Source organism: Streptomyces sp. NPDC126499 (assembly GCF_040302485.1).
Taxonomy (GTDB): Bacteria; Actinomycetota; Actinomycetes; order Streptomycetales; family Streptomycetaceae; genus Streptomyces.
The window spans coordinates 279,819-334,762 of the sequence record NZ_JBEOUO010000001.1; the positions used below are offsets into that span (position 1 = coordinate 279,819).

At 73.8% G+C, this 54,944-nt stretch carries 54 protein-coding genes and 1 pseudogene (2 of these 55 cut by a window edge); 32 read left to right on the forward strand and 23 right to left on the reverse strand.

Annotated features, from left to right (window positions below):
* Both ABTZ91_RS01385 and ABTZ91_RS01390 read left to right on the forward strand, forming a co-directional pair.
* A protein-coding gene (locus ABTZ91_RS01385) for an iron chelate uptake ABC transporter family permease subunit (protein ID WP_352075028.1) crosses the window boundary here: on the forward strand, nt 1–388 show its final stretch. It extends 692 nt beyond the left edge of the window; only the last 388 of its 1,080 coding nucleotides appear in the window; the start codon falls outside the window, past its left edge; its stop codon occupies nt 386–388.
* A gap of 65 nt (nt 389–453) precedes the next feature.
* Complete coding sequence (locus ABTZ91_RS01390; protein ID WP_352075280.1) at nt 454–1,242, forward strand: ABC transporter ATP-binding protein; 789 nt, start codon at nt 454–456, stop codon at nt 1,240–1,242.
* Nucleotides 1,243–1,808: 566 nt separating this feature from the next.
* On the opposite strand, the gene ABTZ91_RS01395 is transcribed toward ABTZ91_RS01390, so the two are convergent.
* Nucleotides 1,809–2,684 (reverse strand): hypothetical protein, encoded by an 876-nt coding sequence (locus tag ABTZ91_RS01395; protein ID WP_352075029.1) that lies wholly within the window; start codon nt 2,682–2,684, stop codon nt 1,809–1,811.
* Nucleotides 2,685–2,725: 41 nt separating this feature from the next.
* Between ABTZ91_RS01395 and ABTZ91_RS01400 the strand changes: the two genes are divergently transcribed.
* Entirely contained in the window at nt 2,726–5,284 is a 2,559-nt protein-coding gene (locus tag ABTZ91_RS01400) for a helicase-associated domain-containing protein (RefSeq protein ID WP_352075030.1), read from the forward strand.
* A 34-nt stretch (nt 5,285–5,318) separates the two neighbouring features.
* Here ABTZ91_RS01400 and ABTZ91_RS01405 read toward each other — a convergent pair whose 3' ends face one another.
* On the reverse strand, nt 5,319–5,897 hold the full coding sequence (locus ABTZ91_RS01405) for a Uma2 family endonuclease (protein WP_352075031.1): 579 nt from the start codon (nt 5,895–5,897) through the stop codon (nt 5,319–5,321).
* Between the two features lie 112 nt (nt 5,898–6,009).
* On the opposite strand from ABTZ91_RS01405, the gene ABTZ91_RS01410 reads away from it, so the two are divergent.
* Entirely contained in the window at nt 6,010–7,656 is a 1,647-nt protein-coding gene (locus tag ABTZ91_RS01410) for a DNA repair helicase XPB (protein WP_345486523.1), read from the forward strand.
* A 133-nt stretch (nt 7,657–7,789) separates the two neighbouring features.
* Here ABTZ91_RS01410 and ABTZ91_RS01415 read toward each other — a convergent pair whose 3' ends face one another.
* A complete protein-coding gene (locus ABTZ91_RS01415; RefSeq protein WP_352075032.1) occupies nt 7,790–9,139 on the reverse strand; it encodes a hypothetical protein in 1,350 nt (449 codons plus the stop codon).
* 66 nt (nt 9,140–9,205) lie between these two features.
* Complete coding sequence (locus ABTZ91_RS01420; RefSeq protein ID WP_352075033.1) at nt 9,206–9,412, reverse strand: hypothetical protein; 207 nt, start codon at nt 9,410–9,412, stop codon at nt 9,206–9,208.
* A 329-nt stretch (nt 9,413–9,741) separates the two neighbouring features.
* On the opposite strand from ABTZ91_RS01420, the gene ABTZ91_RS01425 reads away from it, so the two are divergent.
* Nucleotides 9,742–11,793, forward strand: a complete 2,052-nt coding sequence (locus ABTZ91_RS01425) for a UvrD-helicase domain-containing protein (protein ID WP_352075034.1) — start codon at nt 9,742–9,744, stop codon at nt 11,791–11,793.
* Here ABTZ91_RS01425 and ABTZ91_RS01430 read toward each other — a convergent pair.
* From ABTZ91_RS01430 to ABTZ91_RS01440, 3 genes are all read right to left on the reverse strand, one after another.
* Nucleotides 11,790–12,707, reverse strand: coding sequence for an aminoglycoside phosphotransferase family protein (locus ABTZ91_RS01430; RefSeq protein WP_352075035.1), 918 nt, complete (start codon nt 12,705–12,707; stop codon nt 11,790–11,792). The two genes, ABTZ91_RS01425 and ABTZ91_RS01430, sit on opposite strands and share 4 nt — an antisense overlap.
* A 172-nt stretch (nt 12,708–12,879) precedes the next feature.
* Nucleotides 12,880–13,578: a copper homeostasis protein CutC gene (locus tag ABTZ91_RS01435; RefSeq protein ID WP_352075036.1), complete on the reverse strand. Its 699-nt coding sequence runs from the start codon at nt 13,576–13,578 to the stop codon at nt 12,880–12,882.
* A 53-nt stretch (nt 13,579–13,631) separates the two neighbouring features.
* On the reverse strand, nt 13,632–14,603 hold the full coding sequence (locus tag ABTZ91_RS01440) for a hypothetical protein (RefSeq protein WP_352075037.1): 972 nt from the start codon (nt 14,601–14,603) through the stop codon (nt 13,632–13,634).
* Between the two features lie 181 nt (nt 14,604–14,784).
* Here ABTZ91_RS01440 and ABTZ91_RS01445 point away from each other — a divergent pair, with 181 nt between their 5' ends.
* The 3 genes from ABTZ91_RS01445 to ABTZ91_RS01455 all read left to right on the forward strand — a co-directional run bounded on the left by ABTZ91_RS01445 (nt 14,785) and on the right by ABTZ91_RS01455 (nt 17,750).
* The gene (locus ABTZ91_RS01445) at nt 14,785–15,075 is read left to right on the forward strand and encodes a cation transporter (protein ID WP_352075038.1); all 291 of its coding nucleotides are present in this window, start codon (nt 14,785–14,787) and stop codon (nt 15,073–15,075) included.
* Between the two features lie 90 nt (nt 15,076–15,165).
* Nucleotides 15,166–17,439: a heavy metal translocating P-type ATPase gene (locus tag ABTZ91_RS01450; RefSeq protein ID WP_352075039.1), complete on the forward strand. Its 2,274-nt coding sequence runs from the start codon at nt 15,166–15,168 to the stop codon at nt 17,437–17,439.
* Nucleotides 17,440–17,468: 29 nt separating this feature from the next.
* Nucleotides 17,469–17,750 carry a metal-sensitive transcriptional regulator gene (locus ABTZ91_RS01455; protein WP_128981368.1) on the forward strand — a complete coding sequence of 94 codons (282 nt, stop codon included), beginning with the start codon at nt 17,469–17,471 and terminating at the stop codon, nt 17,748–17,750.
* A gap of 90 nt (nt 17,751–17,840) precedes the next feature.
* Here ABTZ91_RS01455 and ABTZ91_RS01460 read toward each other — a convergent pair whose 3' ends face one another.
* Nucleotides 17,841–17,996 carry a hypothetical protein gene (locus tag ABTZ91_RS01460; protein ID WP_352075040.1) on the reverse strand — a complete coding sequence of 52 codons (156 nt, stop codon included), beginning with the start codon at nt 17,994–17,996 and terminating at the stop codon, nt 17,841–17,843.
* Nucleotides 17,997–18,081: 85 nt separating this feature from the next.
* On the opposite strand from ABTZ91_RS01460, the gene ABTZ91_RS01465 reads away from it, so the two are divergent.
* The 8 genes from ABTZ91_RS01465 (at nt 18,082) to ABTZ91_RS01500 (ending at nt 25,068) form a co-directional block, all read left to right on the forward strand.
* Nucleotides 18,082–18,516, forward strand: coding sequence for a BlaI/MecI/CopY family transcriptional regulator (locus ABTZ91_RS01465; RefSeq protein ID WP_352075281.1), 435 nt, complete (start codon nt 18,082–18,084; stop codon nt 18,514–18,516).
* Nucleotides 18,513–19,424, forward strand: coding sequence for a M56 family metallopeptidase (locus ABTZ91_RS01470; protein ID WP_352075041.1), 912 nt, complete (start codon nt 18,513–18,515; stop codon nt 19,422–19,424). Before ABTZ91_RS01465 ends, ABTZ91_RS01470 begins: the two co-directional genes overlap by 4 nt.
* A gap of 105 nt (nt 19,425–19,529) precedes the next feature.
* The gene (locus ABTZ91_RS01475) at nt 19,530–20,009 is read left to right on the forward strand and encodes a GNAT family N-acetyltransferase (RefSeq protein ID WP_352075042.1); all 480 of its coding nucleotides are present in this window, start codon (nt 19,530–19,532) and stop codon (nt 20,007–20,009) included.
* 282 nt (nt 20,010–20,291) lie between these two features.
* On the forward strand, nt 20,292–21,176 hold the full coding sequence (locus ABTZ91_RS01480; RefSeq protein ID WP_352075043.1) for a class I SAM-dependent methyltransferase: 885 nt from the start codon (nt 20,292–20,294) through the stop codon (nt 21,174–21,176).
* Nucleotides 21,177–21,243: 67 nt separating this feature from the next.
* Complete coding sequence (locus ABTZ91_RS01485) at nt 21,244–21,684, forward strand: transcriptional repressor (RefSeq protein WP_352075044.1); 441 nt, start codon at nt 21,244–21,246, stop codon at nt 21,682–21,684.
* 98 nt (nt 21,685–21,782) lie between these two features.
* Entirely contained in the window at nt 21,783–22,826 is a 1,044-nt protein-coding gene (locus ABTZ91_RS01490) for a helix-turn-helix domain-containing protein (protein WP_352075045.1), read from the forward strand.
* Nucleotides 22,827–22,874: 48 nt separating this feature from the next.
* A complete protein-coding gene (locus ABTZ91_RS01495; RefSeq protein WP_352075046.1) occupies nt 22,875–23,954 on the forward strand; it encodes a helix-turn-helix domain-containing protein in 1,080 nt (359 codons plus the stop codon).
* 70 nt (nt 23,955–24,024) lie between these two features.
* Nucleotides 24,025–25,068 carry a helix-turn-helix transcriptional regulator gene (locus tag ABTZ91_RS01500; RefSeq protein ID WP_352075047.1) on the forward strand — a complete coding sequence of 348 codons (1,044 nt, stop codon included), beginning with the start codon at nt 24,025–24,027 and terminating at the stop codon, nt 25,066–25,068.
* Between the two features lie 69 nt (nt 25,069–25,137).
* Here the strand turns inward: ABTZ91_RS01500 and ABTZ91_RS01505 are convergent, their stop codons facing one another.
* The 6 genes from ABTZ91_RS01505 to asnB all read right to left on the reverse strand — a co-directional run bounded on the left by ABTZ91_RS01505 (nt 25,138) and on the right by asnB (nt 32,498).
* A complete protein-coding gene (locus ABTZ91_RS01505) occupies nt 25,138–25,332 on the reverse strand; it encodes a hypothetical protein (protein WP_352075048.1) in 195 nt (64 codons plus the stop codon).
* Between the two features lie 217 nt (nt 25,333–25,549).
* Nucleotides 25,550–26,860, reverse strand: coding sequence for a D-inositol-3-phosphate glycosyltransferase (gene mshA, locus ABTZ91_RS01510; RefSeq protein ID WP_352075282.1), 1,311 nt, complete (start codon nt 26,858–26,860; stop codon nt 25,550–25,552).
* A 299-nt stretch (nt 26,861–27,159) separates the two neighbouring features.
* On the reverse strand, nt 27,160–28,725 hold the full coding sequence (locus ABTZ91_RS01515; RefSeq protein WP_352075049.1) for a class I tRNA ligase family protein: 1,566 nt from the start codon (nt 28,723–28,725) through the stop codon (nt 27,160–27,162).
* A 31-nt stretch (nt 28,726–28,756) separates the two neighbouring features.
* Nucleotides 28,757–29,503 carry an SDR family oxidoreductase gene (locus ABTZ91_RS01520; protein WP_345486538.1) on the reverse strand — a complete coding sequence of 249 codons (747 nt, stop codon included), beginning with the start codon at nt 29,501–29,503 and terminating at the stop codon, nt 28,757–28,759.
* Nucleotides 29,504–29,590: 87 nt separating this feature from the next.
* Complete coding sequence (locus ABTZ91_RS01525; RefSeq protein ID WP_352075050.1) at nt 29,591–30,631, reverse strand: hypothetical protein; 1,041 nt, start codon at nt 30,629–30,631, stop codon at nt 29,591–29,593.
* A 58-nt stretch (nt 30,632–30,689) separates the two neighbouring features.
* Entirely contained in the window at nt 30,690–32,498 is a 1,809-nt protein-coding gene (asnB, locus tag ABTZ91_RS01530) for an asparagine synthase (glutamine-hydrolyzing) (protein WP_352075051.1), read from the reverse strand.
* Between the two features lie 167 nt (nt 32,499–32,665).
* On the opposite strand from asnB, the gene ABTZ91_RS01535 reads away from it, so the two are divergent.
* Nucleotides 32,666–33,406 (forward strand): PIG-L deacetylase family protein, encoded by a 741-nt coding sequence (locus ABTZ91_RS01535; RefSeq protein WP_352075052.1) that lies wholly within the window; start codon nt 32,666–32,668, stop codon nt 33,404–33,406.
* A gap of 141 nt (nt 33,407–33,547) precedes the next feature.
* Nucleotides 33,548–34,468 (forward strand): NAD(P)-binding domain-containing protein, encoded by a 921-nt coding sequence (locus ABTZ91_RS01540; protein ID WP_352075053.1) that lies wholly within the window; start codon nt 33,548–33,550, stop codon nt 34,466–34,468.
* A 393-nt stretch (nt 34,469–34,861) separates the two neighbouring features.
* Here ABTZ91_RS01540 and ABTZ91_RS01545 read toward each other — a convergent pair whose 3' ends face one another.
* Together ABTZ91_RS01545 and ABTZ91_RS01550 are read right to left on the reverse strand one after the other, a co-directional pair.
* Nucleotides 34,862–35,530: a DUF5701 family protein gene (locus ABTZ91_RS01545; protein ID WP_352075283.1), complete on the reverse strand. Its 669-nt coding sequence runs from the start codon at nt 35,528–35,530 to the stop codon at nt 34,862–34,864.
* Nucleotides 35,531–35,795: 265 nt separating this feature from the next.
* On the reverse strand, nt 35,796–36,686 hold the full coding sequence (locus tag ABTZ91_RS01550; RefSeq protein ID WP_352075054.1) for a LysR family transcriptional regulator: 891 nt from the start codon (nt 36,684–36,686) through the stop codon (nt 35,796–35,798).
* 79 nt (nt 36,687–36,765) lie between these two features.
* On the opposite strand from ABTZ91_RS01550, the gene ABTZ91_RS01555 reads away from it, so the two are divergent.
* Complete coding sequence (locus ABTZ91_RS01555; protein ID WP_352075055.1) at nt 36,766–37,731, forward strand: EamA family transporter; 966 nt, start codon at nt 36,766–36,768, stop codon at nt 37,729–37,731.
* Between the two features lie 168 nt (nt 37,732–37,899).
* On the forward strand, nt 37,900–38,766 hold the full coding sequence (locus ABTZ91_RS01560) for an NmrA/HSCARG family protein (RefSeq protein WP_352075056.1): 867 nt from the start codon (nt 37,900–37,902) through the stop codon (nt 38,764–38,766).
* On the opposite strand, the pseudogene ABTZ91_RS01565 reads toward ABTZ91_RS01560, so the two are convergent.
* Together ABTZ91_RS01565 and ABTZ91_RS01570 are read right to left on the reverse strand one after the other, a co-directional pair.
* Nucleotides 38,750–38,974 (reverse strand): annotated as a pseudogene (locus ABTZ91_RS01565) (ATP-binding protein); the annotation flags it as partial. The gene ABTZ91_RS01560 and the pseudogene ABTZ91_RS01565 sit on opposite strands and share 17 nt — an antisense overlap.
* Nucleotides 38,975–39,033: 59 nt before the next feature.
* A complete protein-coding gene (locus ABTZ91_RS01570; protein WP_352075057.1) occupies nt 39,034–39,234 on the reverse strand; it encodes a hypothetical protein in 201 nt (66 codons plus the stop codon).
* A 116-nt stretch (nt 39,235–39,350) separates the two neighbouring features.
* On the opposite strand from ABTZ91_RS01570, the gene ABTZ91_RS01575 reads away from it, so the two are divergent.
* Both ABTZ91_RS01575 and ABTZ91_RS01580 read left to right on the forward strand, forming a co-directional pair.
* Nucleotides 39,351–40,226 carry a helix-turn-helix transcriptional regulator gene (locus ABTZ91_RS01575; protein ID WP_352075058.1) on the forward strand — a complete coding sequence of 292 codons (876 nt, stop codon included), beginning with the start codon at nt 39,351–39,353 and terminating at the stop codon, nt 40,224–40,226.
* On the forward strand, nt 40,183–40,530 hold the full coding sequence (locus ABTZ91_RS01580) for a DUF397 domain-containing protein (protein ID WP_352075059.1): 348 nt from the start codon (nt 40,183–40,185) through the stop codon (nt 40,528–40,530). Before ABTZ91_RS01575 ends, ABTZ91_RS01580 begins: the two co-directional genes overlap by 44 nt.
* On the opposite strand, the gene ABTZ91_RS01585 is transcribed toward ABTZ91_RS01580, so the two are convergent.
* Nucleotides 40,511–41,389: an NAD(P)-binding domain-containing protein gene (locus ABTZ91_RS01585; RefSeq protein WP_352075060.1), complete on the reverse strand. Its 879-nt coding sequence runs from the start codon at nt 41,387–41,389 to the stop codon at nt 40,511–40,513. The two genes, ABTZ91_RS01580 and ABTZ91_RS01585, sit on opposite strands and share 20 nt — an antisense overlap.
* 109 nt (nt 41,390–41,498) lie before the next feature.
* Here ABTZ91_RS01585 and ABTZ91_RS01590 point away from each other — a divergent pair, with 109 nt between their 5' ends.
* Nucleotides 41,499–42,080: a TetR/AcrR family transcriptional regulator gene (locus ABTZ91_RS01590; protein ID WP_352075061.1), complete on the forward strand. Its 582-nt coding sequence runs from the start codon at nt 41,499–41,501 to the stop codon at nt 42,078–42,080.
* A 41-nt stretch (nt 42,081–42,121) separates the two neighbouring features.
* Here the strand turns inward: ABTZ91_RS01590 and ABTZ91_RS01595 are convergent, their stop codons facing one another.
* Both ABTZ91_RS01595 and ABTZ91_RS01600 read right to left on the reverse strand, forming a co-directional pair.
* Entirely contained in the window at nt 42,122–42,541 is a 420-nt protein-coding gene (locus ABTZ91_RS01595) for a DUF4267 domain-containing protein (protein WP_352075062.1), read from the reverse strand.
* Nucleotides 42,542–42,566: 25 nt separating this feature from the next.
* On the reverse strand, nt 42,567–43,013 hold the full coding sequence (locus ABTZ91_RS01600) for a DUF1772 domain-containing protein (protein WP_352075063.1): 447 nt from the start codon (nt 43,011–43,013) through the stop codon (nt 42,567–42,569).
* A gap of 92 nt (nt 43,014–43,105) precedes the next feature.
* Between ABTZ91_RS01600 and ABTZ91_RS01605 the strand changes: the two genes are divergently transcribed.
* The gene (locus ABTZ91_RS01605) at nt 43,106–43,684 is read left to right on the forward strand and encodes a TetR/AcrR family transcriptional regulator (protein ID WP_352075064.1); all 579 of its coding nucleotides are present in this window, start codon (nt 43,106–43,108) and stop codon (nt 43,682–43,684) included.
* Between the two features lie 39 nt (nt 43,685–43,723).
* Here ABTZ91_RS01605 and ABTZ91_RS01610 read toward each other — a convergent pair whose 3' ends face one another.
* Together ABTZ91_RS01610 and ABTZ91_RS01615 are read right to left on the reverse strand one after the other, a co-directional pair.
* Nucleotides 43,724–44,332 (reverse strand): SMI1/KNR4 family protein, encoded by a 609-nt coding sequence (locus ABTZ91_RS01610; RefSeq protein ID WP_352075065.1) that lies wholly within the window; start codon nt 44,330–44,332, stop codon nt 43,724–43,726.
* A gap of 42 nt (nt 44,333–44,374) precedes the next feature.
* Nucleotides 44,375–47,869: a BTAD domain-containing putative transcriptional regulator gene (locus ABTZ91_RS01615; protein WP_352075066.1), complete on the reverse strand. Its 3,495-nt coding sequence runs from the start codon at nt 47,867–47,869 to the stop codon at nt 44,375–44,377.
* A 291-nt stretch (nt 47,870–48,160) separates the two neighbouring features.
* On the opposite strand from ABTZ91_RS01615, the gene ABTZ91_RS01620 reads away from it, so the two are divergent.
* The 8 genes from ABTZ91_RS01620 to ABTZ91_RS01655 form a co-directional block, all read left to right on the forward strand.
* Nucleotides 48,161–48,922, forward strand: coding sequence for an SDR family oxidoreductase (locus tag ABTZ91_RS01620; RefSeq protein WP_352075067.1), 762 nt, complete (start codon nt 48,161–48,163; stop codon nt 48,920–48,922).
* A gap of 50 nt (nt 48,923–48,972) precedes the next feature.
* Entirely contained in the window at nt 48,973–49,578 is a 606-nt protein-coding gene (locus ABTZ91_RS01625) for an NAD(P)H oxidoreductase (protein WP_352075068.1), read from the forward strand.
* A 167-nt stretch (nt 49,579–49,745) separates the two neighbouring features.
* Nucleotides 49,746–51,143 carry an MFS transporter gene (locus tag ABTZ91_RS01630; protein ID WP_352075284.1) on the forward strand — a complete coding sequence of 466 codons (1,398 nt, stop codon included), beginning with the start codon at nt 49,746–49,748 and terminating at the stop codon, nt 51,141–51,143.
* Between the two features lie 557 nt (nt 51,144–51,700).
* Nucleotides 51,701–52,201 (forward strand): thiol peroxidase, encoded by a 501-nt coding sequence (gene tpx, locus ABTZ91_RS01635; protein ID WP_352075069.1) that lies wholly within the window; start codon nt 51,701–51,703, stop codon nt 52,199–52,201.
* Nucleotides 52,202–52,366: 165 nt separating this feature from the next.
* Nucleotides 52,367–53,755 (forward strand): FAD-binding oxidoreductase, encoded by a 1,389-nt coding sequence (locus ABTZ91_RS01640; protein ID WP_352075070.1) that lies wholly within the window; start codon nt 52,367–52,369, stop codon nt 53,753–53,755.
* A gap of 93 nt (nt 53,756–53,848) precedes the next feature.
* Nucleotides 53,849–54,421: a dihydrofolate reductase family protein gene (locus ABTZ91_RS01645; RefSeq protein WP_352075071.1), complete on the forward strand. Its 573-nt coding sequence runs from the start codon at nt 53,849–53,851 to the stop codon at nt 54,419–54,421.
* A gap of 92 nt (nt 54,422–54,513) precedes the next feature.
* A complete protein-coding gene (locus ABTZ91_RS01650; RefSeq protein WP_352075072.1) occupies nt 54,514–54,732 on the forward strand; it encodes a type II toxin-antitoxin system VapB family antitoxin in 219 nt (72 codons plus the stop codon).
* Nucleotides 54,729–54,944 carry the 5' portion of a PIN domain nuclease gene (locus ABTZ91_RS01655; RefSeq protein ID WP_352075073.1) on the forward strand. The gene runs 186 nt beyond the window's last position, so the window shows 216 of its 402 coding nt (coding positions 1–216); it begins with the start codon at nt 54,729–54,731; its stop codon lies off the right edge, out of view. Before ABTZ91_RS01650 ends, ABTZ91_RS01655 begins: the two co-directional genes overlap by 4 nt.

A 54,944-nucleotide genomic window follows, 5' to 3' on the forward strand; every position in this document is an offset into this window, starting at 1 on the left:
GGCCGTGCTGTGGGCGGCGCGGGCGCAGCGGACGGTGTCGCTCGACGACGACACGGCCACCGCGCTCGGCGTCCGGCTCGGGCGGGTGCGGCTCGGGCTCGTCGCGGTGGGTGTCGTCCTGGCGTCGGTCGCGACGGGCGTCGCCGGGCCGGTGGACTTCGTGGCGCTGCTCGCGCCGCAGATCGCCCGCAGGACCACCCGGACCGCGCAGATCCCGCTGCTGTGCTCGGCGCTCATGGGCGCCCTCGTCGTGATCGTCGCCGACCTGCTGGGCCGGCGGCTCTTCGCGCCCACCGAACTGCCGGTGGGCGTCCTGACGGCGGCGGTCGGCGCCCCGTATCTGATCTGGCTGATCATGCGCAGCCGAGGAGTGGGAGGCAAGGCGTGACCGTCGTCTCGAAGGCGGACAGCAGGAACAGCGGGGACAGCGGGGACAGCTCGGACAGCAGCAGGCTGACGACGCGGAAGCTGACCCTGGCGTACGAGGAGCGGACCGTCGTCCAGGACCTGGACCTGGCGATCCCGGACGGCAAGGTCACCGTCATCGTCGGCCCCAACGCGTGCGGCAAGTCGACCACCCTGCGGGCGCTCGGCCGGCTGCTCAGGCCCCGGGGCGGGGCCGTCCTCCTCGACGGGGAGGAGCTGGCGAAGCTGCCCACGAAGCGCATCGCGCAGCAGATCGGCCTGCTGCCGCAGACCCCGGTCGCCCCGGAGGCGATCACGGTGGCCGACCTGGTGGCGCGGGGCCGCCAACCGCACCAGGCGTGGTGGAAGCAGTGGTCGGAGGAGGACGAGCGGGCCGTCGTCGACGCCATGGAGCGCACGGACGTCGCCGGCCTCGCCCACCGGGCGGTCGACGAGCTGTCGGGCGGTCAGCGCCAGCGCGTGTGGATCGCGATGGCCCTGGCCCAGGAGACCGACCTGCTCCTCCTCGACGAGCCCACCACCTACCTGGACATCGCCCACCAGGTCGAGGTCCTCGACCTGGTCCGCCGCCTCAACCGCGTCCGCGGCCGGACCGTCGTGATCGTCCTCCACGACCTGAACCAGGCGGCGCGGTACGCCGACCACCTGATCGCCATGAAGTCCGGCCACGTGCTCGCGGAGGGCGCCCCGGAGGAGGTCGTCACGGCCGACCTGGTACGCGAGGTCTTCGGCCTGGAATCGGTGGTCGTCCCCGACCCGGTGACGGGCTCACCGCTGGTGGTGCCGGGGGCGCCGTGGCGGGCGGAGACGGACTGAGGGGGCGGGGGCGTGGGCGGGGTGCGGTCCCGACGCCCCGGGCGGTCCCTACGGCCCCGCCGTCAGCGGAGGCCGGGGGCGCTCCCGACGGCCCCGCCGTAGTCCCGCGCCCGGCCCCGCAAGGCGGCAGCGGCCGGGGCGGGGCCGGGTCCCAGCCCCGTCGTTCAGCTTCAGCCGGGGGCGCGCCTGGCCGTGCACCCGACACGCGCACCGGCGGCGGGCGTGGCGGGGTGCGCTTCGAACGGCCCCGCCGTCAGCGTGGGCCGGGAGCGGTCCCTACGGCCCCGCGTAGGCGGGAGCGGCCCTACGGGCCCCGCCGCCGCCCGCGCCCGGCCCAGCAGGCCGGCAGCAGCCGGGGCGTGGCCGGCGCCCGGCCCCCTCGTTCGGCTTCCGCCGGGGCCCCGGCGGTGGGCCGGCTCCGCGCCCGGTGGGCGTCGGGGACCCGGGCCGGGGTGGCGCCTCGGGTCGTCTCAGGCCCCCGTGCCGGGGGCCCGCGGCGCCGGTGGGTGGTGCCGCATCCGATGCGGCGCCCGCTGCCCGGACTGGTCGGCCTGATCCACGGGCCCCTAGCGGGCCGCCCGCCGCGCCCGCCACAGCAGGAACAGGGCCGAGGCGACGGCCGCGGCGCGCAGGGTCCAGGGCCAGGTGTCGGCGAGGGCCGCGCCCATGGCCGTCTCGCCCGGGGGGACGGGGGTGCCCCAGCGGCCCTCGACGCGGCCCCACAGCCAGACGATGCCGGCGGTCACGGCGAGCCCGGGGACCACCAGGACGGCGCCGCGGCGCTCGCGGGAGGCGTAGGCGAGGAGCCAGCCCGCGGCGAGCGGGAAGAGCCAGCCGAACGCGGCGCCGGCCAGCAGGAGCAGCGCCGACGCGAGGAGCAGGGGGCTGCCGAGGCGCAGGCCGCGGACCCGGGCGAACCGGCCGGACCGTTCCCCGGCCCCGTCCCCCTCTACGGCCTCCGGCGCTTCCCCGCGCTCGTCCCCGTCCCCGTCCTCGTCCTCCTCGACCGGCGGGGGCTTCAGCAGCTCCGGGATCTCCACGCCCCCGACGAAGCCCGGCACCCCGACGGCCTCCACCGCGCCCGGCGCACCCGTCGCGTCCGTCGCGTCCGTACGCCACCAGTCCGAGGCCCCGCTTCCCGACGCCCCGCCCGGACCCCGCTCCCCCGCCCGCGGCCCCGGCACCGGCGCGCCCGAAGCCGTCGGATCGGGCCCGGCCCCGGGCGCCACGCGGGCGACGACCTCGTCCGGCGTACCGAGCTCGCCCAGGATCCCGGACACGCCCTCGCCGCGCACCGCGCGGCGGCGCTCGATCTCGTCGCGCAGGCCCGCGACCAGCTCACGGCGCTCGGCCGCCGGCACCTGCCGCTGCTGCGCCAGATCACCGACCCGGCTCAGATAGTCGAAGACCAACCGGTCGTTCTCGATCCCCTCGATCCCCACGGCATGACGTTAGCGCCTGCGCAGGGGCTAACGTGGTGCGGATGGGGATCGGTGAGCTCGACCGGGAGGCGCACGTGCCCGAAGGAACGGACGACGGCGCGGCCAAGGGCGCCGGCGCGCCGCCGCGCACGCTCGCGGAGGCGCTGCGCGCCGGCGGGGACGAGGCGCTCGCCGCGCTGCTGCGCGCCCGCCCGGACCTGCTCACGCCGGTGCCCAACGACCTGACGCAGCTGGCGACCCGGGCCGGCACCCGCGGTTCCGTGGTCCGGGCCCTCGAACGGCTCGACCGGTTCACCCTCCAGACGGCCGAGGCCCTCGCCGTGGCCCCGGACCCCGCCCCGTACACCGTGCTCCTCGGCCTGCTCACGGGCGACGGCGGGCACCCGGACGCACCCGCGATCGAGGCGGCGCTGCCGCGCGCGGTCGCCGTGCTGCGCGAGCAGGCGCTCGTGTGGGGCGACGACGAGCGGCTGCGGCTCGTACGGACCGCGCGCGAGCTGCTGGCGCCGTCGCCGCAGCACCCCTCCCCCACCGGCCTCGGCCCGACGGTCGCGGAGGCCACGGCCGGGATGTCGCCGGGCCGGCTGCAGGAGATCGTCGCGGCGGCCGGGCTGCCCCCGACGCACGACCCGGTGTCGGCGGTGGCGGCCCTGACCGCCCTGTTCACGGACCGTACGAGGATGGCGGCGCTGCTCGACACCGCGCCGCCGGAGGCGCTCGCCGTGCTCGACCGGCTGGTGTGGGGCCCGCCGTACGGGGAGGTGACGGCCGACCCGACGCCGCCGGTGCGCTGGCTGCGCGACCGCGGGCTGCTGCTGCCCGCCTCGACCCGGACCGTGGTGCTGCCCCGTGAGGCGGCGCTCCACCTGCGCGGCGGGCGGGCGCACCGCACCCCGGAGCCGACGGCTCCGGCGGTGGTGGCAGCCCGCGAGTACCGTCCACAGGTGGTGGACAACGCGGCGGCCGGACAGGCGTACACGGCCCTGTCGACCATCGAGGAGCTCCTGAAGTCCTGGAACCAGGGCGGCCCGCCGGTGCTGCGCGCCGGCGGCCTCGCCGTACGGGACCTCAAGCGCACCGCCACGGCCCTCGACCTGCCGGAGCCCACGGCGGCGTTCTGGCTGGAGCTCGCGTACGGGGCCGGGCTGCTCGCCTCGGACGGGGAGGCGGACGAGCGGTACGCGCCGACGCCCGCCTACGACGACTGGCTCGACCTGCCGCCCGCCGAACGCTGGGTGGGCCTCGCCGCCGCCTGGCTGGCGGCGACCCGCGTGCCGGGCGTGGTCGGCAGCCAGGACGGCAAGGGCCGCACCCTCGCCGCGCTCGGCCCCGGCCTCGACCGCGGACCGGCGGTCGAGGTCCGCCGCCGGGTCCTCGGCCTGCTGGCCACCCTGCCGCCGGGCGCCGCCGCCGACCGGGAGTCGGTCCTCGCCCGGCTGCGCTGGGACCGGCCGCTGCGCGGCGGCGGCGACCAGGCGGCGGACCTGCGGGCCCGGATCGCGACCTGGACCCTGGAGGAGGCCGAACTCCTCGGCGTCACCGGCCGCGGCGCGCTCGCCTCGCCCGCCCGGGCGCTGCTCAACCTGCCGCTGGCCGAGGCCGCCGACGACGACGCCCTCGAAGGCCACGCCCACGACTGCGAACCGGCCGTCGCCGCCTCCCGGGCCGCGACCCTGCTCGCCCCGCTGCTGCCCGAGGCCGTCGACCACGTGCTGCTCCAGGCCGACCTGACCGCCGTCGCGCCGGGGCCGCTGCGCCGGCCGCTCGCCGAGACGCTGTCCGTGCTCGCCGACGTGGAGTCGAAGGGCGGCGCGACCGTCTACCGCTTCACGCCCGCCTCCGTACGCCGTGCCCTCGACGCCGGACGCAGCGCCTCCGACCTGCACGACTTCCTGACCTCCCACTCCCGCACCCCGGTGCCGCAGCCGCTCGCCTACCTCATCGACGACGTGGCCCGGAGGCACGGCCACCTGCGGATCGGCGCCGCGTCCGGCTACGTCCGCTGCGACGACGACGCCCTGCTCGGCGAGATCCTCGCCGACCGCCGCTCGGCCCCCCTGCGGCTGCGCCGCCTCGCGCCGACGGTGCTGGCCGCGCAGGCGGACCCGGCGGCGCTGCTCGACGTGCTGCGGGCCATGGGCTACGCGCCGGCGGCGGAGTCCGCCGAGGGCGACGTCCTGATCACCCGCGCCGACGCCTACCGCACCCCGCCCCGTACCGCCCCGGCCCCCGTCCAGGACGGCCCGCCCGCCCCCGACGCCACGCTGCTCACCGCCGCCGTCCGGGCGATCCGGGCCGGTGACCGGGCCGCGACGGTGCACCGCAAGGAGCCCGCGTCGGCCACCCCCGTCACCTCCGGCGGCCTGCCCCGCACCTCCGCCGCCGAGACCCTGGCCACCGTCCAGGCCGCCGCGATGACCGGCTCGGCCGTCTGGATCGGCTACGTCAACGCGGAGGGCGCCGCCAGCCAGCGCGTGATCGCCCCGGTCCGCGTGGAGGGCGGCTTCGTGACGGGCTACGACCACACGGCCGACGAGGTCCGCACGTATCCGCTGCACCGGATCACGGGCGTGGCGGAACTGGCGGAGGACGAGGTCTAGACACTTCCTCCAAAGCCTTCCTCCGCCCTCCGGATCAGGCGCGGGGGCTGACCAGGGTGCCGGGGTCGATCGTGAGCGGGAACGGCGTCTCGATCTTTGTCTCCCGTCCCGCCTCGGCCACAGTCCTCTCGACGTAGCGGCCGTCCACCAGCTCGGTGACGATCAGCGCCGTCTCGGGCTCCAGCTCCAGTCGCCACAGGTGCTCGATGCCCGCCTCCGCGTAATAGGGCGGCTTGAGGAGACGGTCCGTGCGCCGTCCGGACGACGAAGGCGAGACGATCTCGACGACGAGGAGCACGGCCTCGGCATCCACGGTGATCGGATCCTCGGCGGCGGCGGCCGCTTCGACGACGACGATGTCGGGGATGAAGAGTCCGTCGGGCAGGACCACATTGACGGCTTCCATCACCTCGGCCGACACGCCGGCCTGCTGCACGGCGGCATCCAGGAGGTGCCACAGCCTCGACGACGCACGCTGGTGCTTGAATCCGGGAGCCGGAGACAGCAAGAGCGCTTCCCCCACCAATTCACGACGTTCACCGCGGTCCTCCCCCAGAGCCAGCACCTCTTCTATCGTCCAGGGACCGTAGTGCGGATCGTGCGCGACGCTCATCTCGCCACCTCCCTCTCGGCAGTCCGTCGCAACCAGTGTCGCGGTCCTCTCGGACATCGGCCGGGCTTCAGGCAGACTGGATGTTTGGCCACGTGGAAGGGATACGCAGCACGTGAACGGTCCACTCATCGTCCAGAGCGACAAGACACTCCTCCTGGAGGTCGACCACGAGCAGGCCGAGGCGTGCCGCCGCGCCATCGCCCCCTTCGCCGAGCTGGAGCGGGCGCCCGAGCACATCCACACCTACCGGGTCACGCCGCTCGGCCTGTGGAACGCGCGGGCGGCCGGGCACGACGCCGAGCAGGTCGTCGACGCGCTCGTGGAGTTCTCGCGGTATCCGGTGCCGCACGCGCTGCTCGTGGACGTCGCCGAGACGATGGCGCGCTACGGGCGGCTGACGCTGTCCAAGCACCCGGTGCACGGGCTCGTGCTCACCACCACCGACCGGCCCGTCCTGGAGGAGGTGCTGCGGTCGAAGAAGGTGCAGCCGCTCGTCGGGCAGCGCATCGACCAGGACACCGTGGCCGTGCACCCCTCGGAGCGCGGGCAGATCAAGCAGACGCTGCTCAAGCTGGGCTGGCCCGCCGAGGACCTGGCCGGTTACGTGGACGGCGAGGCGCACCCCATCGACCTCGCCGAGGACGGCTGGGCGCTGCGCCCGTACCAGCAGCAGGCCGTCGAGGGCTTCTGGCACGGCGGCTCCGGCGTCGTCGTGCTGCCCTGCGGCGCCGGCAAGACGCTGGTCGGCGCCGGGGCGATGGCCAAGGCCCGGGCGACCACGCTGATCCTGGTGACGAACACCGTCTCCGCCCGCCAGTGGAAGCACGAGCTGGTGAAGCGGACCTCGCTGACCGAGGACGAGATCGGCGAGTACAGCGGGACCAAGAAGGAGATCCGCCCGGTCACCATCGCCACCTACCAGGTCCTGACCACCCGCCGGAAGGGCGTCTACCCGCACCTGGAGCTGTTCGACTCCCGCGACTGGGGCCTGATCGTCTACGACGAGGTCCACCTGCTGCCGGCGCCGGTCTTCAAGTTCACCGCCGACCTCCAGGCGCGCCGGCGGCTCGGCCTCACGGCGACGCTCGTCCGCGAGGACGGGCGCGAGTCCGACGTCTTCTCCCTCATCGGCCCCAAGCGCTTCGACGCGCCGTGGAAGGAGATCGAGGCGCAGGGCTACATCGCGCCCGCCGACTGCGTCGAGGTGCGGGTCGACCTCACCGACGCGGAGCGGCTCGCGTACGCGACGGCCGAGGCGGAGGAGAAGTACCGCTTCTGCGCCACGACGGCGACCAAGCGGCGGGTCACCGAGGCCCTGGTGCGGAAGTTCGCCGGGCAGCAGATCCTCGTCATCGGCCAGTACATCGACCAGCTCGACGAGCTCGGCGAGCACCTGGACGCGCCGGTGATCAAGGGCGAGACGTCGAACGCGCAGCGCGAGAAGCTGTTCGACGCGTTCCGCAACGGCGAGATCAGCGTCCTGGTGGTGTCGAAGGTCGCGAACTTCTCGATCGACCTGCCGGAGGCCACCGTCGCCATCCAGGTGTCCGGCACCTTCGGCTCCCGCCAGGAGGAGGCCCAGCGCCTCGGCCGGGTGCTGCGTCCGAAGGCCGACGGCCACCAGGCGCACTTCTACTCCGTGGTCGCCCGCGACACCATCGACCAGGACTTCGCCGCCCACCGGCAGCGGTTCCTGGCCGAGCAGGGGTACGCGTACCGGATCGTGGACGCGAGCGAGCTGCTGGCCGCCGGGGAGTGACGTCGGCGTCGGCGTCGGCGTCGGCGTCGGTACGGTGAAGGGGCCCCGTCCGGGTGCGGACGGGGCCCCTCCGTGTCGTACGGGCGGGTCAGGACCCGCTGATCACCACGGCCGCTTCATCGCGCCCGGTCCATCACGCCGGGTTCAGGACCAGCTTCGCCCGGTCGTTGCTCCGGTTCGGGTCGAACGGCAGCGGCGTGTCCCCGTACGGCGGCTTCAGCAGCACCGCGCCCTTGGCGCCGGTGACGACGGTGTCGATCCGCAGCTCGAACGGGAACGTCACCGTCTGCCGCTCCGCCACCCACATCGGCAGCTGGCACAGATAGCGCGGCGCGCCCGTGCGCACCCCGCTCTCCCACCAGCCGCCGTCGGCCGTGCGCGGCTCGCAGGCGTCCGGGACGGCGGTGGCGGTGGCGCCGCGCGGGACGGTGACGTCGACGGCGGCGACCGGGTCGCCGGAGCCGAGGTTGGCGACCCAGGCCGGGCCGCGGTTGCGGAAGGTCACCGGGACGGTGACGGTCTGGCCGGCCTGCGCCGTGGCCTTCGCGCCGTGGACGGCGAAGTCCGCGGTGTTGGTGGCGGTGATGCCGACGACCGCGCCGTTGCCCTCCGGCTGGATGTCCTCGACACCGCCGCCCGGCTGCACCCCGAGGTCGATGCGCTCGGCCAGCGCGTACGGGGCGGTCTTCGCGGACAGCGGCGCGGGCAGGGTGAAGGTGCCGCCCGGCGCGACGACGTCGTCGAAGGCGCACTCGTACCGGGTGACGGGCTTGATCGTGCCCTCGCCGATCGGGGTGGCGGTGCACTGCGGGGCGAGGCCGTGCAGTTCGAGACCCCGGGTGACGTAGAGGTCGACCCGGATGCCGTCGGCCGGCTGGTTGCCGTGGTTGGCGACGGAGAAGCGGACGGGCACGGTGCTGCCCGGCACGACGTCGGAGACGGGCGCGGGCGGGTCGAGGACGAGATCGGGACCGGAGGCGATCTTGACGTCGGTCCAGTTCTCGGCGGCGACGAGCTCGCCGCCCTCGGCCGTCGTCGTGGCCTTCGCCTGGTACGAGACCCGGCCGGTGGCGCCGTCGGCGGCGCCGGCCGCCGCGCGGACCTGGAGCTTCACCGGGCCGGCGTTCGTCGTCGGGACCTCGGGGACGGAGCAGACGGCGGTGGTGGTGCCCGCCGGCGCGCAGTTCTCCGGCCAGGTCACCTCGGCGATGCCCGCGAGGCCGGAGATGTCGACGGTGAGCCGGCCGTCCGTGACGCGGTAGGCCGGGTTGTCGTGGGAGAGCCCGAGGGTGAGGGTGGTCGCCGGGGCCTGCCCGCCGCCCTCGACGACCCTGGGGAGCACGAGCTCGTACGGGTTCGCTGCTATCCAGAGCTGGTCACTGTCCGCGAGGGCCGGCGTGGCGGTCATCCCGACCGTGACCAGGCCCGCTGCCGCGACACACGCACCGAACCGCACGATGTGGCCGGTGGAGGACTTCTTCATGATCTCCTCGTTCGTCGGATGAGGCGGTGCGAAGAGGAGACCGGCGAGGGGCGGGGATGGTTGCGCTCAGGCGGCGGACCGGCCGGTGTCCCGGTGCGCGGGGCGGGGGTCGCGTACGCCCGCCTCCTTCGCGAAGGTCTCGTCGTACGAGCCGAGGAGGACGACGCCGACGGCGGCGGAGCCGAAGGCGCGGATCGCGCGGAGCCCGAAGGCGAGACGGTGAGGTATCCGGGTCGAGGACGTGGTCGCTGGGGTGAGGGTCGTGGCGGTCATGTCTCTATGATCCGAATCGGACATAACGAACACATCGGTCCCGGGGGTGAACCGGTGTCCCCCTGAGGTCGGACCCCGCCCCCTACGGGGCATCGGGCCCCGCCCCGGGCAGGGAAAGCGTTCGCCTCGGGCAGGGAAAGCGTTCGCCTCGGGCAGGGAAGGCGTTCGCCCCGGGCAGGAAAAGCGTTCGCCCCGGGGCCAGGGTGCCCGCTACACTCGCCTGCTTCCCCGCCTCCCGCTCGGCTCTCGCGCGTGGAGCGCCGCCGTCCGGTCGGAAACCGGCGGCCACCTTGACGTGTCCGCGCATCACCCCGTCCGGAGGCTTCACCGTGTCCGCACCGTCCGCGCCGTCCGCCGACGACCCGCTCGCCCCCCTCGCCCGCGAGCGCGCCCACCTCGCCGCGTCCCGCGCCGCCCTGCGCGCCATGCGCGAGGACGTGGAGTCGCTCGACATCAAGGACGTCACCGCGAACTGGGTCAACGCCGTCGTCCTCACCCGCCAGATCGAGGACCGCATCAAGGCGCTCGCCGACCTCGCCGACACCCCGCTGTTCTTCGGCCGCCTCGACTACCTGCACAGCACGCAGGAGGGGCAGCGTTTCTACATCGGCCGACGGCACGTCCACGACGCCGACGGCGACCCGATGGTGATCGACTGGCGCGCCCCCGTCTCGCAGTCGTTCTACCGGGCGTCGAAGAAGGACCCGCAGGACGTGGGGCTGCGGCGCCGCTTCGGCTACACGGGCGGCGAGCTCACCGCGTACGAGGACGAGCACCTGTCGGACCCGGACGAGCTGGAGCGGACCAGCCGGCTGCTCCAGGCGGAGATCGAACGGCCGCGCGTGGGCCCCATGCGGGACATCGTGGCCACCATCCAGCCCGAGCAGGACGAGATCGTCCGCTCCGACCTGTCCGGCACGGTCTGCGTGCAGGGCGGGCCGGGCACCGGAAAGACGGCCGTCGGCCTGCACCGTGTCGCCTACCTCCTCTACGCCCACCGGGAACGCCTCGCCCGCACGGGAACGCTGGTCATCGGACCGAACCGTTCCTTCCTCCACTACATCGAGCAGGTGCTGCCGGCGCTCGGCGAGCTGGAGGTGCGGCAGGCGACCGTCGACGACCTCGTCGCCCACGTCGAGGTACGCGGCACGGACGAGGCGGCGACCGCCGTCGTCAAGGGCGACGCCCGGATGGCCGAGGTGCTGCGGCGGGCCGTGTGGTCGCACGTGACGCTGCCGACCGAGCCGCTGATGGTGGTGCGCGGCTCCCGGCGCTGGCGGATCCCCGCGTACGAACTGGAAGAGATCGTCCGCGAGTTGACCGACCGCGACATCCGCTACGGGGCGGCCCGCGAGGCCCTGCCGCAGCGCGTCGCACACGCCGTCCTGGTACGGATGGAGCAGGCAGGCGAGGCCCCCGACGACCGGGTGCAGAACGCGGTGGCGCGGAACGCGGCGGTCAAGGCCCTGGTGAAGGAGTGCTGGCCGGTGGTCGACCCGGCGAAGCTGGTGCTGCGCCTGCTGAGCGACGCCGACTTCCTCGCCGAGCACGCGGCGGGGATCCTCGACGACGAGGAACAGAAGCTGCTGCTGTGGGCAAAGCCGTACCGGAGCGTGAAGTCGGCGAAGTGGTCGGCGGCGGACGCGGTCCTGATCGACGAGGCGAAGGACCTGGTGGAGCGCACCCACTCGCTGGGCCACGTCGTCCTCGACGAGGCACAGGACCTCTCCCCCATGCAGTACCGGGCGGTGGGCCGGCGCTGCACCACCGGCTCGGCGACCGTCCTCGGCGACCTGGCGCAGGGCACGACGCCCTGGGCCACGGAGAGCTGGGCGCAGGCGCTCGCGCACCTGGGCAAGCCGGAGGCGGTCGTGGAGGAGCTGACGGCCGGTTTCCGCGTGCCGCGCGAGGTCATCGCGTACGCCTCGCGGTTGCTGCCGCACATCTCCCCGGGGCTCGCGCCGGTGGAGTCGGTCCGCGAGAACCCGGGCTCGCTGACCGTCCGCTCCTCGACCGCGCACGCGCTGGACGAGGACGTGGTCGCGGCGTGCGTGGAGGCCCTGGCCCACGAGGGCTCCATCGGCCTGATCGCCGCCGACGCCCGGATCGCCCCGCTCGCCGAGGCCCTGGCGGCGGCGGGCCTGAGCCACCTGTCCCCCGGCGAGGAGACGACCGCCGAGTCCCGCCTGACCCTGGTCCCGGCCTCGCTCGCGAAGGGCCTGGAGTACGACTACGTGGTCCTGGACGAGCCGGCCGCCGTGGTCGACGGCGAACCGGACGAGCGGACGGGGCTGCGGCGGCTGTACGTGGCGCTGACGCGTGCGGTGTCGGGACTGACGGTGGTTCACGCGACGGAGCTGCCGGGGCAGTTGGGGTCCTAGTTCGACAGGTCCGCGTACTCGGGCAGGGCCTGGGTCCAGGCCCGGTGGGCGACATCGGCGAGGACCGGGTTCTTGCCACGGTAGTAGTGCTCGGTCATGACCCCCCAGCACAGGGCCCAGCCGCGCCCGCGTGCCCAGGTCGCGTCGTCGACCTGGGCCGCCTCACGGAAGAGGGGGCGGGTCTCGGGGGTGAGGAGGGTCCAGGCCGCCATCATGTCGCAGGCCGGATCGCCGGTGCCGAGACCGCCCCAGTCGATGACGGCGCTCAGCCGGCCGTCGCGGGTCAGCAGATTGCCCGGCAGCAGGTCACCGTGCACCCAGACGGGCTCGCGGTCCCACTGCGGGAGCCGGAGCACCGCCTCCCAGGCGGCGGTCACGGCGTCCGCGTCGAGCGTGCCGTCGTCGCCGAGCTCGCGGATGGCGGGCGCCATGCCGCCTTCCTCCCACTCGGTGACGTGCCCGCCCCGGAAGGACGCGGGTCCGCCGGTGGCGTCCACACTGCGCAGGGCGGCCCCGAAACGCCCCAACTCGACGGCTGCCGAGGCGAGATCGGCGATCGGCGCCTCGTACGCGTCGGCCCCGTCCAGCCACCTGAACACCGACCACGCCTGCCCGAACCCCTCGCCGGGCACCCCATGCCCCACCGGCACGGGTACGGGCAGCGGCAGCGCGGGCGCCAGCAGCGGCAACCACCGCTGCTCCTTCTCGACCTGCCCCTGCGCCCAGTCGGCCTTCGGCAGCCGCACGACGAGCTCGTCCCCGAGCCGGAACATCGCGTTGTCGGTCCCGGCCGTCTCCAACTGCCGTACGGGCAGCTCGGCCCACTCGGGGAACTGTGCGGCGACGAGACGGCGGACGAGGTGGGCGTCGAGGGGAGGGGGCGGGGTGAGCTGCGGGGGCTGCGTGGGCTGCATGCGGCGGAGGGTACGGGGGCGGCCGGAGGCCCGCCAGGGAATTTGCGCCAGGCGCGGGCCGGGTGGCTGGGGGTGGGGGTTTTGGGTTTTCGGGGTGGCCGTTTCGGGTGTGCTTCTGGTCCGGCCGAAACGGCCACCCCGACAGCGCCCAGACCCCCGCCCCGAGTCCCCCCTACCCGTCCACCGCCTCCCGCCACTCCCTGACCGCCTCCACCGACACCGGGGCCGTCCAGCCGTTCGGGCGGGCCGCGCCGCCGATGTGGAAGGCCGTCAGGCCGGCCGCGCGCAGGGTCGGCAGGTGGTCCAGGCGCAGGCCGCCCCCGACCAGGATCTGCGGTTCGTAGCCCGGCTCACCCGCCCTCGCCGCCTCCGCCCCCAGCGTCGCCAGGCCGTCGTCCACGCCGGTCGGCGCCCCCGCCGTCAGATACGTGTCCAGGCCCGGCAGGTCCGCCAGCTGCTTGCGCAGGGCGTCGCGGTCCGCGGCCCGGTCGATCGCCCGGTGGAAGGTCCAGCGGCAGCCGTCCAGGACCGCGATCAGCCGCTCGATCGCCACCAGGTCCGGCTCGCCCTTCGCCGTCAGGAAGCCCAGGACGAACTCCGTCGCCCCCGCCGCCCGCAGCTCCGACGCCCTCGCCACCAGCGCGTCGACCCGCTCCGCGTCCCCCGCCTCGAAACCGTCCGTCAGCCGGAGCATCACCCGCAGCGGGATGTCCACCGCGGCGCGGATCGCCGCGAAGCCGGACGTGGACGGGGTCAGCCCGTCCGCCGCGATGTCGGTGACCAGCTCCAGACGGTCCGCCCCACCGGCCTGGGCGGCGACCGCGTCCCGCTCGTCGAGGGCGATCACCTCCAGCACTGCACGGTCGCTCATCGAGCCCCAACCTCCACCGATCGCACGCCTACAGGTCTAGTCCAATGAACACCCTAGCCGTGCGAGTGGCCGCCCGCATCGTGCGACGGCGCTTCCGCCGGCGCGGCCGTCGGCGCGCCGCCGCCCGCGCGGACCGTGAAGGCCGCCGTCCGGACCTTGCCCTCGTGCTGGAAGTCCAGGAACAGGCGGTACGTCCCCGAGCTCGGCGCGGTCGCCGTGAAGGAGACGTCCGGCCCCGGGCCGCCCTCGTTGGGGTGGACGTGGAGGTAGGCCAGGTCGCCCTCACGCAGGGCGACGAGGTGCCCGTACGCCCCGAGGTAGGGCTCCAGGTCGGTGACGGGCCTGCCGGCCTTCGTGACGGTGAGCCGCAGCTCGCCCGCCTTGCCGGGGTCGAGCGTCCCGCCGAGCCGCACCTGGTAGCCGTCCACTTCGGCGGTCGGCGAGACGGGCGGCATCGGCTTCGGGGCGTACGCGCCGGGGACGGCCAGGTCGACGCCGAGCGTGATGCCCTTCGCGCCCTTGACCGCCGGCTTGAAGTCGGCGAAGGCCTTGTAGGCGCCGGCCGCCGGCAGGTCCGCGTCGACCGTCCAGGTCCCGTCGGGGGCCTTCTCGGGGTGGAGGTGACGGAAGACGGTGAGGTCGCGCGAGGCGACGATGAAGTGGAGCTCCTTGCCGTGCTCCGTCGTGAACGCGGTGACCTTCCGGCCGGCCGTGTCCTTGATGGAGAACTTCAGCGTGCTCCTGCCGAGGGCGGGCGTCGGGGTCTCCAGGGCGAGGGTGTACCCGCCGTCCGAGACCTGGAGGCCGCCGGCCGCCGGGGCGTTCGCCTCCGCGTGGCCCCCGTGGCCCGCCTGGTCAGCGTGACCGTCCCCGCCCTTGCCCTTCGGCGCGGCCTCGGCGTGGCCGCTGTGCTCGGCCTTCTTCGGCTCCTCGAAGGGGCCGACGCCCTTGCCGACCCCGTACGCGGTCCCGAAGGTCGCGGCGAGCGCGGCGGCAAAGGCAGTGATCTTCACTCCGGTGTTCATGACTGCTCTCCCGTACGTGGGTGGCATGCGACGGGACCCTTCTGGACCCTCACTGCACCTCACCATACCCCTGGGGGGTATCAAGTCAAGTCACGGCAGCGCTTGCGCCCTCATACCACCGGGGGGTATACATGGATCCACAGCGATACCCCCCGAGGGTATCTGATCGAGGAGGAAGAACATGGGTTCCTGCTGCACCCCCGACAACAGCTGCTCGACCAACACCGTCGAGGTCTCGACGGCCACCGCGGTCGCCGAGAGCACCAGCACCGTCTACGCGGTCTCCGGCATGACCTGCGGCCACTGCAAGACCGCCATCACCAATTCGGTCAGCGCGCTCGACGGCGTCATCTCCGTCGACGTCGACGTCGCCGGCGGCCTGGTGACCGTCACCACCGGCGGCGAGCCCGACGACGCCGCGATCGCCGCGGCGGTCGACGACGCCGGCTACGAGCTGACCGGCCGCGCCTGACCGGCGCCTTAGCGCCAGCCGGCCGCCGGGGCTCGCCCACCACGCCCGAGCCCCGGCCCCCGAGCCCCGTAACGAACGAGGAGCAGTTTCATGACCACGACCACTCCGGGCACCGCCCAGGTCGAGCTCGCCATCGGCGGCATGACCTGCGCCTCGTGCGCGGCCCGTATCGAGAAGAAGCTCAACCGCATGGACGGGGTCGAGGCCACCGTCAACTACGCGACCGAGAAGGCGAAGGTCACCTTCTCCGCCGACATCCCGGTCGCCGACCTGATCGCCACCGTCGAGGCCACCGGCTACACCGCCGCCGAGCCCGAGCCCGAGCGCCCGGCCGCGAGCGGCGGCGGCTCCGACGCCGGCCCCTCCGACGAGGAGAAGGCCGACGAGGAGCTGCGCCCGCTGAAGCAGCGGCTGGTCACCGCCGTCGCGCTGGCCGTGCCCGTCATCGCCATGGCGATGGTCCCGGCGCTGCAGATCGAGTACTGGCAGTGGCTGAGCCTCACGCTCGCCGCGCCGGTCGTCACCTACGCCGCCTGGCCCTTCCACCGGGCCGCCTGGACCAACGCCAAGCACGGCGCGGCGACGATGGACACGCTGATCTCGGTCGGCACCATCGCCGCGTTCCTGTGGTCGCTGTGGGCGCTGTTCTTCGGCACCGCCGGCACGCCCGGCATGACGCACCCCTTCGAGTTCACCATCGCCCGCACCGACGGCGCCGGGAACATCTACCTGGAGGCCGCGGCCGGCGTCACCGCCTTCATCCTGGCCGGCCGCTACTTCGAGGCCCGCTCCAAGCGCAAGGCGGGCGCGGCGCTGAAGGCGCTGATGCAGCTCGGCGCGAAGGAGGTGACCGTCCTCAAGAACGGCCGGGAGGTCACCGTACCGACCGCCGAACTCCAGGTCGGGGACCGCTTCCTGGTCCGGCCGGGCGAGAAGATCGCCACCGACGGCACCGTGGTCGAGGGCTCCTCGGCCGTGGACGCCTCGATGCTGACCGGCGAGTCCGTGCCGGTCGAGGTCGGGGTCGGCGACTCCGTCACCGGTGCCACGCTGAACGCCGGCGGCCGCCTGGTCGTCGAGGCCACCCGCGTGGGAGCCGACACCCAGCTGGCCCGGATGGCCAAGCTGGTCGAGGACGCCCAGAACGGCAAGGCCGCCGCCCAGCGCCTCGCCGACAAGATCTCGGCCGTGTTCGTGCCGATCGTCATCGCCCTCTCGCTGGGCACCCTCGGCTTCTGGCTGGGCACGGGACAGGGCCTGACCTCCGCGTTCACCGCGGCCGTCGCCGTGCTGATCATCGCCTGCCCCTGCGCCCTGGGCCTCGCCACGCCGACCGCGCTCATGGTCGGCACCGGCCGCGGCGCCCAGCTCGGCATCCTCATCAAGGGCCCCGAGGTCCTGGAGACCACCCGCAAGGTCGACACCATCGTCCTGGACAAGACCGGCACCGTCACCACCGGCCGGATGACCCTGATCAAGGTCCACACCGCCGCCGGCACGGACGAGACCGACGTGCTGCGCCTGGCCGGCGCCCTGGAGCACTCCTCCGAGCACCCGATCGCCCAGGCCGTCGCCACCGGCGCCGCCGCGAAGGTCGGCACGCTGCCCACGCCCGAGGACTTCGTCAACATCCCCGGCCTCGGCGTCCAGGGCGTCGTCGACGGCCACGCCGTCCTCGTCGGCCGCGAGAAGCTGCTCGACGAGTGGGCGATGTCCCTCCCCGCGAGCCTGAAGTCCGCCAAGGACGCCGCCGAGAAGGCCGGCAAGACCGCCATCGCGGTCGCCTGGGACGGCGAGGCCCGCGCGGTCCTGGAGGTCGCCGACGCCATCAAGGAGACCAGCCCCGAGGCCATCCGGCGGCTGCGCGCCCTCGGTCTGACCCCGATCCTGCTCACCGGCGACAACAAGGCCGTCGCCGAGGCCGTCGCCGCCGAGGTCGGCATCGACGAGGTGATCGCCGAGGTCATGCCGCAGGACAAGGTCGACGTGGTCAAGAAGCTCCAGGCCGAGGGCCGTTCGGTCGCCATGGTCGGTGACGGCGTCAACGACGCCGCGGCCCTCGCGCAGGCCGACCTGGGCCTGGCGATGGGCACGGGCACGGACGCCGCCATCGAGGCCGGCGACCTGACCCTCGTACGAGGCGACCTGCGGGCCGCGGCGGACGCCATCCGGCTCTCCCGCAAGACCCTCGGCACCATCCGGTCCAACCTCTTCTGGGCCTTCGCCTACAACGTGGCCGCCCTCCCGCTCGCCGCGGCCGGCCTGCTCAACCCCATGATCGCGGGAGCCGCCATGGCCTTCTCCTCGGTCTTCGTCGTCGGCAACAGCCTGCGCCTGCGCGGCTTCCAGGCCGCCGACCGCTGACATCCCTGCGGACATCCGAGGAGGCCGCCGTGGCCGGTTACGTACAGCACAAGGAAGACATCATCAGACGCCTGAGGCGCATCGAGGGGCAGGTCCGGGGGGTGCAGCGGATGGTCGACGAGGACGTCTACTGCATCGACGTCCTGACCCAGGTGTCCGCCATCAACGCGGCGCTCCAGTCCTGCGCGGTCGCCCTCCTCGACGAGCACCTCAGCTGCTGCGTCACGGAGGCCATCGAGGCCGGCGGGGACCAGGCCAAGGTCAAGGTCGGCGAGGCGTCGAAGGCGATCGCCCGCCTCATCCGGACCTGATCCGGACCTGATCCGGGCGGGGGCCGGGACCCGAGCCCCGCACCCCCGCCCGACCTGACACACCAGGACCTGACACAAGTAAAGAGAGAGTCAACCGCCCTTGTGCGAAGGGCAGTCCGCGGACAGCTTCACGCTCAGCCGAAGGCACAGGCCGAGCACCCGCCGAAGGAGCACCAGTTCCGTCGAACCGGGCAGACCGGGGACGCAGACCTTCGCGCAGGGGCGGTTCCTCATGAGGGTCGTCATCCCGCCATCGTACCCCTGGGGGGTATACCTGAGCGGGTGAGGCGGCCCGTACGATGAGCCGCCCGTGAGCGGGGAGGGGATGCACGTGCGCCGGCTGGGAGAGCTGGAGGCCGAGATCATGGACCGACTGTGGGCCTGGCAGCGGCCCGCGACGGTCCGCGAGATCGTCGACGACATCAATCTGGGGCGCCGCGTCGCCTACACGACGGTGATGACCGTCGCCGACATACTCCACCGCAAGGGCTGGCTGCGCCGGGAGAAATCCGGCCGCGCCTGGCTGTACGAACCCGTCCGCAGCCGCGAGGAGTACACCGCCGGCCTCATGCAGGACGCGCTCGGCGACAGCCAGGACCGGCCCGCGGCGCTGCTGCGCTTCGTCGAGACCATCTCCGACGAGGACATGGCCGCCCTCGACGCGGCCCTGCGCACCGCCCGCCGCGCCCAGGGCCCCGAGGACGGCGACGGGGACGGCCCGCGGCCCTACGGCCACCTCCGTGGCCGAGGCGGCGAGGGCCGGTGAACCACCACACCCTGCCGCCGCTCGGCCTCGTCCTGTGCACCGGGTTCCTGGTGCCCTGGCTGCTCGTACGGGCCCGCTGGGCCCAGCAGGTGCCGCGGCTCGCGCTCGCCGTGTGGGCGGCGAGCGGAGCGCTGTTCGCCGGCTCCGCCGCCCTGCTGTCGGCCCACCTGATGCTGCCCAGCACCGCCGGCCACCGGCTGAGCGACGCCCTCTTCCTCCTCCGCTTACCGCCCGCCGAACGGCTCCTGGAACTGACCGCGCGCGAGTACGCGGCCCTCGGCACCGCCCTCGCCGTCCTCGCCGTCCCGGCCGCCGGCTTCGCCCGCGCCCTGCTGCGGGCCCGACGGCAGCGGCGGCGGCACGCCGAGACCCTGCGGCTCGTCGGCCGTTACGACGCGGGGCTCGGCGTCACCGTCCTGGAGCACCAACGGCCCGCCGTCTACTGCCTGCCCGGCCGCTCGCGCCGGGTCGTGGTCTCCTCCGGCGCCCTCACCACCCTCACCTCGCCGCAACTGGACGCCGCCCTCGCCCACGAACGGGCCCACATCTCCGGGCGCCACCATCTGCTGGTCGCCGCCGCGGAGTCCTTCGCGAGCGTCTTCCCGTACCTGCCGCTCGCCCGGCACGGCGGCACCGCGGTCCCGCTGCTGCTCGAGATGACCGCGGACGACCGTGCGCTGCGCCGATGTTCGCGCGACGCGCTGGCCACCGCCCTGTACGCGCTCGCCTCGGGAAAGGCCCCGCGCGAGGCCTTCGGGGCGGGCGGCCCCTCGGCCGCCCTGCGCATGCGGCGGATCCTCACCCCGCAGTCCGCGGGGCACCCGGTGCTGCGCGGACTGCTCACGATCGCGGCCGCCGGACTCGCGGCGGCCCCACTGATCATCGCCTGCTGTTCGTTCCCCAATTAGATACTAAGGGAATTCGTAGATTTCACATCGGTCACAACGGCTCCGAATTCCCCGCTATTGTGGGTATGTTGACGCTCAGCTCGGCACGTCGAAGGGTACGGACCAATGCAGCTGGCTGACGTGCGGGCGGCGGAAGCCGCCGACGCGACGACGATATCCAGGCTGCTTGCGGAGTCCATTCGGGGCAGTTACGCGGAAATACTCGGCGAAATCCCTACGCGGCGCCTGGTCTCCGCGCAATGCGCACTTCCGCGTATCCGAGCGGAAATTGAAATTCCGGGCGGCGCGCCCGGCTGGCTCGGCTGGCTGGTCGCCACCGGCGCCGACGGTGCCGTGGTCGGCGCGGTCGCCGGCGGTGTGCCCGTCCCCGGCGAGGGCGAGCTGTACGCGCTCGCGGTCACGCCCGGCGCCCGGCGCGCCGGAATCGGTACGGCGCTGCTCGGTGCGACCACCGACCGGATGCGCGCGTTCGGGGCGGACCGTCAGCGGGTGACGCTGCCCGCCGAGCAGGACCCCTCCCTCCCCTTCTACGAGCGTCAGGGCTTCGCCCCGATCGGCACGGCCCGCCTGTGCCGCCCGCTCTGACCGGCCGCTCCGGCTGACCGGCCGCGCTTCGACCGGCCGCTCCGGCTGACGGGCCGCCCGCTCCGACCGCCCGCCCGCTCGCGCAGCCCCTCAGGGCTTCCTCCGCCTCCAGGGCCTCCCTCCTCCCCCACCCGTGGCAGACACACGCCATCGCGTGTTCACGCCCCCGGATCCGCTGGATCCCGCACTCCGCCCCCGGTCAGGATGGAGCACAGCGGCGCGGACCCGGCGGCACGGGTATCCCGCCCGGACGGCACGGACCGAGCGAGCCCTGGAGGAGCGATGCACACACCGAGCGGACTTTCCCTGCCCGCCGTGCCCGCGGCGCTCTCGCCGGTCCTGCCGTCCCGATACGAACTCCCCGCCCCCGGCGCCGGCATCCGGCTCACGTCCGACACCCTTCCCGGACTCGAGACGGTCTCCCCCGGCGACGAGGACTCGGTCTGGCTGCACGACACGCTCCTCGGCCCGCACAGCGCCGACATCGTCCGGTACCTCGGTCTCGCCCGGTCCACCGGCGGCCCCGTTCTCGATCTCGGCTCCGGCGCCGGACGGCTCGCCGTCCCCTTCGCCCGGCACGGCTTCGCCGTGGAGGCCGTGGACCGGGACGGCCCCGCCCTGGAGCGCCTCGAGAACTGGGCCCGGCGCATCGGTCCGCAGGTCGCCGGGCTGATCGTGACCACCCGGGCCGACCTCACCGAGCTGCGGCTCGACGGCGACTACCGGCTCGCGCTGCTCGCGGGCGCGATGGTCTCCGCCGTACCGCCGCGGGCGCGGCCCCGGCTGCTGCGCGAGATCGCCACGCACCTGGGGGCGGGCGGAGCGCTCGCACTCGACTACACCTCGCACCTGCTGTCCGGCCTGGTCGCCGAACCGCAGCGGACCTGGGCCTTCCAGGTGCCGCGGTTCGACGGGATCGACGAGTGGGTGGTGGCCCGGCAGGACTTCGACCTGCGGACGATGAGCGAGCGGATCACCTACTACACGGCGCGGACCGGGAAGCTCTCCACCGAGCGGGTCGTGCTGACCACCGACAAGTGGATCGTGGACGGCGAGCGCCTGGCGGCCGAACTGCACTCGGCGGGCCTGCACATCGAGGGCCGCCGCCGGCACCGCATCGACGACCGGACCGAGAGCGTGCTGCTCGTCTGCCGCCCGGACGACTGACGTCAGGGACGGCCAAGAGGTACGATGCCCACAAAAGTTTGGGCCGACCAGGTGGCAGGCGGAGAAGATGGCAGTCGTGGAAGACCTGACGGGCCGCGAGGCGGTGATCCAGCGGCTGCGCGATGTCGGTCTGCGGGTCACCGGGCCGCGCCTGGAGGTGCTCACGGTGCTCGCCGCCGGTGGTCACCTGGACGTCGAGGCGATCACCGCGACCGCCCGCGAGCGGCTCGGCACGCTCACCAGCCAGGCCGTGTACGAGATGCTGCGGCACTTCCAGGAGACGGGTCTGGTCAGCAAGTTCGACCGGCCGGGCCTGCCCGCGGTCTTCGAGATCTCCGGCCCCGCCCACCAGCACGCCCTGTGCCTGAACTGCGGCCGGGTGGAGAACGTGGCGGCCACCGCCCCCGCCCCGCCCCGCGGCAGTCTGACGGACTGGGGGGTCACCGACGCCGAGGTGGTCTTCAAGGGCCTTTGCCCCGACTGCCGCGATGCGTCCCCTTCGCGCTGAAAGCAGTTGAAGACCGTGCGGTGCGTTCGAATTTGTGGCAGGGTCTAGCGGGGCGTTTCAACAGGATCCAGCGCGATCCGAGGGGAGTCTGCTGCGTCGTGTCCAAAAACGCCGCTGGAGCGCGTACGGGAAGCGAGCAGGCCCTCGCCCTCTACCAGGAGCTCCGGGCAGCCCCGGGCGCCGACTTCGACGCCGTCGCGCTGCGCCTGCAACTGACGGAAGCCGAACGGGAGCGCTGTCGCGCCGAGTTGACCGACCTCGGCCTGATCGAGACCACCCCCGAGCCGGCCGACGGGCCCGCACCCGAACCGACCGCCGTGGTCGCCCCGGACGTCGCCCTGCTCCGGCTGCTCCAGCACGAGCGGGACCGGCTGGAGAGCCGGCTCGCGGAGACCAGCCGGGCCCACAACACCCTGGAGACGCTGGCCGGGCCGTTCCTGCGGGCCGGGATGGAGCCCGGCTCCGAGGTCGAGGTGGAGATCGTCGACGACCCGGCGCGGATCCGGCGGGAGCTCGCCGACCTGACGAACACGGTGCGGTTCTCGATGCATTCGATGCTGACCGGCTCGGTGCGGCGCGAGGAGATGGCCCTGGAGCTGGGCCGGGACCGCGACCGGGTGGCCCGCGGGGTGCGGGTGCAGGCCATGTACAGCCACCGGGTCGGCCAGGTGCCGGAGATGGTGCAGCACCTGGCCGAGCGGACGGCGCTCGGCGTGGAGGTCCGGCTCTCGCCCGTCGTGCCCATGAACATGGTCCTCGCCGACGAGAACTTCGCGCTGCTGCCGACGGATCCGCACGACCCGGACGCGGCCTCGATCCTGGCCCGTGGTCCGGGCCTGGTCCGCTCCTACCGGGCCCTGTACGAGTACTGCTGGCACGCGGCCACCCCGTACGGCCACGAGGAGTCCGCCGAGCACGGCGGCGACGGGCTGACCGAGCAGCAGCGGGCCGCGCTGCGGATGCTGGCGTCCGGGATCAAGGACGAGCAGGTGGCCCGGAACCTGGGCGTGTCCCTGCGGACGGTGAGCCGGCTGATCTCCGAGGTGATGCAGGAACTGGACGCCGCGAGCCGTTTCGAGGCGGGGGTGAAGGCGGCCCGGCTCGGCCTGCTCGACGGCGAACCGTGCGAGCAGACGACTTAGCCTGGCGGGCGGGGAAGAGGAAGCGAACGGACGGGGGGCGAGGGGGACATGACCGACGGCGGCAGACCGGACCGGACCGTCGACCGGTTGGTGCCCCTCTACCGGGAGCTGCGCCGCCGCGGGGTGGCGGACTTCGCGGAGGCCGCCGCCGCGGCGGGCCTGCCGGCCGAGGAGCACGCGGCGCTGCGGGCGGAGCTGACCTCGCTCGGCCTGATCGTGCCGGCCGGAAGCACCCACGCCCCGCTCGGCCTCCTGGACGGCCGGTGGCGTCCGCACGCCGCTCCGGACCGCGCCAAGGTGGCAGCGGTCGAGCCGACGATGGCGGTGCTGCGGCTCCTGGAAGGCGAGCACGAACGGCTCCGGGACGACCTGGCGCGGGCCGACCGGGCGTTCCAGACGCTCAGGACCCTCGCCGACACGCTGCTGCGGACGGGTGCGCCCGACGGCGCCGAGGTGTCCGCGGAGGTGATCACCGACTACGGGCGCATCCAGCAGGTCCTGGAGGACATGGTCGACCTCACCCAGAAGACCTCCGACGCGATGTACCCGGACGTGCCGGGCCGGCTGGTGCCCGAGCGGCTGCTCGACCGCGACCGGCGGCGCCAGGAGCGGGGGGTGCGCTCCCGAGCCGTCTACGACCGGACGGCAGCCGACCGGGCGGAGACGGCGGAACTGATGAGGCGCCGCGTCGAGCTGGGGGTGGAGGTGCGCGTCGCGCCGTACGTGCCGATGAACCTGGTCAGCGCGGACGACCAGTTCGCGCTGGTGCCGGTGCGGCCCGAGGCGCCCGAGCAGGGCGCCATCCTGATCCGCGGCCAGGTCCTCGTCCGCTCGTATCTGACCCTGTACGAGTACTGCTGGCACATGGCGACCCCGTACGGCTGCTCGGCCGCGGCCGAGCGGGGCGGCGACGGCTTCTCCGAGCAGCAGCGGGCCGTGCTGCGGCTGCTCGCCGCGGGCGTCAAGGACGAGAAGATCGCCCGCGACCTCGGTGTCTCGCTGCGCACGGTCAGCCGGGTGACGTCCGAGCTCATGCAGGAGATGGGGGCGGCGACCCGCTTCGAGGCGGGAGTGCGGGCCTTCCGGCTGGGCCTTTTGGACGTCGACCCGCCCGGACCCGGCACGTAGCCTGACGGAAGGTTCCGGCCCTGCCCGCCCAAGACGACGAGAACCACCAGCAAAAGGGGGAGACTTCGCCATGGCTACGACAGGCAGTACCGCTCCGGACGGCCGACTGGTGCCCCTCTACCAGGAGTTGCGGCGGCGGGGGGTGTCGAACTACCCGGAGGTCGCCCGGGGGTTAGGGCTCACGTCCGAGGAGTACGAGCGATGTCGCGTCGAACTGATCGAGCTGGGTCTGATCGTCCCGACGACCACCACCCATGCCACCAACGCCGATCTGCGCGACGAGCGGTGGCAGCCGGACGCCGACACGGTCGCCTCGGTCGACCCGGAGATCGCGCTGCTGCGGCTGCTCGACCGGGAACGGGCCCGGCTGCGTGAGCACCTGGCCGAGGCGGACCTCGCGTACAGCACCCTGGAGACGCTGGCCGGCACCTTTCTGCGGCCCGGTTCGCTGACCCGGTCCGAGATAGCGGTGGAGGCGCTCACCGACTACCGGCGCATCCAGCAGGCGCTGGAGGACATCGTGGACGTGATGCAGGAGAGTTCGGCGTCCATGTACCCCGGTGGGCCGAGCCGGGAGGTGCACGAGGTGACGCTCGACCGCGACCGGCGGCAGCTGGACCACGGGGTGCGGGTGCGGGCGATCTACGCGCGGGAGCACGCCTCGCGGCCGGACGTGGCGGAACTCCTCAACGCCCGCACGGCGCTGGGGGTGGAGATCCGGGTGGCCTCCGTGGTGCCGCTCAACATGGTCGTCATCGACCAGCAGTACGCCATGGTGCCGATCCATCCCGAGGACGCGCGCAAGGGCGCCATCCTGGCCCGCGGCCGGGCGCTCGTCCGCTCGTACCTGGGCCTGTTCGAGCACTGCTGGCACACGGCGGTGCCGTACGGCACGGAGGTCGCCGGCGAGCGCGGCGGGGACGGGCTGTCCGAGCAGCAGCGGGCCGCGCTGCGGATGCTGGCGACCGGAATGAAGGACGAGAAGGTCGCGCGCAACCTCGGGGTTTCCCTGCGGACGGTGAGCCGAATGCTGTCGGAACTCATGCAGGAATTGGGGGCGACCACGCGTTTTGAAGCGGGTGTGCGGGCCGCGCGTCTGGGCTGGCTCGACTGACCGCTTTCGGCCATGCGAAAAGTCCCCGTGATCGTGGCAGCGATCACGGGGACTTTCTTCGTACGGTGCTCAGTTGGTGGGCGCCGGGGTCGGAACCGGCCAGTTGACGTCCTCGGCGAAGACCTGCTGCTGGTGCACCGCCGGCGCCTCCGCGTCGCCGGAAGCGGCGACCGCCGCGCCGCCCGCGACGGCCAGAGCGGCCACGAACGCGAGGGCGAACTGACGGACGGTCTTGCGCATTCCGAGGTTCTGCTCAGCGGACATGATTCCTCCAGGAGTGGGAATGTGAATTCCGTCTTCTGGGGGCCCGTGCCGCCGGGCGTTCCCTGAAGACATCTCTATTCTGTCCGGCCCCCGGAGGCGAATCCAGGGATTCCCGGTGCGTGGACCCGCCATGGCGTGAGTGCGTCAATGCGCCGTCGAAGTCACGGAATTGGCCGATCCGGGGCGTCTCTAATCTTTGGTCGAACCAAAAGAGATGCTAGACTCGTGCTACGGCCTTCTCGTTCCTCCAGGAGAGAGGGGCCGCCGGGGCAGGGGCGTGCCGCCGCCCTTGCCCCACCCGACCGGCGGCCCACGACGCCGCCCGCTCCAGACCCGCCAGCGCGTCCTCGTAGACCTCGACCGTCCGCGCGGCGGAAGCACGCCAGCTCATCCCCCGCGCATGCCGGACCGCCGCCTCCCCCATCGACACCCGCGCCTCCGGATGCCGGGCCAGCCACCACAGCCGGCGCGCGTACTCCACCGGATCGTGCCCCGGCACCAGCAGCCCCGACACCCCGTCCCACACCGCCGTCGGCAACCCGCCCACCGCCGACGCCAGCACCGGCGTCCCGCACGCCTGCGCCTCCAGGGCCACCAGACCGAACGACTCCGAACGCGACGGCACCACCAGCACGTCCGCCGCCCGGTACCAGTCCGCGAGCCGCGACTGCGGCACCGGCGGACACGCCTTCAGCACGTCCGCCACCCCCAGCTCCGCCGCGAGCCGCCACACCGCGCCCTGCTCGCCCGCCCCCGAATGCCCGCCCACCACCGGCACGAGCAGCCGGCGCCGCAGCCCCGGCGCCATCCGCAGCAGCTCCGCGACGGCGCGCACCAGCACGTCCGGCCCCTTGAGCGGCTGGATCCGCCCCGCGTACAGCGGCACGAACGCACCGGCCGGAAGGCCGAGCCGGGCCCGCGCCGCCGCCCTGCCGTCACCCGGCCCGAAGGTCCGCAGGTCCACCCCCGGCCGCACCACCTCGGTCCGCGCCTTCGCCGCCCCGTACAGCGAGCGCAGCGCCTCCGCCTCGTCGGCCGTGTTGGCGATCAGCCGGTCCGCGTCGCCCACCACCTGCCGCTCGCCTCGGATCCGCAGCTCCGGCTCGGGCGTGTCGCCCTCGGCGAGATGGGCGTTCTTCACCAGGGCCAGGGTGTGCGCGGTGTGCACCAGCGGTATGCCCCAGCCGAACGAGGCGATCCGCCCCGCCTGGCCCGACAGCCAGTAGTGCGAGTGGACCAGGTCGTAGCGCCGGTCCTCCTTCAGCAGGGCGAGGGAGAACGGCACGACCAGGTCCGGCATGGCCTCCTTCGGCAGCGGCCGGCGCGGACCGGCGTGCAGATGGCGGACCCGGACCCCGGGCTCGACGTCGACGAGACCGGGCAGGCCCTCGCCTCGGCAGCGGGTGAACAGATCGACCTCGACGCCCTGTTCGGCCAGGGCACGGGACAGCTCGACCATGTACACGTTCATCCCGCCGGCGTCCCCCGTTCCGGGCTGGTGGAGCGGGGAGGTGTGGACGCTGAGCATGGCGACGCGCAGGGACACGTGGGGCTCCTGTGGGGTGGGCCACGTGTCCCCGCGCGTCGCGCGCACGGTCACGCGGCAGGGATGAGGGGCGGACCTGCACGGCGGCACACCGGCCCCTGGCCGGCGTGCCGCCCCCCGTACGTCGTGCGGCGGCCCCGGCCGCTCGGACCGGGCCGGTCGGCCGGGCCGGTCGGCCGGGCCGTTCGGGCCGGGCCGCTCGAACCGGTCCAGCCGGACCAGGCCGCCGCACGACGTACGGATACGAACTACGCGACTTCTTAGCGGCTTAGAAGCCGGGCTCAGAAGCCGAACACCGGACCCGAGGGCGGTGCGAGCCGGGTCCCCGGCAGCGGGGCGATCAGCGCCGACCAGTCCACAGGGCGGCCCGGCGCCACCTGGAGCGCCGCCGCGAGCCGGTCCGCGCCCTCCGGCATCACCGGACGCGACCACGCCGACAGCGCCGAGGCCACCGCCAACTGCGCGGCCAGCGCCGGCAGGTGCCGGCAGGAGGTCGTCGGCCGGCAGCGCTCGTGCGCGTTGACGTAGCCGAAGTCGGCCACCGAACGGACCATCTCGTCGAGCACGGCGACCGCCCGGCGCGGGTCGAAGGCGTCCGGACCGTACGCCTCACGCAGATCGTCCACGCCCCGGTGCAGCCGGCGCTCCAGGATGTCCCACCCGGTGCCGCCGGGCAGCGCCTGCGGCGCGAGCCCGTCGCACTCCTCGCGGACCGCCGTGAACAGCCGGGTCAGCCAGCTGTTCCAGTTCTCGTCGAGCTCCAGCCGTGCCGCCGCGAGCCGGTCGCGCTGGAAGACGGTCCTGCGGCCGGTCGGCCGGGCCTGCAGCACGTGCCGGCGCAGGGTGTCGGAGCCGTACTCGGTGAGCAGGTCAAGCGCCCACACGTTGCCCTCGCGGACGCCCTCCTCCACCACGTACGACTCGTTGACGTTGAAGTCCTGCGGCAGCTTGATGTCCTGCGCGAGCAGCAGCACCGGCAGCAGCACCGCGTGGCAGAAGGCGTGCCCGAAGCCGCAGAAGTGGATGGCGCGGGCCGGCAGCGGGCCCTTGGTGTCGTAGCCGAACAGGTGCATCGCCGCCGCCTCGAAGCAGGCGTCGATGCGGTGGTCGGGGAAGCCCTCCACCGGCACCTGAAGGCCCCACTCGGCCGGGTGGCCGACCGCGATGTCCGGCAGCCCGTCCTCGACGAGCGACTCGCACAGCGCCGCCAGCCGCGGCGGCAGGCCCGCCGCCGACCAGTAGTCGGCCAGCCGGTCGCGGAACGGCTCCAGCGGCACGTACAGGCGCCGGCAGCGCTTGGGCTGCGCGGGCGTGTCGCACAGGGAGCAGCGCGGCGCGATCAGGTCGCCGCCGTCGTTCGGGCGGGCGCACTCGTGGCACATGCCGCCGTCGCTCCGCGCCCCGCAGTGCGGGCAGGTGCCGGTGACGTGCGCCCCGTACAGCCACCGCTCGCACGGCTCGCAGTACGGCAGCAGACGGGTCCGCGGGGCGATCACGCCCTCCGCGTACAGGCGGCTGAAGAGGTCCTGCACCCAGCGCTCGTATCCGCGGTCCCGGCGCGGTCTGACGATGTGGTCGAACTCGACGCCCGAGCGCAGCCAGTCCGCGGTGATCGCCGCGCGGTAGCCCTCGGCGACCTCCTCGGGCTTGCGGTGGTGGCGCAGTGCCCGCACCTCGACGGAGCTGGCGTGGTCGGCGGTGCCGGTGGTGAAGCGGACGGGCTCGCCCTCGGCGCGCAGGTAGCGGGTCAGGACGTCGGCGGCCACGTACGGTCCCGCGAGGTGACCGATGTGGAGTTCGCCGTGGGTGGCCGGTGGGGTCGCGGTGATCCAGACGGGGGTGCTCATGGAGACCTCCTGAGCGTCAGCGAGGTGCGAATCAGCGGGGTTCGAAGTGGAAGGAGCGGATGAAGCAGTCACGCGGCTGTTCGACGGCGTAGACGATGCATTCGAAAAGGGCCTGCGTGGTGAGCTTCTCGTCGGGGGCTATTCCGTCCGGGTTCGAGCCGTCCCATTCCGCGAAACGCGGGTCGGAGGTGGAGAAGTCCGGCGGGAAGAGGGAGAACACCCGCACCCCTGAGGGGCGCAGCCGGCGCGAGAGGATGTCGGCGAAGCCGGCCTGGGCGCTCTTGGCCGCCCAGAAGGCCTCGTGGGCCGCGCCGGCCGTCGCGGCGGACGCGCCCTCGGCGTCCCGCACGGCGACCATGTTGACGATGTCGGGCCGCAGGCTTCCGCGCAGCAGCGGCAGGAAGTGCTTGACCATGAGGACGGTGCCGCCGGCCGTGGACTCGATCGTCTCCACGATCTGGTCGTCGCTGGCCGCCTCCAGGTCCATGCCGTCGAGCCAGCGCGCCCCGTTGTTGACGAGCAGGTCGACCCGGTCGGTGCGTTCGCCGACGCGCGCGGCGAACTCGCGGATCTCGGCCGGCCGGCTCAGGTCGCAGCCGAAGGCGTGGATGCGGTCGCGGGCGGACCCGAGGACTTCGGTACGGGTGCGCTCGGCGGCCTCGACGGTCCGGGCCGAGACGTAGACCTCGGCGCCGAGATGCGCGAATCCGACGGCGAGCGCGCGGCCGAAATAGCGGGATGCCCCGGTCACGACGACACGCAGATTCTCGAATTTCATGTGTGTCTGCTCTCCCCACGGATACGGCACGGGATACGGCAGGCGGCACGGATTCCCTTTGCGGGCCCGCCGGTTGCCGGTCGTCCTTCAGCGTGGCAGAGGAATGCGGCGGAACACCTGGTGAGCGGGGTGCGCGTTCACGCCGTTGCGTGGATACGCCACGGCGGCCGGCCACGGCAGTTCCAGGTGGGCGAGGACGTGGGCCCGCTTGTGGTGCACCCGCACCCGGTCGGGCGCGGCGGACACGGTGACGACGCCGCCCGGCGTGCGGATGCGGCCGACCGGGCCGGGCACGACGGTGCCGTCGACGGCCCCGGCGGCCGCGAGGGCGGCGGCGCCCGTGAGCGCGAGCCGTGGGTGCCAGCCGCCGACGGTGAGGGCCCGCACCGCGAGGCCGTGCGGGGCGGGCGTGAAGGCGGCGATCTTGGGGAGCGGGGAGTGGGGCGGGTACCCGAGGAGCCGCCCGGCGCGGGCCCGCAGGTCGAGCAGGCGGTCCCGGAGCCGGTCGTCGGACAGGCCCTGGAGCCGGTCGTCGGGCAGGCCCTGGAGCCGGTCGTCGGACAGGCCCTGGGGCAGGTGGCGGGCGTCGACGAGGACGTACGGGTTGCCGTAGCGCACCAGGGACACCGGCACCCCGTCGAGGACGTCGACGGGCCGCCCGGTCGGCAGCGTGCCGGGCGCGGTGGGGGCGCGCAGGAAGTCGAGGGTGTACGCGCCGTCGCCCTCGGGCGCGCACAGGACGGTGTCCCGGGTCGTCACCGCCCGTACGGTGACGGGCCCGGGCCGCCCGTCGGCGACGACGCACGCGAGCAGCGAATGCCCGCAGCCGGCGCGGAAGTCGAAGCGGCCGTCGGGCAGGGCCTGGACGAAGCGGTAGTCGAGCGCGGCGGAGGAGCGACCGGACGGGTCGGCGGCCGGGCCGGCAGCGGAGGAGCCCTGGGAGGGACGAGCCGAAGGGCCGTAGAGCGCGATCTTGTTGAGCCGGGCGTACGGGGTGCGGCGCAGCGCGTGGCGTACGGACGCCAGCTCCTCGGCCAGCCCCAGGGCGCCGGGCGGCAGGTGGTCGAGGCGCACGACGAGGGTGGGCCCGGGCGCGTCCTCGGCGCGGACCACGGCGGCCCTGGTCATGCCCGTACCGCCTGCCGCGAGGTCCCCGGCGGGGCGGACGGCCACGGCGGGCGGCGGTTCAGGCGGCCGCACAGCCCATCGGGATGCGCATGCCCTGGACGACGTCCGTCCACAGCTCGTGGACGGCCAGCGCCCACAGGGCGAGGGCGATGTGCTGGTTGGGGCGCTCCAGATGGCGGTTCAGGAGCTTGTTGACCCGGTCCGCGCGGATCTTGCCGCCGAGGACGAGCCGGGCCGGTGACAGCAGCTCCCGTACGGTGTCGAGGAGCGGGCCGCCGGGGGCGATCATCGCGGCGATCGGCAGGGTGAAGGGCTGCTTGGGCCGGTTGAGGACGGCCGCGGGCAGCAGCTCGGCGCCCGCCTCGTACAGCGCCCGCTTGCCGTGCCGCGCCCCGGGCGGCAGCGACCGCGCGTGGGCGACGACCGACGGCTGGCAGAACGGCATGCGGGCCTCGACCGCCCAGGCCATCGACAGGTGGTCGACCCGCCGCAGGTGGTACGCGGGCAGCCGCCACCTCGTCTCGAAGGCGCTCATCACGTCGGCCCGGTCCGCCCCGGCGGCCTCCGCCGACCGCAGCTCCTGCTCGATCCGGTCGGCCGCCGAGCCCTGGTCGGCGATGAAGGCGGCGTACGAGGAGGTGTACAGGTGCTCGCGGAGGAGCCGGGGCGCCGCCGAGAGGGCGTCCGCGTAGGAGGCGGCCCAGTCGACGCCGGGCGGCGAGGTGAGCGCGGCCCGCATCCGGTCGTAGCCGCCGAAGACCTCGTCCGCGCCGTCGCCGGTGAGGGCGACGGTGAAGCCGTTCTCGCGCACGGCGCGGAAGAGGGCGTACGTGGACAGGGCGATCGGGTCGGCGTTGGGCTGCCCCAGGTGCCGCACGGTGCGGGTGAGCAGCGAGGGGATCTCGTCGGGGTCGACGGTCACCTCGTGGTGCACGGTCCTGGCCCGGCGGGCGACGGCGCGGGCGTGGGCGGCCTCGGAGCCGGGCCACTTGCCGCGGTAGGTGAGGTGGAAGGTGTGCAGCGGCGGCGCGTCCGTCTCGCGGGCGTGCTCGGCGGCGAGCGCGGTGACGAGGCCGGAGTCGAGGCCGCCGCTGGTGACGGCGCAGACCGGCGCGTCGGCGGTGGCGAGCCTGCGCACCTCGTGCCGCAGCACGTCCTGGGTGTCGCCGACGGGCCGCGCGGCGTGCGGGGCGCGGCGCCGGACGACGGGCGCCCGGCCGGGCCGTACGAGGGCGGTGGCGCCGGGCGGCAGGACGGTGACGCCGTCGAGGGCGGTGTGCGCGGAGTAGGAGGTGCGGGTGGCGAGGACGGTGTCCAGGGAGTCCTCGCGCGGGGCGATCCGCACGCCCTCGAAGGCGAGCAGGGCGGGGATCTCGGAGGCGAAGCGGGTGGAGCCGTCGCGCGGGTCGTGGTGGAGGTGGACCGGCTTCATGCCCATGTCGTCGACGGCGAGGACGAGTTGGGCGCTGCCGGGCCGCAGGTCGAGGACGGCGACGGCGAACATGCCGTCGAGGTGCTCGGCGAAGCCGGGCCCGTACTCGGCGTAGAGGGCGGGCAGCAGGGTGCCGTCGCAGCGGTCGGGGAAGCGGTGGCCGCGCGCGGCGAGGTGGCGGCGCAGCTCGGCGTGGTTGTAGATCTCGCCGTTGAGCACGGCGAGGATGCCGGGCAGGTGGGGCAGCCGGTAGGGCTGCCGGCCGCCGCACGGGTCGGTGACGGCGAGCCGGTCGCAGCCGAGCGACCAGCCGGGGCCGCTGAGCACCTGGTGCTCGTCGGGGCCGCCGTGCCGCTGGCGGGCCGAGACGGCCGCGAGTTCGGCCGGGTCGGGGCGGTCCGCCGACGCGGCGAAGGAGCCGAGAATCCTGCACATGCCGGTCGCCTCCGGAGCTCGATACCAGTCACTGCCCACATCACTGTCCACATGGCGCAGCCAATGATTTGAATCTACCAAGCTTTTGGGTGGCGCGTAAGTGCCATGTCCTGTTCACGCCACGAGTTGGCCTTGCGACGCCCCCTGCCGCCCAAGAGGCTGACCCCATGGAGGACTTCGCGATCGACCCGACCGTCCGCAGTGCACCGGAATCACTGCTGGTGGTGGCGGCACACCCGGACGACATCGAGTTCTGCGTGAGCGGCACCGTCATGCAGTGGATCGAACGCGGCACCCGCGTCACCTACTGCATCGTCACGGACGGCGGCGCCGGCGGTTACGACGAGGCACTCCCCCGCCAGGCCATGGCGGACCTGCGCCGCGCCGAACAGGTCCACTCCGCCAAACTCAGCGGCGTCGCCGACGTCCGCTTCCTCGGCTACCCCGACAGCTTCGTCGAAGCCTCCGTCGACCTGCGCCGCGACCTGTGCCGGGTGATCCGCCAGGTCCGCCCGCAGCGCTGCATCATCCCGTCCCCCGAGATCAACTGGGCCCGCGTCGCCGACCTCCACCCCGACCACCGGGCCGTCGGCGACGCCTGCCTGCGCGCGATATACCCCGAGGCCCGCAACCCCTTCGCCCACCCCGAACTGCTCAAGCAGGAGGGCCTGGAGCCCTGGATCGTCCACGAACTGTGGCTGATGACCGGCCCCACGCCCAACCAGTACGTGGACGTCACCCCGGTCTTCGACCGCAAGGTCGAGGCCCTGCGCATCCACACCTCCCAGACCGCCCACTTCGACGACCTGGCCGGGCTCCTGCGGGAATGGCTCAGCGAACACGCGACAGCGGGCGGCCTTCCGCCGGGCCGGATGGCGGAGGCGTTCCAGATCGTGCACATCGACTGAGGCCGGGGCGCGCCCGGCCGGTGCCTCGCACCATCAGCTCCCTTGACCTCAAGTCCGGTTCCGGTTCTAGCGTTTCGTCTCGCGCAGCACCAGTGGCGGCGGCCCTCCCTGGGTCGTCCACTGCGACCGGGGAGAGCGACCTTGACGAACACCGCCTCAGAACACACCGACGCCGAGGCCGACGCGAACGCGAACGCCCGGCCGCCCGTGACCGTGATCGGCCTGGGCGAGATGGGCTTCGCCCTCGCCGACGCCTTCCTCACCGGCGGGCACCCCACCACCGTGTACAACCGCACACCCGAGAAGGCCGACCCGCTGGTCGCCAAGGGAGCCAAGCCCGCCGCGACCGTCCGCGACGCCGTCGCCGCCGGTGACCTCGTGATCGTCAGCGTCAAGGGCAACACGACCGCCCGCGCGCTGCTGGAACAGGCCGGCGACGCGCTCTTCGGCCGTTCCGTGCTCAACCTCACCGACGGAACGTCGGCGGAGGCCAGGGCCGTGGCCGCATGGGCCACCGCCCAGGGCGCGCGCTACCTCCACGGGCAGATCATGACGATCGCCCCGGGCATCGGAGGAGCCGAGACGGTGGTCTTCTACGGCGGCTCCGACGCCGTGTTCCACGACTTCCACCCCACGCTCCGGCGCATCGGCGGCCGCGGCACCCTGGTCTCAGCCGACGCCGGCCTGCCCGCCCTGTACGGGATGGCCGTGCACGGCACGATGTGGGGCGCCCTCAACGGATTCCTCCACGCGGCCGCCCTGCTGACCAGCGAGGGCATCGAGGTGAAACGGTTCCTCGACGACGCCGGCCCGTCCGTCACCGCCCTCATGGCGTCCCTCCCGATGATCGCCGACGAGGTCGACCGCGGCGCGTACGCGACGCGGTACGGGGCACTCCAGCACCACCGGCCCTCGCTGGAGGACCTGGTCCGCGAGAGCGAGGCGCGGAACGTCGACGTCGAGTTCCCCGGCTACACGCTCGGTCTGGTGGACAGGGCCGTGGCGGACGGACATGCGGACGACAGCTACGCGCGCCTGATCGAGTACTTCCGGAAGCGGTGAGGCGGGGCCGGCCGGAGTGGGGGGTGGCGTCCGGGAACTCCGCCTCGGCCGGTCGGCCGGGCGGAGGGCCCCGGCCCCCGGCCGGGCGGGGCGAAGGCCCCGGGCACCCTGGCCGGTCGGGGCGAAGGCCCCGGCCCCCGGCCGGTCGAGGTAAAGGCCCCGGCACCCCGGCCGATCGCGCTGAAGGGCCCCGGCACCCGGGCCCATCGGGCGGAAGGCCCCGGCACCCGGGCCGATCGGGGCGAAGGCCCCGGCACCCGGTCCGGGCGAAGGCCCCGGCACCCCAGCCGTCGGGGCGAAGGCCCCCGGCACCCCGGCCGATCGGGCGGAAGGCCCCCGGCCCACGGCGGCGGCCGGTCCGGGCCGCCCGGGCCGCCCGGGCAGCCGGAGCCGCTACCTGCGTCCGGTGGCGGAGCCGAACCCCAGCCACGTGTGCCGGTTCCCCCACCAGCACCAGCCCACCTTCGGCGCGTTGCGCCGCTCCTTGCCGTCCCGCCCCGTCCCGTTGCTGATCCAGATCGCCGGCGTACGGGCGTCGTACGTGCCCTTCGGCTTCCGCAGCCGGGAACCGATCGTCATGAAGCAGCGGTTGCGCGCCAGCGCCTCCGGCTGCTGAAGCACCCAGTGGATGCCCTCGCTCAGCACCAGCGGACTGCGGCCCTCCTTCGTGAGCGCCGGCAGCGCCTCCTCCGGGCTCCAGTTGGCCATGCGGTCGCCCCGGTCGACCCCGTCGACCAGGTACAGCGGCGCGTCCGGCAGCTCCACACCCGCCTCGCCGTACGGGGCGAAGTCGTCGACGTCCGGCATGTCGACCACGACGAACCCGGGCTTGTCGTCCCGCCGGAGCAGCGGCGCGAGCGCCGAGGCAGGGACTCGCTCCGGGTGTACGGCGAGCAGGGCGCCCTCCGCGTCCCCAGCGGCTACCGCGCCCTCGGTGAAGGCCCGCAGCTCCTCCGCCGACAGCCCGGCGAGCTCGTGCACCCCCAGCTCGATCAGCCGCTCCGCCTGGGCGGTGAGCGGCGGCAGCGGTGCCAGGACGTCGGCGGAACCGGAATCGGACATGGTGGTGTCGGTCAAAACGCTCCTCGGTCAGGGGTGTTGGCGTCCAGCCTGAAGCCGAACGAGGCGCGACGCGGAATTGTTCCCGCGGCGGGCGGCGGGCCCCGCGTCACCCAGCACCGGCCCTCGGGGCCACCGGGGCTCGGTGCGGGCCTCGGGGCCAGGGGCCAGGGGGCCAAGGGGGCCAAGGGCCCGGGGGCCAGGGCGCCACCCACCCGCACCCGCACCCGCACAGCGCCACCCGCCCCGACCCACCGCACCCGCACCGCTACTCCTCCTCCCGCACCCCCACCAACTCCAGAAACGCCCCCGCCGCCGCCGTCCGCCCCGCGCCGCTCCACACCACGTACTCGACCCGTTCGGGCGCGTCCGTCACCTCCACCACCTCCACCGTCGTGAGCCCGCCCAGCAGCGCCACGTACGCCGAGGCCAGCAGCGCCACCCCGAGGCCCTGCCCCACGAGCCGGGCCAGGAAGTCGGCGTTCGTCACCTCGAACGCCACCTCCCGCACCAGCCCGGCCGCCGCGAACGCCTGGTCCGACTGCACCCGACCGGCCGTCCCCGCCGGCAGGTCCACGAACACCTCCGTGGACAGCCGCCGCAGATCCACCGCGCCCTCGCCCGCGAGCGGGTGCCCCGGTGCGACCACCGCCACCAGCCGGTCCCGACCCAGCTCCCGGGCCCGCACCCCCTTCGGGCGGGCCGCCGTCGTCGGCAGCCCCAGGAACGCCACGTCCAGCGTCCCCTCCTCCACCTGCGCCACCAGCTCCTCGCTCCCGCCCACGCGCAGGCTGACCCGTACGTCCGGGTAGCGCTCGTGGAACTCCCGCAGCGCGCCCGGGATGTCGACCGCCGCCACGGACGGGATCACCCCCACCGCGAGCCGCCCCCGCACCTGCCCCACCGCCGCCGCGACCTCCGCGACGGCCCGCTCGGCGGCGTCCAGGCACTGCCGGGCCGCCGGCAGGAACGCCGCACCGGCCGGCGTCAGCCGCACCCGGCGGCTGGTGCGCTCGAAGAGCCGCGCGCCCAGCTCCCGTTCCAGCTTGGCGATCTGGTGGCTGAGGGCCGACTGGACGACCAGGCACCGCTCGGCGGCGCGGGTGAAGCTGATGGTCTCGGCGAGGGCGACGACGTACCGCAACTGCTGGAGCTCCATTGATCCATCATGCGATGCGATGGATCAAGTGACAAGCATGTATTGGACTCATGGGTGAGCGCGGGCCGAGACTCGGCCCATGACCACGAGCCCCAGCGCCACCGGGACCACCGCCCCGGGGGCCACCGCCCCGGGGGCCACCGCGCCGGCCGACGGCCTCGGCGGGCCCCTCCCCCATACCCTCCTCACCGCCATCGCCCCCGCCACCTGGGGCACCTTCTACGTCGTCACCACCGAGCTGCTCCCACCCGGCCACCCCCTCTTCGCGGGCCTCCTGCGCGCCCTGCCCGCCGGGCTGATCGCCCTGGCGATCGGCCGGACGCTGCCGCGCGGCAGCGCGTGGTGGGGCAGGGCGGCGGTCCTCGGGGTCCTCAACATCGGCCTGACCTTCCCCTTCCTGGCGGTCGCCGCGGAGCGCCTGCCAGGCGGCGTCGCCGCGACCCTCGCGGCGGCCCAGCCGCTGGTGGTCGCCCTCCTGGCGACGGCGGTGCTGCGCGAGCGGCTGTCGGCGTGGCGCCTGGCCTGGGGCGTGGCGGGGATGCTCGGGGTGGGTTTGGTGGTGATCGGCCCGGCGGCGTCCTTCGACCCGGTCGGCATCGCCGCGGGCCTCGGCAGCGCGGCCTCGATGGCGCTCGGGGTGACGCTGACGAGGCGCTGGGGCCGGCCGCCGGGGGTGGGTCCGACGGCGTTCGCGGGGTGGCAGCTCACGGCGGGCGGGCTGTTCCTGCTGCCGGTGACGTTCCTCGCGGAGGGCACCCCGCCCCCGATCGACGGGCCCGCCTTGGTGGGGTACGTGTGGCTCGGCCTGGTCGGCGGGCTGCTGGCGTTCGTGCTCTGGTTCCGGGGCCTGACCTCCCTCCCGGTCACGTCGGTCGCCGTCCTCGTCCTGCTGTCGCCGCTGGTGGCGGCCGTGTTGGGCGCGGTCGTGCTGGGCCAGACGCTGGGCCCGACACAGCTCGTGGGCTTCGGCCTGGCGCTCGCGGCGATCGTGGCGGGGCAGTTGCCGGCGCCTCGGCGCGGAGGTGGACGCGGGGGTGGGGGGTGACGCGGGGGCCGCTCCGGTGAACGCATCCGGGACTGCATGATGTACGGCGCGGTCCGGCCCTCCGAAGACGCAACGCCCTTGTCCCGCACCACACATCCCGCCTTACGTCCCGAACGCGCTCCCCTCCCGCGTCCCCCGCTTCCGTCTCCGTCCCTCGAAAGGACCGCCGTGCTTCCGCAGAACCCGATCCTGGTCACGGGCGCCACCGGCAGCCAGGGCGGCGCCGTCGCCCGCGCCCTGCTCGCCGCCGGCTTCCCCGTACGCGCCCTGGTCCGCGACCCTCGTACGCCGGCCGCCCACGCCCTCGCCGCCTCGGACGCCGAGCTCGTGACGGGTGACCTCGACGACGTCGGCTCGCTGCGTCAGGCGGCGCGGGGCGCGTACGGGGTCTTCAGCGTGCAGCCGTCGGACATGGCGGACCCTCGCCCGGAGGAGGAGGTCCGGCGAGGCCGGAACGTCGCCGACGCGGCGGCGGCCGAGGGGGTGACCCAGCTCGTCCAGAGCTCGGTGGGCGGCGCGGACCAGGCCACCGGCGTCCCGCACTTCGCGAGCAAGGCGGAGATCGAGGCGTACGTGGCCGGGCTGGACATCCGCGTGACCGTGCTGCGTCCGGTGTTCTTCATGGAGAACTGGCCGTACCTGTGGGGTGGGCCGGTCCCGCTGGATGCCGACACCTCGCTCCAGATGATCGCGGTGGCGGACATCGGCCGCATCGCGGCGGAGGTCTTCGCCGGGCCGGGCGAGTTCACCGGGAGGACGATCGAGATCGCGGGCGACGAGCTCACCGTGCGGGCCGCCTTCGCGCTCTTCGCGAAGGCCGACGGACGCGTCCGGTACGAGCGGAGCCCGAGGGAGCGGGACGCGCCCATGTTCACCTGGCTCAACGAGCGGGGTTACGCGGCCGATCTCGCCGCCCTCCGCCGGCGCCACCCGGAACTGCGGAGCCTGGCGGACTGGCTGCGGGAAGCTCGCACCACACCGTCTTCCCGTACGGCGCCTCGTCGACGCCCCACCGCAGCGCCACCGCGTCGATGATCCCCATCCCCCGCCCGCACTCGGCCCCGTCCGGGACCTCGCGCAGAACGGGCCAGAGGCGGGGATCGGGGTCACTGACCGCGACCCTGACCCGGCCGGTGGGCGCCGCCGTCACCCTGACGGTGACGGGGGTGCCCTCCCCGACGTGCCGGATGACGTTCGTCAGCAACTCACTGACGCACAGCCGCAGATCGTCCCCCGGCAGCATCCGCCGCACCTCCGCCACCGCCTTCGGCAGCGCCAGCAACTCCACCGTGAGCGGCAGCGTCACCCGCCCGCCGCCTTACGAAGGACCTGGGTGAGGTGGCGTGCAGTCGCCACGTTGCAGTTGCCGAGCGCGACGAGCGGGGGCCGGACGCTCGTACCGGCGAGGGTGACGGGATCGACCCCGAGGGAGGGGAGAGTGATGCCGTGAGCTGCGAGAGCGGCGCGCAGCGCGTCGATGACGGGCCGGATGTCCTCGGCCATGCGGGGTTCCACCTTCCGTAGCGTGCTGTGACGAACCCCTCACACGCTGCCGCCCCGGGCCGTACCGTGGGAAGCGTTTCCCGCTCCACGAAGCAAGGTGCGAAAGGCGGTCGACGGTGGCTGCGCGCAAGGAGATCGACGGCTCGGCAAGCGTCCCGGAGTTCTACGGGAAGGAGCTCCGCTTCAAGAGGGAGGAGGCCGGCCTGACGCTGGAGGGGTTGGTGGAGGGCAGCTTCTACGGCGTGACGTACCTGAGCGAGATCGAACGCGGCCAGCGCCGGATGCCGGTCGATCTGGCCCAGCACGTGGACCGGGTCCTGAAGACGGACGGCTTCTTCGAGCGGCGCTGCGAGGACGTCCGTAAGGCCAGGCGAAAGGGGCTTGCGGACTACTTCGCCGACGTCCTCCAACTGGAGAAGCGAGCCCGCAACATCGACGAGTGGAGCCCCCACCTGGTGCCCGGCCCCCTCCAGCTCGAGCCGTACATCAGGGCCGTCGTCCAGGCTTCCCGCCCCTTCGACACGGACGAGGAAATCGCGGAGAAGGTCGCCATCCGCCGCTCGCGCGCCTGGGTCTTCGAGGACCGTGAAGGACCCGGCTCCTGGGCGGTTCTGCACGAGTCGATCCTGCGGCAGCCACTCGTGGGCCCGGACGACATGGCCGAGCAGTTGGCCCACATCGCCGCAGTGGCCCGCCGTCGCACCTTCATTCCACAGATCCTTCCGTGGAACGCCGGAGCACACCCGTTCATGATGGGCACCGCATGGCTGATGAGCTTCGGAGATGCCCCTCCGCTCATGTACACGGAGGGCATGTACAGCGGCCAGATCATCGACGACCCGGCGCTCGTCGTGCAGTACAACAAGGCGTACGACCGGCTTCGGGCCGCAGCACTGCCACCCGAGGAATCCCTGAAGATGATCGAAGAAGCAGCAGAGGGCTACCGCAATGGCACGTACCCCCGTCGACCTGAGCACCGCGGTCTGGCGTAAGAGCAGCTACAGCAACGCCGCCGAAGGCATGTGCCTCGAAGTGGCCGAGGGCTTCGCGACCTGGCGCAGAAGCAGCTACAGCAACTCGTCCGGAGGCAACTGCCTGGAGGTGGCGGAGAGCTTCGCGCGCTGGCGCAAGAGCAGCTACAGCAACGGCAGCGGCGGCGAGTGCGTCGAAGTCGCCTCCGACGTCCCCGGCCTCGTCCCCGTTCGCGACTCCAAGCGCCCCGACGGCCCCGTCCTCCTCCTCGCCGCCACCGCCTGGGCGCCCTTCATCGCATCGGTCAAGACGACTTGCGCATGAGCTCCACCAGGCTGGAGAAGCTGTCCCCGTCGTGCCCCGCGTCCATGCCGCGCTGGAAGAGGGCGGTGACGGCGGCGGGGAGGGTGGTGTCGACGCCCGCGTCGGCGATGGTGTGCAGGACGTGGTCGACGCTGGCCGCTCCCATGGCCAGGCGGTCGACGTCGCCGACGTGGTGGCCCGCGTCGATGCGGTCGGCGTAGAAGGCGAAGAAGCCGGGCAGGGAGTTCGCGGTCTCGGTGGCGTGCGGGAGGATGTCCGCCGCCGTCAGGCCGTTGGCCTGGGCGAGGGCGATCGCCTGCCAGTAGCTGAGCATGGACGTCCAGAACATGACCATGCCGAGCTGGTAGAAGAGCGCGGCGTGGCCGGGGTCCTCGCCCCGGTAGTCGACGCGGCCGGTGACGACTTCGAGCAGGGGCCGGTGGGTGTCGAAGGCGTCGCGCGGGCCGCTGTAGAAGGTGGAGGACTCGGGCTTGCCGATCCCGGAGGGCGGGACGGTGATGCCGCCGGTGAGGTGGACGGCGCCGTGCTCGGCGGCCCAGCCGGCGGCGGCGCGGGCGCGTTCGGGGGTGTCGGAGCTGAGGTTGACGAGGACGCGGCCCTTCAGCGCGTCGGTGGCGGGTCCGAGCAGGGCGTACATGGCCGTGTAGTCGGTGAGGCTGAGGATCACGACCTCGTTGGCGGTGAGGGCGGCGTCGACGCTCGGCGCGAGGACGGCGCCGCGGGCGACGAGGTCGTCGGCGCGGGACGGGGTGCGGTTCCAGACGGTGACCGCGTAGCCGCGGTCGAGGAAGGCGCCGGCCATGGCCTGGCCCATGGGGCCGAGACCGATGACGGTGACGGACTGGTTGGTGGCGCGCATGGGGATACCTCCGCGTATCGCTAAAACGAACGCTCTACTCAGAGCGCTCCCGCACCGTAGCACGTTCTAAAACGAACGCTCTACTCAATTGCCGGGTAGAGTGTTCCGCATGCAGACCAGCACCCGGGACCGGATCGTCGTCACCGCCGCACGTCTCCTGCAGCGACAGGGCTACGTCGGCACGGGAATCAAGCAGATCGCGCAGGACGCGCAGGCCACTCTGGGGTCCGTCTACCACTTCTTCCCCGGCGGGAAGGAGGCCGTGGCCGTGGCGGCGATCCGGCACGGCACGCAGGAGTTCGGGACGCTGCTCCAGGAGTCCCTGGACAGCGAGGAGGACGCGGCGAAGGCGATGGAGGCCTGTGCGGGGCGGCTGGCGACGGAGCTGCGGGAGTCGGGCTGGATCGACGGCTGCCCGGTCACGGCGGCGGCCCTGGAGACGCTCGGTACGGACTCGGAGATCCAGCGGGCCTGCGCGGACGCCCTGCGCGGCTGGGAGCAGCTGGTCCACGACAAGCTCCTGCGCTGCGGCTTCTCCGCCGCCGACGCCCGGGAGCTGGCGACCACCGTCATCAGCACCCTGGAGGGGGCGGAGGTGACGGCCCAGGTCGTCCGCGACGAGGAACCGCTGCGGGCGGCGGGCCGTCAACTGGCCCGCCTGGTCCGCTCGTACGAGGGGGATCTGCGCTAGAGGGATCGGCGCGGGGGTGATCCGCGCGAGGGCGGTCCGCGCTAGGCGGGCCGCGGGGCGGGCGTTCGGGCGGCGACGCCGTGGGTCTCGCGCAGGATCAGCAGGCCGTTGACCACCATCAGAGTGGCGGTGAGGCAGTGGACGCCGAGCGCGGTGGCCACGGAGCCGTCGTGGGCCAGCACGTTGGCCATGTCGCCGTACGCCGCGAGGGCCTCCACCAGCAGTGCCCAGCCCAGCGCGCGGCGGTGCCCCGTCACGAGCAGGACGGCCAGGACCAGGGCGAGGACGATGTCGCGGATTCCCTTGACGACCAGGAACCCGCCGCCGTCGCCGGGCGGCCGGCTCGGCAGGCCGTAGCCCGGCGCCAGGGTCTCGGGGCTCAGGACGTACCCCGTCCCGAACCAGAGGATGAAGAGGACGAAGACGGCGGCCAGGACGGTGTTGATCTTCTTCAGTGTCATGGTTCTTCTCCTTGAGGGGGTGGGGTCAGACGAGGGCGGTGACCAGCAGGGTGAAGGCGGCGACGATGACGGCGACGCGGAGGTAGTGGTAGCGCCCCCAGCGGCGCAGCTGCTTCTGCCAGTCGGCGGGCCGGTTCTCCGGCGTCCAGGTCTTGTTGCGGTTGTTGATCGGGACGAGCAGCAGCAGCGACATGACCACGCTGACGATCAGCAGGCCGGCGGCGGTGACGACGAGTCCGACGCCGGGGTGGTGGCGTCCGGCGACGGCCCAGATCGCGCTGAGGACGAGCGAGCCGACGTACCAGAACGGCATGAGGGCGCCGAGCATCCGTCCGCCGTGGGCGTGGCCGAGCTGGCGGCTGTCCTCGGGAAGGGCGTCGAGGATCCGGTTCATGATGAAAGCGACGGCGAACTCCACCCCCACCATCAGGCCGACGGTCACGGTGGTGACGACTTGGAGCGTGCTGAGCATGACGATCCCTCCCCGGATCTAGCGCTGCTAGGTGGCGATAGCAACGCTAGCGCTGCTATCGCTCGATTGTCTAGCGATGCTAGGATCGACTCATGTCGGTCAAGGAACGCAAGGAACGCGAACGGGCGGAGCGCGAGCGCCTGATCGTGACGACGGCCCGCGAACTCGCCGAGCAGCAGGGCTGGGACGCCGTCACCACCCGCCGGCTCGCCGAGCGCATCGAATACAGCCAGCCCGTCCTCTACAGCCACTTCCGCGGCAAGCGGGAGATCATCGGCGCCGTCGCCCTGGAGGGCGCCACCGAGCTGGCCGCCGCGGTGCGGGCCGCGACCTCGGCCGAGGACGACCCGCGCGCCCGGGTCGCCGCCCTGGCCCGTACCTACCTGGACTTCGCCGCACGCAACCCGGCGGTCTACGACGCGTTGTTCCAGCTCGACGGCGGCCTGCCGTACGCGCGGGAGGACACCCCCGCGCCCCTGAAGGACGCCTTCGCCGCGCTGCGGGAGAGCCTGGGCGAGGTCGCCGGGGACGGCATCGATCCGGGCATGTTCACGGAGGTGTTCTGGGCGTCCCTGCACGGCCTGGCCACCCTGACCCGCACGGGCCGCCTGCTGCCCGAGTACGCGGAGCCGAGGGTGGAGCTGCTGGTGGACCGGCTCGCCATGCTCTGACAGGCCGCGGCGCCCGGGGACCACGACCCGGTGCGCGCGCTAGTACGCGACCATGTCCACATCCGGGTGCGCGACCCAGTCCGCGAAGGTGGCGGGGCGCCCCCGGAACCGCATCGGCAGGATCAGGTCGCAGGTGGCGCGGCTGTCGAACCACATCTCGCCCCGGTGCGGGCCGGTGACCACCAGCAGCGTGTGGAAACCGCAGCCGCCCTCCCGGATGGAGACGGCCCCCGCCGTCTTCCGCTCCTGGAGCACCCCGCACTCGGCGTCCCACACCGCCCACGCCGCCGCGTCCTCCCGCGGCGGCTCTCGGTCGCCCAGCTCGTCGTCGTAGTCCGCGTACGAGTCGGGATGCGGGAACGGCTCGGCGAGCAACGCGTAGTTGGTCTCCCGATCCCCGTACCACCCCCACCCCTCGGGCCCCCGCCGAAGCCGGTTGAACGCGTCCCCGGCACTCACCCGCAGCAGATACTCCCGGTACCCCTCCGGGAAGCTGACCCCGAGCTCCGCCTCCGCCTCCCGCACCTCCCCCTCGGAAAGCGGCGGCGCGGCGGGCTCCCCGTACGTCTCCCAGGCGTGCGGCGCCGCGCTCTCGTGGCGGTGGCCCTGGGCGAGCCGCCGGTACTCCGCTATCCAGTCGGTGCTCATCCGGGCGATCCTAGCCAGGCCGTGGCGGCCGGACCTCGGCCGTTACCGCACCGGGGACCCCGGGGTCGCTCGGGCCTCCGCCACCGCCGCCTCGGGAGTGAGCCGTTCGCCTCGGGTGCGGGTGGTGTGGAAGGCCTCGTCGCCCAGTGCGGTGCGCAGGGCCGACTCGATCCGGTCCACGTCGGCCCGCTCCGCGGCCGGCAGCGGCGCCCCCGTCGAGGCCCGTAGGGCGCCCGCGGCACCCAGGAGGAGGGCCGCTTGGGTGGTCCGGCCCGCCAGGGACATCGCTCCGGCCAGGCCCTCCAGGGCCAGCGCCACGGCACGGGGGTCGCCGGTGGTCAGGGCCGTCGCATAACCCTCTTCGTGCAGCGCGCGTGCTCGCCGCGCGTCGCCCCGGAGCTCGGCGACGAAGCCGAGCTCGGCGAGGATCAGGGCGTTGGCGCCGTCGAGGCCGACCAGGCGGTGCCAGTCGAGGACTTCACGCAGGTACCCCTCGGCCTCGTCAAGCAGGCCCTCGCGGCGGGCGCCGAGGGCGAGGCCGAGGATCGCGTTGATCTCACCCGCCCGGAAGCCGACCTCGACCGCCTTCTCCCGCCCCGCCTGGTGGTACGCCCGCGCCTGCGCCATGTCCCCCATGAGCAGCGCGGTCCGGCCGAGGCCCGACAGCAGGTCGGGCACCTCCGTGGTCAGGCCGAAGCTCTCGGCGGTGTCCAGGGCGGCCCGCTTCAGCCCGGCGGCCCGCTCGTACGCGCCGCGGATCTCCGCGACGGTCGCCAGCGGGTACACCGACCACAGCCCCCCGCACGCGTCGCCGACCGCCTCGAAGAGGGCGGCGCTGCGGGCCGCGTCCTGCTCGGCCCCCGCCAGATCGCCCCGCAGCAGCCGCTGCACCGACCGGTCCCCCAGCGCCGCCGCCTCCCCCCACCGCTCCCCGGCCGCCGCGAACCCGTCGAGCGCCGCGTTCGTCAGCTCCTCGCCCTCGCTCTGACTGCCCGTCCCGCACAGCGCGTGGGCGAGGAACCAGCGGGCCCAGGCGAGGGCGGCGGGCTCGTCACCGTACGCCGCGTCGAACGACGCGAGCGCGGCCCCGATGCGGTCCCGGCGCTCGGTACCGTCGCCGCTCATGACCGTGAGCCCGGTGTGCCACACGGCGACGCGGGCCCGGAGCCGCGCGACCGGGCCGGGGGCCGGGACCGTCGGCGTTTCCAGGGACGCCGCTGACGCCTCCAAAGCCGCCGCCGACGTGTCCGAGGCCACCGCCGACACGTCCGAGACCGACGCCGATGCGTCCAAGGCCGCCGCCGTCCAGCGGACCGCCTCGCCCAGGCGCCCGCGCAGCACCCAGTACCAGGCCAGCGCGTCGACGAGCCGGAGCGCGTGTTCCGCGTCGCGCCCCCGCACCGCGCGGTCAAGCGCGGCGCGCAGGTTCGGCGACTCCGCGTCCAGGCGGGACAGCCACTCCCGCTGGGCGTGCCCGCGCAGTTCCGGTTCCGCCGCCTCGGCCAGGCGCGTGTAGTACGCCAGATGCCGGCCCCGTACGTCCTCGGTCTCGCCCGCCTCGGCCATCCGCTCCACGCAGTACGCGGCCACCGATTCCAGCAGCCGGTAGCGCGGCCCGTCCTTCCCCACGACCGCGACCACCAGCGAACGGTCCACCAGCCGGGCCAGCAGGTCGAGGACGTCCTCCGGCGCGACCTCCCCGCCCCCGCAGACCTCTTCCGCCGCCTCCAGGGTGCAGCCCTCCGCGTGCACGGCGAGCCGGCGCAGCACCCGGCGCTCCGGTTCGGACAGCAGCTCCCAGCTCCAGTCGATGACCGCCCGGAGCGTCTGCTGCCGGGCCGGTGCCCCCCGCTGCCCGGTGCTGAGCAGCCGGAAGCGGTCGTCGAGCCGTTCGAGCAGCCGGTGCACGCCAAGGGCCCGCACCCGGGTGGCGGCCAGTTCCAGGGCGAGCGGGACACCGTCGAGGCGACGGCAGATGCCCTCGACGGCGGCCCGCTCGGAATCGTCCGGTACGAAGCCGGGCGCCGAGGCGGCCGCCCGCGCGACGAACAGTTCGACCGCCCCGGTGAGGTCGAGCGGGGGCACCGCCCACAGCGTCTCCCCGGCGAGCGCCAGGGGCTCCTGGCTGGTCGCGAGGACCACGAGGTCGGGAACGGTGCGCAGCAGCAGCTCCGTCAGCGCGGCGGCCTCGTCGATCACGTGCTCGCAGTTGTCGAGGACGAGCAGCATCCGCCGGCCGCGCAGGACGGCGGCCAGCCGCTCCGCCCCCCTCGGGGCGGGCCCCGCCTCGGGCCGCACGCCCCACGCCCCGTCGTCGCGCAGCTCCAGGACCGCGGCGACGACCTCGGCCAGCTCGCCCCCGGCACCGGCGAGTTCGACCAGCCACACCCCGTCGGGGAACAGCTCCCGCGCCCGCCCCGCGGCCTCCACGGCCAGCCGGGTCTTGCCGACGCCGCCGGGACCGGTGAGCGTGACGAGCCGCCGCCCGGCGAGCAGCGCCCGGATCTCCTCGACGGCCGCCTCGCGCCCGACGAGCCCGCTGATGGCCACGGGCAGATTGCCGCGCGGCTCGCCCGGCACGGGCCCCGGGGCGGGCCCATCACCTTGTACGGGCCTTGGGTCGGGCGGCCTGTGCGCCTCACCCCGTACGGGCCCAGCCCCGGGGCCCTGTGACGGGATCTGTGCGGGGACCTCGGCTCCCGGGCCCGGCGGCGCGCCCCCCGGTGGTGCCGGGGGCGGTGAGGGCGAGGCGCCACCGGGCATCGCGGGCGCGGCGGCCCGTGGCGCGTCCAGGGCGGGGTCCTGGCGGAGCATCGCCCGGTGCAGTGCGACCAGTTCCGGGCTCGGGTCGAGGCCCAGTTCCTCGGCGAGGCGGACGCGCAGCTCCTCGTACCCCGCCAGCGCCTCGCTCTGCCGGCCCGAGCGGTACAGCGCCTTCAGGCGGATCGCGCACAGGCGCTCGCGCAGCGGATGCTGCTCGACGAGCTCGGCCAACTCTCCTACGAGAAGGGCATGTTCCCCGGCTTCGAGGCGCGCCTCCGCCGCCTCCTCGCGGACGACGAGGCGTTCCTCCTCCAGGCGGTTCACGGCGGCCCGGGCGAACGGCTCGTCCGCGAAGTCCGCGAACGCGGGTCCCCGCCACACCGCCAGTGCCTCGGTGAACGTCGCGGCCCGCCGCCCCGGCTCGGTTACGGAGCGGGCGCGAGCGGCCAGCTCGGCGAACCGGTCGGCGTCCAAGGCGCCTTCCGGCAGCACGAGTTGGTAGCCGGGTGCGCGGGAGACCAGCAGCTCACGGGCGCCCGGCTCCGCCTCGTCCAGGACGCGCCGGAGCTGGGAGACCCTGGCCTGGAGGGCGCGCAGCGGCTTGCCGGGCGGTTCCTCGCCCCACAGGTCGTCGACGAGGCGGTGCGCGGCGACCGGCCGGCCCGTGTCCACGAGCAGCGAGGCGAGCAGGGCGCGCACCTTGAGCTCCGGGACCCGGACGGGCCGCCCGTCCGTGGTCCAGACGGCCGTCTCCCCCAGCACCCCGAATCGCATGGGGCCACCGTAACTCCCCGCCCGGACGCGGCCCGTACGCGACCGGTCCCGGCCCGCCCCGTACCAAGGCCCGGCCAAGGCCCGGCCATGGACCGGCCGGCCCAAGGCCCCGGGCCCGCCCCCGAACCGGCCCTCCCCGCACAAGGCCCGAACCCGGCCCCGAACCGAACCCGAACCGCACCCGAACCGCACCCGAGCCGTTCCCGAACCGCCGGCCCGCAGAGTCATCCCCGTCAGCAGGACACAGACACAGACACAGCCCCAGACACACACCCCACCGAGGAGACTCCGATGGCCCGCACCACCACCCCCCTCACCGGCAAGACCGCGCTCGTCACCGGCGGCAGCCGCGGCATCGGCCGCGCGATCGCCCTGCGCCTGGCCGCCGACGGCGCCCGGGTCGCCGTCCACTACGCGACCAACGAGGCCGCCGCGAAGGAGACGGTCGCCGCGATCGAGGAGGCCGGCGGCTCCGCCTTCGCGATCCGTACCGAACTCGGCGTCCCCGGCGACGCCGAAGCTCTCTGGAAGGCCTTCGACGCGCACGCCGACGGCGTCGACATCCTGGTCAACAACGCCGGGATCGCCGGACCCGGCACGATCGACGAGGTCGAGGAGGCCGACTACGACCGGGTCTTCGCCGTCAACGCCAAGGCCCCGTTCTTCATCGTCAAGCACGGCCTCGGCCGGCTGCGCGACGGCGGCCGGATCATCAACATCTCCTCCGGTGTCACGAAGGTCGCCTTCCCCGGCATGACCGCGTACGCCGCCTCCAAGGGCGCGGTCGAGGTACTGACCCTGACCCTCGCCCAGACCCTCGGCGCCCGGGGCATCACCGTCAACGCGGTGTCCCCCGGCACGATCGAGACCGACATCCACCCGTGGATGGCCGACCCGGCCGCCAAGGCGCACGCCGCCGGATTCTCCGTCTTCAACCGGGTCGGGCAGCCGGGGGACGTGGCCGACGTCGTCGGCTTCCTCGCCTCGGACGACGCCCGCTGGGTGACCGGCCAGAACATCGACGCGAGCGGCGGCTCCGGCCTCGGCCTCTGACACCGCCACCGTGCCCACCCTGCCGGCCCTCCCCACCGAAGGACACCGTCATGCCCCGCCACACCCTGCTCGTCCACGCCCACCCCCGCACCGACTCCCTGACCGCCCAGGTCGCCGGTCTCGCGCACTCCCGGCTGAAGGAAGAGGGCCAGACCGTCGACGTACTCGACCTGTACGCCGAAGGGTTCGACCCCGTCCTCCGGCCGGCCGACGAACCGGACTGGGAGAACCGGGAGAAGACGTACTCCCCCACGGTCCACGCCCACATGGACCGCATCCTCGCCGCCGACGACATCGTCGTCGTCTTCCCGGTCTGGTGGATGGCACCGCCCGCCGTCCTCAAGGGGTGGATCGACCGGGTGTGGAACTACGGCTTCGCCTACGGGCGCAGCAAGCCCCGCCTGGCCGCCAAGCGGATGCTGTGGCTGGCCCTGATGGGCAGCCCGGAGGAGGAGATCGAGCGGCTCGGCCTGTCCACCGCCCTGGACGTCCAACTGCGCCTCGCGGTCTCCCGGTACTGCGGGATCGAGGACGCGTCCGTCGCGATCGTCTACGGCACCGAGCTGTCCGGGGTGCCGCGCGCGCTGCGCCCGGAGCGGGTGCGGGACCTGCTGGAGTCCGCCGAGGAAGCCCTGATCGGAGCGCTGCCGCGATGACCACCTCCCAGACTGCCACCCCTCAGACGACCACCCCCCAGACGACCGCCCCTCACACGACCACCACCGCGCAGACGTCCGTGGCGTCGGCGCCGCCGGCGCCGCCGGCGAAGGCGGGCGCCCGTCAGTGGCTCGGCCTCGCCGTCCTGCTCCTCCCCGTCACCCTGATGACGGCCGACCTCGGCGTGCTGTGGCTGGCCACCCCGTATCTGGCGGCCGATCTGCGGCCGAGCAGCGCGCAGTTGCTGTGGATCACCGACATCTACGGCTTCCTCACCGCCGGCACCCTGGTCATCATGGGCACGCTCGGCGACCGCCTCGGCCGGCGGCGGCTGCTGATGGCGGGCTCGGCGGGCTTCCTCGCGGCCTCGCTGCTCGCCGCGTACGCCCCGAACGCCGGGACCCTGATCGCGGCCCGCGCGGTGCTGGGCGTGGCGGGCGCCGCCGTGCTGCCGTCCACGCTCGCCCTGATCAGCCATATGTTCGCCGACGCACGGCAGCGGGCGACCGCGATCGCGATGTGGGTGACCGCGCTCTCGGTGGGTCTCGCCGTCGGCCCGATCGTCGGCGGTGTGCTCCTCGCGTCCTGGTGGTGGGGTTCGGTGTTCCTGATCGGCCTGCCGATCATGCTGGTCGCCCTGGTCACGGCGCCGGTGCTGCTGCCGGAGTACCGCGATCCGGGGGCCGGCCGGACCGATGTGCCCAGCGTGGCGCTCTTCCTCCTGGCGGTGCTGCCGCTGGTGTACGGGGTGAAGTCGGTGGCCTCGCACGGTCCGACGGCGGAGGCGGCCGCGGCCTTCGCCGGAGGCATCGCCTTCACGCTGCTCTTCGTCCGCCGCCAGAACCGGCTGGCCACTCCCCTGCTCGACCTGCGGCTCTTCCGCGACCGCGCCTTCACGGGGGCGCTGCTCACCCTGCTGCTCGGCATGACGGCGCTGAACGGGGTGGAGTACCTGGTCCCGCAGTACCTCCAGGCCGTCGCCGGGCAGTCGCCGCTGGAGGCCGGTCTCTGGCTGCTGCCGGGGGCGGTGGGGCTGATCGCCGGATCGCAGCTGACGCCGCCGCTCGCCCGCCGCTTCCGCCCGGCATACGTCCTGATCGGGGGACTGCTGGTGTCCTCGGCCGGGTACGCGGCGATCGCCCTGGCCTCCGGGGTCGCCGTGGCCTCCCTGGGCCTCGCGGTGATCATGTTCGGGGCGGCCCCGATCAGCGTCCTCGGCACGGCCCTCGCGGTCGGCGCGGCTCCGCCGGAGAAGGCGGGCGCGGCGGCGGCGACCGGCCAGACCGCGTACGACCTGGGCCTGGCGCTCGGCATCGCGGTGACCGGAAGCGTGGCGGTCGCGGTCTACCGGAGCGGCATCCCGGACGACGCCCCGGCCGCGGCACGGGAGTCCCTGGGCGCGGCGAGCGCCCTCGCGGACCAGGGGCTCCTCGCGACGGCGCGGGAGTCCTTCACCACGGCTCTGCAGTCGGCGTCGGCCCTGAGCGCGGTCTTCGCGCTGCTGACGGCGGTGCTGGTGGCGGTGCTCCTGCGGAAGGTGCCGAGGATCGCCTCGGGCGGGTAGGGGTGTCGCGCCGGCGGAAGCGTACGGGGGTCCTGTCCCCCGTACGCTTCCGTCGCACGCCGTCGGCACGCCGTCGGCACGGCAGCGGGGGCTGCAGTGGGGGTGGGGGCGGGGGCGGGGTCTGTGGGAGCCGGGAGTGGGGAGGGGCCGTGGGGCCGAGGATCGAGGCCGTCGCGTTGCCGGTGGTGTTCCGGCGACCGGTGCGGCTGATGGCGTACGTGTACGGGCACGGGCAGCTGCTGTTCGAACGGGCCGCCGCTGCGGCCCGCGTTCGTCACCGAGGTGGGGCGGGTACTGGGGCATCGCGTACGGCTCGTACGCGGCAAGTACTAGGCACGGCGGCGGGCCGGCGGCCCCACCCCGGGCCCACACGACCTTGCTCCGACGCGGACGCCACTGCCCGACGCCGACGCATCCACCTCCGCCCCCGCCCCGCGCTCCTCGTCCGCACCCCGGGCGGCCGAGCCGCGCCGCGGCCGGGCGGAATACGATCGGGACCGCTGACAGCTGCACCAGTGGCTGACGACAGCAACACCCTCTGTCTAAGGAGATTCCTCATGGCGCAGGTCGCGCTCAAGGGCAACCCCGTAACCGTCGACGGCTCCCTGCCCGCCACGGGCAGCCAGGCTCCCGAGTTCACCCTGGTCGGCGAGGGTCTGGCGGACAAGTCGCTGAAGGACTTCGCCGGCAAGCGCAAGGTCCTCAACATCTTCCCGAGCGTCGACACCCCCACCTGCGCGTCCTCCGTGCGCGCCTTCAACGCGAAGGCGGGTGACCTGGAGAACACCGTCGTGCTGTGCATCTCGGCGGACCTCCCCTTCGCCCAGGCCCGCTTCTGCGGCGCCGAGGGCCTGGAGAACGTGCAGAGCCTGTCCACCCTGCGCGGCCGCGACTTCCACACCGCCTACGGTGTCGCGATCGCCGACGGCCCGCTGGCCGGTCTGACCGCCCGCGCCGTCGTCGTCCTCGACGAGAACGACAAGGTCCTCCACACCGAGCTCGTCAACGAGATCTCCGAGGAGCCGAACTACGAGGCCGCCCTGGCCGCCCTGAAGTGACCTGAGCCGTCCTTGCGGCACCACGAGGCCCGCCCGGCGCACCGCCCGGGCGGGCCTCGTCGTCACGCCCCCGAGGGCTCCCGGCCCGGGGGGCGGAGGGCCGGGCCCGGGGAGAGACTGAAGGGGTAGCGCGGCCGCAGGCAGGGGTTGCCTTGAGGAGTGGCCATGAACGGCACGGCGGTGGAGACCCTGCGCGCGTCGCTGCGCGGCGAGGTGATCGGCCCCGACGACGCGGGATACGACGAGGCGCGGGAGATCTACAACGCGATGATCGACCGCCGGCCCGCGGTGATCGCGCGGTGCGCGGACACGTCGGACGTCCGGGCGGCGGTGCGCCACGCCCGGGACACCGGCACGGACCTGGCGGTGCGCGGTGGCGGGCACAGCGGCGGCGGGCTGTGTCTGGCCGACGGTTCGCTGATGGTGGACCTGTCGGGGATGCGGTGGGTACGGGTGGATCCGGTGGCGCGGACCGCGCTGGTCGGCGGCGGCAGTCGGATCGGGGACCTGGACCACGAGGCGCACGGCTACGGCCTGGCGACGCCGGGCGGGATCATGTCGACGACCGGCGTGGGCGGGCTGACCCTCGGCGGCGGGCACGGGTATCTGACCCGCGCGTACGGGCTGACGATCGACAACCTGCTGGCGGCGGACGTGGTCCTCGCGGACGGCTCGGTCGTCACCGCCTCGGCGGAGGAACACCCGGACCTGTTCTGGGCGCTGCGCGGGGGCGGCGGCAACTTCGGGGTCGTGACCTCGTTCACGTACGCGCTGCACCCGGTGGGCGACGTGGGGCTCGCCGTCACCCTGTGGGAGCCGGAGCACATCGGGGCGGTGCTGCGCTGGTACCGGGAGTTCCTGCCGGCTGCGGACACCGACCTGTACGGCTTCTTCGCCACGCTGGTGGTGGCGCCGGAGGCGCCGTTCCCGGAGGAGATCCACGGGAAGCCGATGTGCGGGGTGGTGTGGTGCCACACGGGCGGCACGGACGAGGAGAGCCTCGCGAAGACGTTCGCCGCGGTCGCCGATCCGGCGCCGCCCGCCTTCCACTTCGAGACGCCCGTCCCGTATCCGGGGATCCAGTCGATGTTCGACGACCTGGTCCCGAAGGGGCTGCAGTGGTACTGGCGCGGGGACTTCTTCGACTCGATCGGCGAGGACGCGATCGACGTCCACGGCACCTTCCTGGAGCGGATGCCGAGCGAGCTGTCGACGATGCACCTCTACCCCGTCGACGGCGCCGCCCACCGCCCCGGCCCCATGGACACGGCGTGGGCGTACCGGGACGCGGTGTGGTCCGGCGTGATCGCCGGAATCAGCCCGGATCCGGGCGACGCGGAGCGGATCCGCGCCTGGGCGGTGGACTACTGGGAGGCCCTGCACCCGCACTCGATGGGCGGCGCGTACGTCAACTTCCTGGGCGAGGACGAGGGCGGGGACCGGGTCCGGGCCACGTACCGCGATCACTACGACCGGCTGGCCGAGGTGAAGCGGAGGTACGACCCGGACAACGTCTTCCGTCACACGCAGAACATCGTCCCGGCGGGCGGCTGAGCCGGGACCGATGACTTTCCGGCGGGCCGCCGGTCCTAGATCATGACCGCGATACGCACCGCGGCCTTACGGCGACTCACCGAGGGAACCTTCATGCGCACTCTGATCAGCACCGCCTTCGTCTCGCTCGACGGCGTCGTCGAGGCCCCGGGCGGCGAGCCCGGCTACCGCAACTCCGGCTGGACCTTCAAGGAGGTCGAGTTCCTGCCCGAGGCCTTCGAGATCAAGGGCCGGGAGCAGAAGGAGGCCTCCGCGATGCTCCTCGGCCGCACCAGCTACGAGGCGTTCAGCACCGTGTGGCCGGACATGGAGGACTTCGCCGACTACAAGGAGATGCCGAAGTACGTGGTGTCCACCACCCTCACCGAGGACGACCTGGTGACGAACTGGGGCGAGACCACGATCCTGCGCTCCCTCGACGAGGTCGCCGCCCTGAAGCGGACCGAGGGCGGCCCGATCATCGTCCACGGCAGCGCCACCCTGAACCGCGCCCTCTCCGACGCGGGCCTGATCGACCGCTACCACCTGCTGGTCTTCCCGCTGCTCCTGGGCGCCGGCAAGCGGCTCTTCAGCACCACGGACAAGGACGCCCAGAAGCTGAAGCTGGTCGAGCACGAGGCGTACGCCAACGGCGTCCAGAAGCAGGTCTTCGACGTCGTCCGGTGACGGTTACGCCGACCGCGCTCGCGGCCCTGCGGCCACCTCACATCAGGGGATATACTGACGACACTCGGATATACCCCCTGCGGAGGTCGCCCATGTCCAAGACCCTGGTCGACGTCGACGACGAGATGCTCGCCTTCGCCCAGCGACAGCTCGGGACCAAGACCAAGCGGGACACCATCAACCGGGCCCTGACCATAGCGGCGGCGACCAGCGCGGAGGACCGCGCACGGGCGCTTCGGTGGCTCCAGGACAACGCCGAGGACTTCCTCGACTTCGACTTCCTGGAAGAGCGGGAGCGTTCCGGCCGGTGAACTACCTCGCCGACACCTCGGCGGTGTGGCGCATCCTGCGCCGGCAGATCGGCTCGCCCTGGCCGGAGCGGGTGGCACGGGGGCAGGTCTCCCTCTGCCCGCCCGTCGAGGCGGAGCTGATGCCGGGGCTGCGGGCCGACCGGGACCACGAGCCGTTCTTCACGATGCTCGGCCGGACCTTCGGCTGGGTCCCCGCGCCCGACAACCCCTGG

Coding starts and splice junctions, on each gene's coding strand:
- ABTZ91_RS01445 (WP_352075038.1), top strand. CDS start 14,785: ATGGGTTCCTGCTGCACCCCCGACAACAGCTGCTCGACCAACACCGTC.
- ABTZ91_RS01610 (WP_352075065.1), bottom strand. CDS start 44,332: ATGAGCACCGACTGGATAGCGGAGTACCGGCGGCTCGCCCAGGGCCAC.
- ABTZ91_RS01605 (WP_352075064.1), top strand. CDS start 43,106: ATGTCGGTCAAGGAACGCAAGGAACGCGAACGGGCGGAGCGCGAGCGC.
- ABTZ91_RS01520 (WP_345486538.1), bottom strand. CDS start 29,503: ATGAAATTCGAGAATCTGCGTGTCGTCGTGACCGGGGCATCCCGCTAT.
- ABTZ91_RS01500 (WP_352075047.1), top strand. CDS start 24,025: ATGGCTACGACAGGCAGTACCGCTCCGGACGGCCGACTGGTGCCCCTC.
- ABTZ91_RS01460 (WP_352075040.1), bottom strand. CDS start 17,996: ATGACGACCCTCATGAGGAACCGCCCCTGCGCGAAGGTCTGCGTCCCC.
- ABTZ91_RS01640 (WP_352075070.1), top strand. CDS start 52,367: ATGAACGGCACGGCGGTGGAGACCCTGCGCGCGTCGCTGCGCGGCGAG.
- ABTZ91_RS01515 (WP_352075049.1), bottom strand. CDS start 28,725: ATGAGCACCCCCGTCTGGATCACCGCGACCCCACCGGCCACCCACGGC.
- ABTZ91_RS01415 (WP_352075032.1), bottom strand. CDS start 9,139: ATGAAGAAGTCCTCCACCGGCCACATCGTGCGGTTCGGTGCGTGTGTC.
- ABTZ91_RS01495 (WP_352075046.1), top strand. CDS start 22,875: ATGACCGACGGCGGCAGACCGGACCGGACCGTCGACCGGTTGGTGCCC.
- ABTZ91_RS01625 (WP_352075068.1), top strand. CDS start 48,973: ATGCCCCGCCACACCCTGCTCGTCCACGCCCACCCCCGCACCGACTCC.
- ABTZ91_RS01630 (WP_352075284.1), top strand. CDS start 49,746: ATGACGGCCGACCTCGGCGTGCTGTGGCTGGCCACCCCGTATCTGGCG.
- ABTZ91_RS01600 (WP_352075063.1), bottom strand. CDS start 43,013: ATGCTCAGCACGCTCCAAGTCGTCACCACCGTGACCGTCGGCCTGATG.
- mshA (WP_352075282.1), bottom strand. CDS start 26,860: ATGCTCAGCGTCCACACCTCCCCGCTCCACCAGCCCGGAACGGGGGAC.
- ABTZ91_RS01435 (WP_352075036.1), bottom strand. CDS start 13,578: ATGAGCGACCGTGCAGTGCTGGAGGTGATCGCCCTCGACGAGCGGGAC.
- ABTZ91_RS01505 (WP_352075048.1), bottom strand. CDS start 25,332: ATGTCCGCTGAGCAGAACCTCGGAATGCGCAAGACCGTCCGTCAGTTC.
- ABTZ91_RS01545 (WP_352075283.1), bottom strand. CDS start 35,530: ATGTCCGATTCCGGTTCCGCCGACGTCCTGGCACCGCTGCCGCCGCTC.
- ABTZ91_RS01650 (WP_352075072.1), top strand. CDS start 54,514: ATGTCCAAGACCCTGGTCGACGTCGACGACGAGATGCTCGCCTTCGCC.
- ABTZ91_RS01535 (WP_352075052.1), top strand. CDS start 32,666: ATGGAGGACTTCGCGATCGACCCGACCGTCCGCAGTGCACCGGAATCA.
- ABTZ91_RS01615 (WP_352075066.1), bottom strand. CDS start 47,869: ATGCGATTCGGGGTGCTGGGGGAGACGGCCGTCTGGACCACGGACGGG.
- ABTZ91_RS01475 (WP_352075042.1), top strand. CDS start 19,530: ATGCAGCTGGCTGACGTGCGGGCGGCGGAAGCCGCCGACGCGACGACG.
- ABTZ91_RS01550 (WP_352075054.1), bottom strand. CDS start 36,686: ATGGAGCTCCAGCAGTTGCGGTACGTCGTCGCCCTCGCCGAGACCATC.
- asnB (WP_352075051.1), bottom strand. CDS start 32,498: ATGTGCAGGATTCTCGGCTCCTTCGCCGCGTCGGCGGACCGCCCCGAC.
- ABTZ91_RS01420 (WP_352075033.1), bottom strand. CDS start 9,412: ATGACCGCCACGACCCTCACCCCAGCGACCACGTCCTCGACCCGGATA.
- ABTZ91_RS01555 (WP_352075055.1), top strand. CDS start 36,766: ATGACCACGAGCCCCAGCGCCACCGGGACCACCGCCCCGGGGGCCACC.
- tpx (WP_352075069.1), top strand. CDS start 51,701: ATGGCGCAGGTCGCGCTCAAGGGCAACCCCGTAACCGTCGACGGCTCC.
- ABTZ91_RS01440 (WP_352075037.1), bottom strand. CDS start 14,603: ATGAACACCGGAGTGAAGATCACTGCCTTTGCCGCCGCGCTCGCCGCG.
- ABTZ91_RS01400 (WP_352075030.1), top strand. CDS start 2,726: ATGGGGATCGGTGAGCTCGACCGGGAGGCGCACGTGCCCGAAGGAACG.
- ABTZ91_RS01580 (WP_352075059.1), top strand. CDS start 40,183: ATGGCACGTACCCCCGTCGACCTGAGCACCGCGGTCTGGCGTAAGAGC.
- ABTZ91_RS01485 (WP_352075044.1), top strand. CDS start 21,244: ATGGCAGTCGTGGAAGACCTGACGGGCCGCGAGGCGGTGATCCAGCGG.
- ABTZ91_RS01405 (WP_352075031.1), bottom strand. CDS start 5,897: ATGAGCGTCGCGCACGATCCGCACTACGGTCCCTGGACGATAGAAGAG.
- ABTZ91_RS01590 (WP_352075061.1), top strand. CDS start 41,499: ATGCAGACCAGCACCCGGGACCGGATCGTCGTCACCGCCGCACGTCTC.
- ABTZ91_RS01525 (WP_352075050.1), bottom strand. CDS start 30,631: ATGACCAGGGCCGCCGTGGTCCGCGCCGAGGACGCGCCCGGGCCCACC.
- ABTZ91_RS01570 (WP_352075057.1), bottom strand. CDS start 39,234: ATGGCCGAGGACATCCGGCCCGTCATCGACGCGCTGCGCGCCGCTCTC.
- ABTZ91_RS01620 (WP_352075067.1), top strand. CDS start 48,161: ATGGCCCGCACCACCACCCCCCTCACCGGCAAGACCGCGCTCGTCACC.
- ABTZ91_RS01585 (WP_352075060.1), bottom strand. CDS start 41,389: ATGCGCGCCACCAACCAGTCCGTCACCGTCATCGGTCTCGGCCCCATG.
- ABTZ91_RS01480 (WP_352075043.1), top strand. CDS start 20,292: ATGCACACACCGAGCGGACTTTCCCTGCCCGCCGTGCCCGCGGCGCTC.
- ABTZ91_RS01430 (WP_352075035.1), bottom strand. CDS start 12,707: ATGCAGCCCACGCAGCCCCCGCAGCTCACCCCGCCCCCTCCCCTCGAC.
- ABTZ91_RS01595 (WP_352075062.1), bottom strand. CDS start 42,541: ATGACACTGAAGAAGATCAACACCGTCCTGGCCGCCGTCTTCGTCCTC.
- ABTZ91_RS01645 (WP_352075071.1), top strand. CDS start 53,849: ATGCGCACTCTGATCAGCACCGCCTTCGTCTCGCTCGACGGCGTCGTC.
- ABTZ91_RS01450 (WP_352075039.1), top strand. CDS start 15,166: ATGACCACGACCACTCCGGGCACCGCCCAGGTCGAGCTCGCCATCGGC.